The sequence below is a fragment of the Halomonas shengliensis genome, from assembly GCF_900104135.1.
In the GTDB taxonomy this organism is placed as follows: domain Bacteria; phylum Pseudomonadota; class Gammaproteobacteria; order Pseudomonadales; family Halomonadaceae; genus Halomonas; species Halomonas shengliensis.
On record NZ_FNIV01000001.1, the window covers coordinates 500,854 to 555,574 of the forward strand.

The window sequence follows — 54,721 nt, forward strand, 5'->3', positions numbered from 1 at the left end:
TAGAGGTCACCGGAGGCGAGGCCGTCGGCGCCCCCGGCGAGCCAGGCGAGGGTGGCCTCGGCGTCGCGCCACTCGGCCCAGCGGAACGCCCGGCGTTCCCCCTCGATGGCGTTGAAGCGATAGTCGCCCAGCGCGGCCAGGCGTGTCACGCAGCGCTCGGCCACCCCCAGGGCGCCGGCCACGAACTCCACCGAGACGCCCGGAAGCGGCGTGGAGAGCCCCGCCAGCACCTCGGCTTCAAAGCCCTCCACGTCGATCTTGCAGAAGCGTGGCACGCCATGCTCGGCGATCAGCGCGTCCAGGGTGGTCACGGTCACGCGCTGCTGGCCCTCCCAGCGTACCTCGCGGAAGCCCGGGTTGTGCGCCCCGATGGTGGTGCGCCACTCATCGGCCAGGGTGGAGACGGTGGGGTTGGCCTCGCTCACCGCGAGCCGCGCCTCGCCGGGGGCGGCACCCGCGGCGAGGGGCAACAGGGTGACGCCGGCCCGGCCACCCACCAGCCAGCCCAGCCAGCGGAAGGGGCCAGGCTGGGGCTCCAGGGCCACCACCCGAGCCCCCAGGGCCTGGAAGGCCGCGGTGCGATCGCCCAGGTGGGCGCCGACGTCGAAGGCCAGGTCGCCGGGGCCGACGAAGTCGGCGTAGAGGCGGCGCAGCCCCCGCTGGCGTCCCGGCCGCCAGTAGATGACCAGCGAGCGGGCGAGCCCGAGACCCTGGCGCAGGCGGGCCGTAAACAAGACGGCTTTCATCCCATCTCCTCATCGGCCTGCCCCCGGCGCCCCTCACCAGAGTCAGGAGCTACAGACTTGGCGCGATTCAGTATCTGGCTTGGCATCTCGCCGGGGCACTCCGGGGGCGGCGGCCAGGGGGCCGACGCGGCGGCCTGCGGCGCCGGCGTCTCCCCGAGCAGGTCGCCATGGGCGTCGGCCTCCGGGGTGCGCAGCAGGCCGATGCGGTCCAGCCAGGCGGCGGCGCGGCGGCTGCCGCTGGCGCGCACCAGCAGCGGCGCCAGCAGCAGGCCCACCCAGACCGGCGCCAGCCAGGCGAGGAGCAGCGGCGCCTGCCACCGGATCAGGGCGATCCACAGCCCGCCGAGCAGGGCGAAGGGGGCGGCGTGTCGCAGCGCGGCACGCCAGGGCACGGCGCGCCCCTCGCGGGGCTGGGCGCCCCAGTCGACGCTGGTGCCGGTGAGCACGCCGAGCACGAAGGCGCTGTGGAAGGCCATCATGATGGGCGCCAGCAGGATGGCGGCGACCGCCTCCAGCAGGGCGCTCATCACCAGGCGAGCCCGTCCGCCGTGGCCGGCGGCGCGCCGCCCCAGGGCGAGCAGCAGGCCGAGCCCCTTGGGCAGCAGCAGCAGGCTGGCGGTCAGTGCCAGCAGGGCGGTGATCAGCTCCGGCCGGGCCCGGGGCCAGAGCGGGAAGAGCTGCTCGCCGGCGGTGAAGTAGGCGGGCTCGCGCTGGGCGAGCAGCACCGCGTCCAGGCTGCCGGCGAGCAGGATGGCGAGCCACAGCAGCGAAGAGACGAAGGCCATGGCGCCCAGCAGGAAGTGCAGCCGGCTCATGGCATGCAGGCCGGGTGCCCCCAGCAGGCGCAGGTGCTGCAGGTTGCCCTGGGTCCAGCGGCGGTCGCGCCGGGCGTAGTCGAGCAGGTTGCCGGGCATCTCCTCGAAACTGCCCGGCAGGCGCGTCTCGAGCTCCACCTCCCAGCCGGCACGGCGCAGCAGGGCGGCCTCGACGAAGTCGTGGCTGAGGATCTCGCCGCCCAGCGGCGCCTTGCCGGGCAGGCGGGGCAGGCCGGCGTGGTCCATGAAGGGCCTAAGGCGCAGGATGGCATTGTGCCCCCAGTAGTTGGCGGCGTCGCCCTGCCAGGCGCTCTGGCCGGTGGCCAGCATGGGAGCGTAGAGGCTGGCGGCGAACTGCGAGAGGCGCCCGAACAGGGTGACCTGGCGCACCGGCAGCGGCACCGTCTGGACCAGCGCGACCCTGGGGCGGGCCTGCAGGGCGCGCACCAGTCCCAGCACCGTCTCGCCGGACAGGCGGCTGTCGGCGTCGAGCACCACCATGAAATCGAAGGCCGCCCCCCAGCGGCGACAGAATTCGGCGAGGTTGCCCGCCTTGCGCCCGGCGTTGTCGGGGCGTCGGCGGTAGTGCAGGGCCAGGCGTCCGCGGAGGCGCTGCTGCAGGGCGGCGATGGCCTGAGCCTCGGCCGTGGCGATGGCGGGGTCGGTGGTGTCGCTGAGCACGAAGAGGGTGAAGTGGCGCGCCTCGCCGGTGGCGATCAGCGATTCGGCGGTGGCCGAGAGGGCGGCGACCACCTGGGCGGGGGCCTCGTTGTGGATCGGCATGGCCAGCACCGTGCGCCGGCTGATCGGCAGCCGAGCCTCCTCGGCGACCCGCGGGCGACGCTTCAGGGTCAGGGGGTCGCGGTCGGCCAGCAGCAGCAGGCAGCCGGCCACGGCGGTCCAGAAACCTACGGCGATCCAGGCGAAGGTGAGGGTGAAGAGGACCAGGATCGCCACGCGCAGGGGGGGCAAGCCGTCCAGCCACAGCACTTGGGCCATCAGCCCCGCCCCGGTCAGGGTGGTCAGCCCCACCAGGACGGCCAGCAGCAGCCGGCGCGCGGCTAGCCCCGGCAGCCGCCCGGCGGCGCCGCGTCCGCGCCCCAGGCCGAGGCTAGCGCCGTTCGTCGGGATGCCAGACATGGTTCCAGGTCTCGCTGATCACCTCGCCGTGCAGGCGCAGTCGCAGGCGCAGGTCGCTGGGGGCGTCGCCCTCGGGGTCGAGGCGGAAGGAGGCACGCCAGCCGCGTCCCTCCGGAAGGGGGCGTGCCTGCAGGTGGTGGACTTCGCCGCGGCTCGCGGTGAGCTCGGCCGTCACCGGCTGGTCGCCGGCCAGCCCCTCGAGCTCGCCGCCGGCGAAGTCGACCAGGAAGTGGCGACGGCTGCGCGGCGGCGGGTCGGGGTCGCCAGGCACCCCGCCCCAGCCCTGACGGGTGCGGATGACCCGGGCCGGCGGGGCACCGGCCGGCTCGGCTGAGAAGGTATGGGTGCGGTAGCGCAGCTCGCGTGCCTCGCCGGCCCGCAGCGGGGTGTCGCTCACCCAGAAGGCGACGATGTTGTCGTGGGTCTCGTCCGGGGCAGGGATCTCCACCAGCTGCACGCGGCCCGCTCCCCAGGGCTCGAGGGGCTCCACCCACTGGCTGGGGCGACGCTCGTAGCGGGCCTCCAGGTCCAGGTAGTGGGCGAAATCGCGGGCCCGCTGCACCAGCCCGAAGCCCCCGGGATCGCGGTCGAGCAGCGCCGAGACGCGCAGCGCCTGCGGGTTGGTGAGCGGGCGCCAGATCCACTCCTCCTCGCCGGTGAGCACCAGCAGGCCGTCGGAGTCGTGCACCGCCGGGCGATGGTCATCCACGGCCCGCGGGGTGGTGTCGCCGTGGGCGAACATGCTGGTCAGGGGTGCGATGCCCAGGGTCTCCACGTCGCGGCGGGCGAAGAGCCGGGCGGTCACCTCCACCTCGATGTCGCGTCCCGGGGCGATGTCGAAGCGGTAGGCGCCGGCCAGCGAGGGGCTGTCGAGCAGGGCCAGCACCGTCATGCGGGTCGCCTCCGGGGCCGGGCGGACCAGCCAGAACTCGCGGAAGGCCGGGAACTCCTCGCCGCGGGGCCGGGCGGTGTCGATGGCCAGCCCGCGGGCGGAGAGGCCATAGCCCTGGCCGCGCCCCACCAGTCGGAAGTAGGAGGCGCCCAGGAAGACGGCGAACTCGTCCTGGACCGCGGCGCGGTTGAGGGGGAAGTGCAGGCGAAAGCCGGCATGGCCGGCGCCGGCGAGGTCCTGCTGCACCAGCCCGGCGGCCGCGTCGTCGTAGCGGAAGCGCTCGGGGTCGAAGTCGAGCGGGATCACCTCGCCAGCCTCCACGCTGTTGAGCCGCACCGGGGCATCGAACAGGAAGCCGGTGTGGAAGAGCTGCACCGTGAAGCGCCCCGCGTCGCGCCACAGGGCGGCCTCGGGGCGGAAGCGGATCTGGCGATAGGTGTCATAGTCCAGGTCGCGCAGCGCGGCGGGCAGTGCCGCCGTGCCGGGGTCATGGGGCCGCGCCGCCAGCGCCTGGGCGTCTTCGGTGACCCTGGTGAAGAGCGCCTCGACCGCCTCGGGGGCGGTGGCGGCGACGGCAGGGGAGGTCGCCGCCAGCAGCAGAGCGAGGCCGGTGACCAGGCCGGCGATGGGTCTCGGGGGCATGGCGCGTCTCTCCCGGGGTTGCTGACTCAGTGTCGTCACGGATGGCGGATCCTGCACGTGGCACCGCCACGCTGCATTGTGGTACAAGTCTTGTACATAATGGTTCATAAGTACATGGCATGCCATGGGCTACCCTGAGTCAGGAAGCGCGTTCCCCTTCACCCGCCCCCAGGAGCCACCCTGATGCCGCGTCTGCTGGGCCTCGCCGTCCTGCTCAATGTGCTGCTGCTGGTACCCCTGTGGGTGCGCTTCGGGGCGATCGACACCCGCTGGCTGGCCCTTGAGGCGGTGCTGGTGGTGGCCCTGCTGGTGCTGCTGCCGGCCGGTCGCTTCGCCTGGCTGCGCCCGGTGCTGACCCTGGCGGTGCTGATGGCCCTGCTCGCCGGGCTGGGCGATGCGGCTACCCACCTCGCCTTCGGGCGCCCGCTCAACCTCACCCTGGACCTGCCCCTGCTGCGCTCGGTGCTCCACCTGCTGGAGGGCAACCTGGGCGACCTCCTGGCCTGGGCTGTCGTGGCGCTCGCCGTGGCACTGGTCGTCGTCGGTGGCTGGGGGCTGAACCGCGGCCTGGGCCTGGTCCAGGGCGTAACGCCGGGGGCCCTGGGCCGCGGGGTGGCGGGGCTGGCGCTGGCGGTGAGCCTCTTCCTGCTGGCGGCCCAGTGGCATCACCAGCGCTGGCTGCCAGTGGCGCGGGCGCCGGCCATGGACACCCTGCGCTTCCAGGCCGAGCAGCGGGTGGCGACCCAGCGCGCCCGCCGCGACTTCGCCGCGCGCCTGGCGGCGGCTCCCGGCCGGGCCACGCCGCTGCCGGGGCTGGCCGGGCGCGACCTGCTGCTGGTGTTCGTGGAGTCCTATGGTGCCGCGGCGCTGTTCGATGCCCCCTTCGCCGAGGTCGTGCGGCCGCGGCTCGCCGAGGCCGCCCGGCGGCTGGCCGAGGCCGGGCTCACGGTGGCCAGCGGGGTGCTGGCCGCACCGATCCGCGGCGGCCAGTCCTGGCTCGCCCACGCCAGCGTGCTGGGCGGGCTCGCCATCGACAACTCGCTCTGGTACCGCCTGATGCTGGCCAGCGACCGGACCACCCTGGTGGACGACCTGCGTGCCACCGGGCACCGCAGCGCGACCCTGATGCCCGCCATCACCCTCGCCTGGCCCGAGGGCAAGGCCTACGGCTTCGACGAGATCCATGCCGCGGCGGATATCGACTACGCCGGACCGCCGCTGAACTGGGTGACCATGCCCGACCAGTTCACCCTGCACTACCTGGAGCGGCGCCTGCGTTGGCCCAGCGAGGCGCCGCTGTTCGCCCAGGTGGCGCTGATCTCGAGCCATGCCCCCTGGACGCCGATCCTGCCGCTGCTCGACGACTGGGAGGCGGTGGGCGACGGCCGCATCTTCCGGCGCTGGGCCGACGCCGGCCCCGCCCCCGACGTCCTGTGGCAGGACCTGGCGCGGGTGCGCGAGCACTACGCCCGGGCGATCGATTATTCGGTCGCTGCCGGCACCCGCTGGGCGGAGGCCTTCGTCGACGACGACACCCTGCTGGTGCTGCTCGGCGACCACCCGTCGGCGCCGCTGATCGTCGGCGAACAGGCCGGCTACGGCGTGCCGGTCCACGTGATCAGCGGCGATGCCGCCCTGGTCGAGCCCTTCCTGTCCCGCGGCTTCGTGCCTGGCATGCACCCGGACACCCGGGTGCCGCTGGCCGGGCTCGAGGCCCTGCGCGGCTGGCTGCACGAGGACTTTGGCCCATGATGACCCCCGTGATCCTGGCCGGCGGCAACGGCGTGCGGCTCTGGCCGCTGTCGCGCCGGGCGCGCCCCAAGCAGTTCCTCGCCCTGGAGCAGGACGGCAGCCTGCTGGCCGCTACCCTGGCCAGGCTCGAGGGGCTGCCCCTCGCCCCACCCATCGTCGTCTGCCACGAGGCGCATCGCTTCCTGGCCGCCGAGCAGCTTCGCCAGGCCGGGGTGGAGGAGGCGACACTGCTGCTCGAGCCCGAGGGGCGCGGCACCGCCCCGGCCGTCGCCCTGGCGGCGCTGCTGGCCGAGCGAGAGGGGCGCAAGGGGCCGCTGCTGGTGCTGCCCTCGGACCACCACCTGGGCGACGCGGCCGCCTTCCGCGAGGCGGTGGCCGACGCCGTGCGCCTGGCCGAGCGGGGTCACCTGGTCACCTTCGGCGTGGTGCCGACCCGTGCCGAGACCGGCTACGGCTACCTCCAGGCGGGGGAGTCCCTGGGAGGCGAGGGCGTCGCGGTGGCGCGCTTCGTGGAGAAGCCCGATGCCCGGCACGCCGCGGTCTTCCTGGCCGCCGGCGACCACTACTGGAACAGCGGCATCTTCGTGCTGCGCCCGGCGGACGTCCTGGCGGCGCTGGCCCGCCACGCCCCGGCGATCCTCGACGCCTGTCGTGCGGCCCTGGCGGACGCCGCCGCCGACCTGGACTTCCTGCGCCCCGGCCGGGACGCCTTCCTGGCCTGTCCCGCGGACTCCCTCGACGTGGCGGTGATGGAGCGCACCGACCGGGCGGCCATGGTGCCGCTCGCCGCCGGGTGGAGCGACATCGGCTCCTGGCAGGCGTTGTGGGAGGTGCTGCCCCGTGACGAGAACGACAACGCCCTGCGCGGCGACGTGCTGTGCGAGGCGAGCCGGGGGCTGCTGGTGCACGCCGAATCGCGGCTGGTGGCGACCCTGGGGGTCAAGGACCTGGTGGTGGTGGAGACCGACGACGCGGTGCTGGTGGCCGACCGCGCCAGCAGCCAGGCGCTGCGCGGACTGGTGGCAAGCCTCGAGGCCGAGGGCCGCGCGGAGACCCGCCAGGCCGCCATGGTCTTCCGCCCCTGGGGACACTACGCCACGGTGGATGGCGGCGAGCGCCACCAGGTCAAGCACATCACGGTGCGCCCCGGCGCACGGCTGTCGCGTCAACTCCATCACCATCGCGCCGAGCACTGGGTGGTGGTGCGCGGCACCGCCCGGGTGACCCTGGACGAGACGACCTTCCTGGTGGGGGAGAACGAGTCGACCTTCATCCCCGTGGGGCGGGTCCACTGCCTGGAGAACCCCGGGCTGATCCCCCTGGAGCTGATCGAGGTGCAGTCCGGCAGCTACCTCGGCGAGGACGACATCGTGCGCCTGGACGACCGCTACGGGCGGGATCGCGACGGCGAGTAGCGGCGGCTGGCAGCGGCGGGTTGCGAAGGAGAAGGCCCGGTCAGTAGATCCGGAAGCGGCGGTGCTCGGGGTGCCCCTCCTGCTCCTGGATCACCTTGCGGTAGCGCTTGTACTCCCACTGGTACTGGGCCGGATCCAGGGCGATGGCGGCCTCCACGCAGGCGTTGACGCCGGTGGCGGACTCGGCCTCGTCGGCCGCGTAGACCCGCTCGTCGGCGGGCAGGAAGTGGATCTCGAAGCCCCGGCCGGGGAGGCGCCTGGCCACCCCGGTGACCACCCGGGCCTGGGTGCGGGCGACCAGCTTGGGCAGCAGGGTGGCGGTATAGGCGAGGCGGCCGAAGAAGGGCGCGAACACGCCGCTGCCCCAGTCGGGCTCCTGGTCGGGCAGGATGCCGATCGCCTCGCTTCGCTTGAGTGCCTTGAGCAGGGCGGCCACGCCGCGGGGGTTGGTGGGCACCAGGCTCGCCCCCATGCGCTCGCGTCCGGCGCGGGTCACGGCGTCGAGCTCGGCGATCTTGGGCGGCTCGTACATGGCGGTGAAGGGGAAGTGGCTGGAGAGCCAGAAGTTGAGCACCTCCCAGTTGCCGAAGTGGGGGGCCAGCACGATCACCCCGCGCCCCTCGGCGCGGGCCTCGTCGAGCAGCTCGCGGCCGTGCACGGCGAGTATCGAGGCCTCGACCCGCTCGGGCGCGCCCTGCCAGGCGAAGCCGATCTCCAGCATGGTGGCGGCTGAGTGGGTCAGGCTCTGCCGTGCCAGGCGGCGGCGCTCGTCGGCGCCCCGGTCCGGGTAGACCGCGGCCAGGTTGGCCGCGGTGACCTCGCGCTCGCGGCGGCTGAAACGGTGCACCAGCGGCCCCACGAGGCGGGCCAGGCGCCACAGGGTGGCGAGGCGGCGGCCGGCCAGTACCCGCCACAGGGTGGCGATGGCGCGGGCCTGGAGGGCGCTTGAGCGGGAAGCGGCCTTGCCCATCGGGCCTATACCAGCCAGGTCTCGAGGTTGTCGGGGGAGCGCTTCTCCTGCAGCCCCTTGAAGCCCTTCACGCAGCGGATCACCAGCCACACCACGGCCACCAGCCACAGCACGAAGCCGATCAGCACGAACATCAGTACGCCGGAGACGCAGAAGTAGAGCAGGCCGATCCAGAAGGTGCGGATCTGGTAGCGGTAGTGGCGGTCGAGCCACTCCGGTCCCTTGCCCTGGTAGACGTAGGCGATCACCACCCCGACCAGGGCGGTGAGCCCGCCGGTGACGATGCTCGCCAGGTAGAGGGCGTAGATCACCATGGGCAGGGTGGTGTCGACGGGCTTGGGGGATTCGATGATCACGTGGTCGTTCTGCAGGTTGTCGCTCATGGGGACAGCGTCCTGGAGGCTAAGGGTTTCGGCGCCGCCCATGATACCCGGCACGGGCGGCAATGCCACCGCCGGTTCAGGCGGTGGCGGGCTCCTTGCCGCCGGACTCCTTGCTACGTAGGGGGCGGCTGATCTCCAGCAGGTTGCCGTCGGGGTCGCGCAGGTAGAGCGACTCGATGGGGCCGGTGGCGCCCTGGCGCTCCACGGGGCCGAGCTCGACCTCCACCTCCAGCGCCGCCAGGTGATCGGCGACCTCGTCCAGCGGCAGCAGGCTGCGCAGGCAGAGGTCCAGGCTGCCGGGGGTGGGGGTGGCGGCGCGGGGCTCGATATCGGTGGCGGTCCAGTGCAGGCGCAGGGCCAGGTCGCCGAGGATCAGGTCGACGCGCTCGCGGTCGCGGTAGCGCACCTCCAGCCCCAGCACCCGGGAGTAGAAGTCGACCGCTCGGGAAATGTCGGTCACGGTGATGACCAGATGGTCCAGACCTGACAGCATTCGTCTCTCCTTAGAGGGATGTTTCTGGCCTTGAGGGATGATTCAGGCGAAAAGGGTTCTGCCCCAGAGGATACGATGATGCCGACCTGCCCGCTATGCGCCGCCGAGGATGCGCCGCACTTCCACCGTGATGCTCGGCGCGACTACCACCGCTGCCGGCGCTGCGACCTGGTGTTCGTGCCGCCCGCCTTCCGGCTCTCCGCGGCCGAGGAGCGCGCGGTCTACGACCAGCACCAGAACTCGCCGGACGACCCGGGCTATCGGCGTTTCCTGTCGCGCCTCTTCGCGCCGCTGTGCGAGCGCCTTGCCCCCGGGGCGCGGGGGCTGGACTTCGGCGCCGGGCCGGGGCCGACCCTGTCGGTGATGTTCGAGGAGGCGGGCCATCCCATGGCGATCTACGACCCCTTCTATGCGCCTGACGTGTCGGTCCTCGATGCGACCTATGACTTCATCACCGCCAGCGAGGTCGTCGAGCACCTCTTCGCCCCCGGCGAGACGCTCGCCCGCCTGGCCGCCATGCTGCGCCCCGGCGGCTGGCTGGGGCTGATGACCAAGCGTGCCGGCGACCGCGAGGCCTTCGCCCGCTGGCACTACATCCTCGACCCCACCCATGTGGCCTTCTTCAGCGCGGCGAGCTTCCGCTGGCTGGCCGATACGCTCGACATGACCGTCGAGTTTCCCGCCGCCGACGTCGCCCTGCTGCAGCGGCGCTGACCGGTCGGCGACGATCCAGGCATCCCCCGTGTCACAAGTTACATAGATAACTCTAATAAAGTTAACTCTTCTCTTTCCGACTAATGATCAGCTGAGCGGAAGTGGCCTTTGTGTATCCCCATGACGCTCGGCGGGGTGCACTCCATGCCAATCGACAGTGCATCTCACGACAAACGCTTCTCTGCTCTTCGTGCCTATTGTGTATTCGTACCGACCGGTTATCAGACCGAGATGGCAATTCAATAATAATAGTCGTGCATGCGAGATCGTCTGGCCCGGTGGTTTATTGGTCTTTCCCTGTGTGGCTTACATGCTGACGAAGTATCAATGACTAAGCGTGAAACAACAGGGCACACAATAACAATGGAGAAAAATGATGAAAGAAACCACGAATAGTGAGGCTCAAGACCTCGATTTTTCTGAACGCCCCGTTCCGGCAGAAGGCAGGATGCCGCTTGCTAATCTGATGATGGCCTGGTGGGCGGTATGCAGCGCGATCTTTTATATGGTGGTGGCAGCCGCCATGGCGCGTACTTATGGAACTGCTAATGCCTTGCTGGGTATTGTCTTGACGGTGATTGCCTATGGCCTGATCAATGGCATCATCAGCCGTTACTCTATGAAGACGGGGTTGACCGTTGCGCTTTTCTCGAAGGTGCTTTTCGGCCACTTCGGTGCCGTCGTGGCGACGCTGATATTCTTTGCAACCGCCCTCTACTACGCGGTGTTTGAAGGTTATGTGATGGCACTGGTGCTGTCGGAGTGGAGTGGAAGCCTCTCCATGCCGTTGGCCACGGCGATCGTGGTGATATTCGGCGTCGCCTTGATATTCGGTAGCGTGCAACACTGGCTGGATAAGTTTAATGGCGTCCTGCTGCCAGTCTATGTGATTGGCATGCTGGTTGCGGTTGGCATGGCCGTGGCGGAGTTCGGTTATCCGTCGGGTTGGTTGACCCGTGTACCGGAGGGAGGAGCTTCTCCCTTGGGTTGGTTGCACACCTTTGCCTACTACATGGGCGTCTGGGTGCTGATGATGTTCACCTTCGATTATGCACGCTTTGGGCGCAAGAAGGACTCCGGGTTTCATGCCCGCATCACTTTCGGCGTTCCTTTCTATGCCATGACCTTCCTGTTCAGCGGTGTTGTCGGCATCCTTCTCGATTCCATGATACCCACGGATGGGCTATCCGAGGCCTCCATCGTCCTGGGCCTGCTGGAGTTGATGGGAGTTGGGGGGCTGCTGCTGGTCTGGGTGACCCAGAGCCGTATCAATACGGCCAACTTCTATCTCGCGACCGTCAACTTCGAATCCTTTGTACGCAAGGTGACGGGGATTCGCCTGTCCAAGGTGCTGGCGGGCTGCATGATAGGCGTGATCGCTTATGTGCTTATGATGGCGGATGTCTTCTCCTACATTCTTCAGGCTCTGGCCTATCAGGGAGTCTTTGTGGTGGCGTGGGTAGGAGTCGCTCTGGCGCACATTCTGTCCCGCACCTATCAGGACCGCTTCAATGGCCATGTTGAACTGGATAACGCCTATATCCCTGCCTTTAACCCCTGTGGGTTGATGGCCTGGTGCGGAGCCGCGCTGGTAGGCATCGTGATCATGCAACTTCCTTCGGTCTCTGGGTTCTCCGCGCCGGTCACCTTCCTTTGTGCCTACATGACCTACTCACTGGGCTTGCGTTTCGCCAAGGCGGAGTGGTACGTGGCCAGCCTCCAGAAGCTGTAAGGTCCCGGATGGTCAGATCGGTCGCGACTGAATCTTTCAGGATTGCATCATTCGCGATTGTTAATCACCTGATTATAGAAACATGATCCAAGGTGGTCGCTCATATTGCCGAAACGGAAAGATAAATAAAACAATTGCAGCAACAATAGCCTCAACAACAAGAGAGTGATCAATATGTCAAAGCTAAGAGTCGCCGTAGATGCCGGCGGAACCTTTACCGACGTCTGTATCTATCATGAAGATACTCAGCAGTTCCGCGTCACCAAGGTTCCCTCTACGCCAAGCAACCCCAAGCAGGCCGTGATCGACGGGGTGCGGCGTGGCGAAATTGATCTTTCGGACGTGGAGCTGTTCTTCCACGGCACCACCGTTGCCACCAATGCGCTGATCACCCGTCGCTTCCCCAAGGCGGCACTGGTCACCACCAAGGGCTTTCGCGATGTGATCGAGATTCGTGACGGCACTAAGGATAATCTGTGGGATGCCTACGAGGATGTGAGTGGCCCCTACATCCGCCGTCGCGATCGTTTCGAGGTGACCGAGCGCGTCGATTACGCCGGTGAAGTGGTGACCCCGCTGGATGAGGAGGAGGCCCGCATCCTGGCTCGCAAGCTCAAGCGGCGTGGTGCCACCACGGTAGCGGTGTGCTTCATCAACTCCTATGCCAACGCTGAGAACGAGAAGCGCATGCGGGAGATCCTCGAGGAGGAGATTCCCGAGGCGAGCGTCTCGACGTCATCGGATATCCTGCCCGAGATATTCGAGCATGACCGCTTCAATACCGCGGTGGCGAATACGGTGCTGGGTCCGCTGGTGTCGGACTACGTCAAGCAACTCGACGATGAGTTGAGCGCGGGTGGCTACGATAACGACCTGCTGCTGCTGCACTCCGGTGGTGGCTCGATGACTCCGGCCATGGCGAAGCACTTCCCGGTGCGTCTGGCGGCCTCCGGTATCGCCGCGGGGGCGATCGCCGCCAAGCATATCGCCGAGCAGTGCGGTTATCAGAATGCCGTCGGGCTGGATATGGGGGGCACCTCTACCGACATCTCGCTGATCCATGATGGTGAGCTGCGCGTGACCAAGCAGTGGGGAGTGGAGTATGGGCACCCCATCGTGTTTCCGAGCATCGAGGTACTGACCGTTGGTGCCGGCGGGGGCTCGCTGGCGCATATCGACATCGCCGGGGCCCTGCGCAATGGCCCGCAGTCTGCGGGGGCCGACCCGGGTCCGGCCTGCTATGAGCGTGGCGGCACGGAGCCTACCAATACCGATGCCAACCTAGCGCTAAACCGTCTGGGCACCGTGCTTGCCGGCGGCGCACTCGAGCTGAACCGGGAAAAGGCAACCCAGGTCATCGAAGAGCGTGTCGGCCAGCCGCTGTCGTTGGACACGGCCGAGGCGGCACAGGCGGTCATCAAGGTGGCGAATGCCAACATGGCCGATGCGGTGCGGCTGGTATCGATCCGCCGTGGCCTGGACCCGCGTGACTTCGCCCTGATCGCCTTCGGTGGTGCCGGTGCCCTTCACGGTGCCGAGGTGGCCAAGGAGCTGGGCATCCCGGCGGTGATCGTGCCCCCCAATCCCGGGGTGACCTCGGCGATGGGGTGTCTGCTGGTCGATATCCAGCACGACCTCTCGATGATGTACACCGCGGCGGCGGAGAGTGCCGACCTGGAAGACCTCGAGCGCCAGTTCCGGTCACTGGAGGACGAAGCGGTGGACAGGCTGCGCCACGAGGGCGTCGCCGACGCCGATGTAGTCCTGCAGCGTGGCATCTCCATGCGCTATCAGGGACAGTGGCGCTCCCTGCAGGTGGCGATGGGTAGCGGCGAAGCGTCACTCGAGGATGCCATCGAGATGTTCCACCAGGAGCATGAGCGGCAGTTCTCCTTCCGCCAGAATGCGCTTCCCGTCGAGATCTACCAGCTTCACCTGCGTGCCGTGGGCAAGACGCCCAGGCCGGAGTTTCCGCGCAGCGAGCGTCAGCCGGGTGCCCAGGCAGAGCCGCATGCACACCGCGAGGTCTACTTCGAGGGGCAGTGGTACCAGACGCCGGTCTACGATCGGACAACCCTGCCGGTAGGCTTCGAGTTCTCCGGTCCCGCCATCATCGACCAACTGGACTCCACCACCGTGGTACCGCCCGATACGGTGGCGTCGATCGATGAGTGGAAGAATATTCGCATTCAACTGATTCAGTCGGGAGAGAAGGCATGATCATGGCACATACCTACAAGGACAACGCTCTCGATCCGGTTACCTTCGAAGTCCTCAAGAACGCCTTCGCGACCAGTGTCGACCTGATGAGCGAGCAGATCCTGCGCACCTGTTACTCATTCGTCATCTACTCGCGCGACTTCTCCTCCGCGCTGTGCGATGCCGAGGGCAATACGGTCATGCAGGGCAGCGGCGACATCGCGGTGCACGTCGGCACCCTGCACTTCCAGTGCAAGGCGGTGCTCGAGGAATTTGCCGGCGATATTTACCCCGGTGATGTCTTCGCCATCAACGATCCTTACCGTGGCGGCACCCACCTCAACGATGTCAGCTTCATTCGCCCGATCTTTTCCGAAGGGCAGATCATCGGCTTTGCCCAGAACAAGGGGCACTGGGCGGATATCGGCGGCAGCGTGCCGGGCTCCTTCGACGTCAACGCCAGCACCCACTTCAGCGAGGGGCTTCGCATCACGCCGGTGCGTGTCTGGCGCGAGGGCGTATTCCTGCACGATGTCGCTCAGTTGTTGGTCTCCAACACCCGCGCCCCGGCCCAGGCCCTGGGGGATCTGCAGGCCCAGGCAGAGGCCACGGCGGTCTGTGAGCGTGAGGTTCTGCGTCTGGTCGACAAGTACTCCAAGGCTACCGTTGTGGCGGCCATGCAGGAGACCCAGGACTATGTCGAGCGGGTCGTTCTCAAGAGTCTGGCGGGAATGCCGAAGGGCGAGTGGGAGACGGTCGACTATATCGATGCCGACCCTGCGCTGGGTGAGGGGATGGTGCCGATTCGCATCAAGCTGACGCTGGATGGCAACGGCATTCACTATGACCTGTCGGGTTCGGCGCCTGCGGTCTCCACCTTCCTCAACTCCAGCTATGGCACGACCCACTCCGCCATCTATGCCGGTACCAAGACCTTCTTCCCCGATGTTCCGCTCAACTCCGGCTTCTATCGTGCGGTGACGGCCAATATTGGTGAAGAGGGCAGCGTGGTGAACGCGGGCTGGCCTCATGCGGTCACCGGTTTCTGCTCCGGCCCCTATGAGAAGGTAATGAACGGTATCTTCGAGCTGTGGAGCGGGGTCATGCCGAAGCGTGCCATGGCCTGTGCCTTCAACCTGGAGTACCTGCTGATCGGCGGTAATGATGGACGCACCGGCAGCGGCGACTACTTCATGTGGTATGACTGGATGGCCGGCGGCTGGGGCGGTCGTCAGACCAAGGATGGCTCATCGGCCACTTCGCCGGTATTCGGCACCGGGCTGGCGGTTCAGCCGGTGGAGGGGCAGGAGAGGCTGAACCCCGTACTGACCATGTGTCACGAGATCAGCATGGACTCTGCCGGGCCGGGCCGCTTCCGCGGCGGCTGTGGTGTCGAGAAGGGAGGCAAGCTGACCCAGGTCGACAAGACGGTGATGAGCTACTGCTGTGACCGCGGCCGTTCGGTGACCTGGGGGGTGAATGGCGGGCTGCCCTCCGTGCCGCACGGGGTGTGGATCAACAAGGGAGCGCCGGATGAGAAATACCTGGGGGCCACCTTCTCGAACGTCACGGTCCGCTCCGGAGATACCTTCACGCGCCCCTCGGCGGGTGGCGGTGGCTTCGGTGACCCGCTGGAGCGCGAGGCGGAAGCGGTGCTGGAGGATGTGATCGATGGCTATGTGTCTGTCGAGCGTGCGGAGTGCGACTACGGCGTCGTGATCCAAGTCAACGATCCTGATATCGACGACTATGAGATCAATGCCGAGCGCACGGCCAAGGCTCGTGAGTGGATTCGGGCGAATCGGCGGGAGTGGTTGCAGACCCCACCCGAAGACGTCGCCAAACAGTATCGAGATGGCGAGCTGAATGTCCTGGACGTGATTCGTCGCTACGGCGTGGTGCTGGACTGGGGCACCGGCGAGCTGCTGGAGAAGTCGACGCAACAGTATCGTGACTCGCTGGCCAAGCGCTCATCATGTTACTGGACGTGATATTGCGATCGCTGACGTGAACGGGGAGACTTCGGTAGGACCTTGGCCTGATCAGGTGGGGCCGGGCCTCCGGAGTCTCGTCTTCGTTGCGACACGCCCAGATACGGTGCGTGAACTGAGAGGAGTGGCATGAATACAACGACGACAATGCCAGAATCCGCCGAGTTGCCAGGAGCTGCCGGTTTACCGGGAACCACTGATTTACCAGGAACCACGGGGCCGACAGGGCCCGTGGGAGGCACAAGGCCCGACACACGGTTAAGCTCCAACTCCCAGGAACGCTGGACGCAGATCATTTCCGACACCTACTTTCCATTGACCCTGAGCTACGGTGACCATGAGGAGGATGCCTTCCAGGGATCGCTGAAGGTCTGGAAGGCGGCGGGTAGTGACTACTCCCTGTCTCGCCTCACCTCCGACAGGGCCGAGTACTCCCGGTCGAGCTCGCAGATTGCCGAGGATAGCCAGGCCTCGTTTCTGGTGACGATCCCGCTGCGGGCCCAGGTGTTCTTTTCCCAGCATGGAAGAAACCTGAACTGCCCACCGGGCCACTTCATCGTCGAACAGGGCGATGCGCCCTATCGGTTCGGCTATGCAACACCGAACGACATGTGGGTCTTCAAGGTACCCGAGGGTTCGATGAGGTCCCGCATTCGGCGCCCGGAGCGCTATTCGCAGCACTGCTTCTCCGCACAGCAGGGCATCGGCTGTGCCTTCGTCGAATTCCTTAAGGTCTGCTCACTGCATGTGAATGAGTGCAGCGTGGAGGATCAAAGCCGCTTATTCGAGCAGGCCCTGAGCATGTTGTCGATGGTGCTGGAGCAGGATGAGCGGGTGCTGAACAGCGACCAGTCACATCTGAAGACCGCCCACCTGATGCGTATCGAGCGCTATATCTCGGCCAATCTGGGGGACCCTGAGCTGTCACCCGCTCGTATCGCCCATTCCTGCGGCATCTCCCTGCGCTACCTGCACAAGCTCTTTGCCGGATCGGGATACACGGTCGGCGAATGGATACGTGCCCAGCGACTGGAGGCCGCGCATCGCGAGCTCGAGTCGCTACCCGTGGGAGTCAATATCGGCGAGGTGGCCTACCGCTGGGGGTTCTCGGAGCAGGCGCAGTTCAGCCGTGCGTTTCGTAGGCGGTTCGGTTATTCCGCCAGCGAACTGCGGGATCGTCCGACGTGAGTGGCGGCAATGTGATTCGAAGACGGCAGTTAACCGTTAAGCGTTAAGAGAAAGGAGGCAAGTCTTGCTATGCAGAGAACACAGGCCGTGAGCCAACTTCAAATCGACGATAGTCAGGTGATCGTGACCCGCTGGGACTTTCCTCCCGGGTCGGAAACGGGCTGGCATCGCCATGAACATGACTACGTGATCGTTCCTTTGACCGACGGTCGGATGCGACTGGAAACGCCCGAGGGAGAGAGCGTGGTCACCCTCGAGGCTGGTGTTTGCTATACGCGAGTCGAAGGCACGGAGCATAACGTCATCAACGATGGCAAGGAGCCTTTTGCCTTTGTCGAAGTGGAAGTCAAGAAGTAAAAAACCGCCTGATGAAGCGGTGTACCATGGCGACGAGGTGACTCGTTTCAGAAGCCTTGGAGCGAGCGGTAAAGCCGCGCGAGTTACGCCTACCATCGACAGGCCCTGACAAGCCTTGCCGTCGGAGGGTGGCCAGGGGAAACAAATCGATTGACTCGCCGCCGGCCGGGCGTATGATTCGCGCGCTCACGATGACCGGCCAGGCGCCGGGCCGCCGCGGGCGGGCGCATCTGCGCGCTTTCTGCCACGCTTTCCCTTTCTCCCCTCTGCGCTGTGAGGCAACGCATGTCGCGGCAACTGCTGGCCATGGCCCTGGCCCCCCTGCTCGGGCTCTTCATCCTCGGCATCGGCAATGGATTCCTCTCCACCGTGATCACCCTGCGCCTGGACGCCGCGGGCGAGTCGGCGGTGGTGATCGGCTGGGTCTCTTCGGCCTACTTCATCGGTCTGGCGCTGGGCGCCATGCTCAACGACCGGCTGCTGCTGCGCATCGGCCATATCCGCGCCTACGGCAGCTTCGCCTCCCTGGTGGCGGTCACCGTGCTGCTGCAGGGGCTCTTCGAGCACCCCTGGGCCTGGTTCGCCCTGCGGCTGATCGGCGGCTGGGCCACGGTGGGGGTCTACCTGGTGATCGAGAGCTGGCTGCTCACCGCCGGTGACGCCAGGGTGCGCGGGCGGCTGCTGGCGCTCTACATGATCTCGCTCTACGCCGCCGGGGTGCTCGGCCAGCTGCTGCTGGGGGTCACCGAGGCGATGGGCGGGCCCTCCTCGTTCATGGTGATCGGCCTGCTGGCCTCGCTCTCGGTATTGCCCATGGCGATGATCCCGCGGGTCTCGCCGCTGATCGAGAAGGCCGAGCCGCTGCCGCCGCTGCGCCTGATCACCCTGACCCCCACCGGAGTGATGGGCAGCTTCGGCTCGGGCCTGGCGGTGGCGGCGGTCTATGCGCTGTTGCCACTCTACCTGCAGCGCATCGGCTTCACGGTGGACCGGGTCGGCCAGATGATGGCCATCGTGGTGCTGGGGGCGCTGCTGCTGCAGTACCCGGTGGGGCGCTGGTCCGACCGCCACGACCGCCAGATCGTGCTGATCGGCATCGGCGGCTTCTGCACGCTGATCTCCGCGGCGATCCTGTGGCTGCCGATGTCCCCCTGGCTGCTGGCGGGGCTGCTGTTCCTGCTGGGTGGCGGGGTCTTCTCGCTCTACCCGGTGGCGGTGGGCCACGCCGCCGACCGCGCCCCCGCCGGCGCCCTGGTGCGCATGAGCCAGGGCCTGCTGCTGATCAACGCCATCGGCTCGGCGGTGAGCCCGCCGCTGGTCTCGCCGGTGATGGGCGTGCTGGGGGACGCCGGGCTGTTCTGGAGCTTCGGCGCCCTGGGGCTCTTCCTGGTGGCCTTCTTCGGCTGGCGGCGCAGCGTGCGCCCGGCGCCGGTGCCGGTGGCGCCCTTCCATCCCACCGCGCCGATGTCCGCCGCGGGCGCCGAGCTGGTGGTCACCGAAGAGCTGGTGCAGGGGGCCATCGAGCACGAGCACATGGAGGACCTCTCCGACGCCGTGCCCGAGGTGGCGGTGGCGGAGCCGCTGGTGGGACCGCCGCCGGCCGACGAGGCGCATGTCGCCTACTTCGAGGAACCCGAGCCCGAGGAGGCACCCACCCAGGCGGAACTGGCGCTGGAGCCCGCCGAGCGGCGCTGAGAGCATCTGCGACATGGGGCTCGAGAGCGTCTGCGACCTAGGGCTAATGGCCGGCGAAAAGTAGGGAATCTACTATCGGCGTTATCATTTTCCCTGAGGTGTTTCGATGACTCCCTTCGCCGCCCCCGTCCGCGACCTCCGCTTCGTGCTCGAGGAACTGCTCGAGCACGGCTCGCTCTCGCTACCCGGCTTCGAGGAGGCCAGCCCCGACCTGGTGGAGGCCGTTCTGGAGGAGGCGGCGCGGCTCGCCGGCGAGGTGTGGGCGCCGCTCAACGCCAGCGGTGACCGCCAGGGCTGTACCCGTCGCGAGGATGGCGGCGTCAGCGTTCCCGACGGCTTCGCCGAGGCCTACCGTGCCTACGCCGAGGGCGGCTGGAACGGCATCGGCGTCGCCGAGGCGCTGGGCGGCCAGGGCCTGCCCGAGGTGGTGGCCAGCGCCGTCCAGGAGATGCTCCACGGCGCCAACATGGCGCTGGGTCTCTGCCCCATGCTTACCGCCGGCGCCATCGAGGCGCTCGCCCACCACGGCAGCGACGAACAGCAGGCCACCTACCTGCCGCGGCTGGTGGAGGGCAGCTGGACCGGCACCATGAACCTCACCGAGCCCCAGGCGGGTTCGGACCTCTCCAAGGTGCGCACCCGTGCCGTGCCCCAGGAGGACGGCAGCTATCGCCTCTTCGGCCAGAAGATCTACATCACCTGGGGCGAGCACGACGCCGCCGAGAACATCATCCACCTGGTGCTGGCGCGCAAGCCGGACGCCCCCGAGGGCAACAAGGGCATCTCGCTGTTCCTGGTGCCCAAGTTCCTGGTCAACGCCGACGGTAGCCTGGGCGAGCGCAACGACGTCACCTGTGCGGCCATCGAGCACAAGCTGGGTATCCACGGCTCGCCCACCTGCACCCTCGCCTTCGGCGAGAACGACGGCGCCATCGGCTATCGGGTGGGCGAGGAGGGGCGCGGCCTCAACCACATGTTCACCATGATGAACGAGGCGCGCCACAAGGTCGGCGTGCAGGGCATCGGCGTGGCCGAGCGCGCCTGCCAGCACGCCTTCGCCTATGCCCTCGACCGCACCCAGGGACGCAGTCCGCGCTCCGGCCGCGATGACTGCGCCATCGCCGACCACCTCGACGTGCGCCGCATGCTGCTCTCCATGCGCGCACGTACCGACGCCCTGCGCGCGCTGGCGCTCTATTGTGCCGCCCAGCTCGACGTGGCCCGCCACGCCGAGGAAGACGCCGAGCGCGCCGCCGCCCAGGCACGGGTCGACGTGCTGATCCCGGTGGTCAAGGCCTTCTCCACCGACCAGGCGGTGGAGATCGCCTCGCTGGGCGTGCAGGTCCACGGCGGCATGGGCTACATCGAGGAGACCGGCGCCGCCCAGCTGCTGCGCGACGCCCGCATCGCCCCCATCTACGAGGGCACCAACGGCATCCAGGCGCTGGACCTGGCCGGGCGCAAGCTGCAGCGCGACGGCGGTGCGGCCCTCGCGGGGCTGATCGATCAGGTGGAGGCCACCGCCGCCGCCCTGGCCGCCGACGCCGAGCTCGCTCCGCTGGGCGAGAGCCTGGTCGGCGGGGCCGCCGACCTGCGTGCCGCCATGGCCGCGGTGCTCGAGGCGGGCGCCGACCCCGAGCGCGGCGCCGATGCCGTCCAGGCCTACGCCACCCCCTTCCTGAGCCTGGCCGGCCACGTGCTGTGCGCCTGGCAGATGGGCCGGGCAGCACTGGCCGCCACCGCGGCCATCGCCAACGGCCGCGACGAACCCTTCTATCAGGCCAAGCGCCAGGCCGCCGACTACGCTATCCGTCAGTGGCTGCCCCAGGGCCGCGCCCAGCGCGCGGTGATCGAGGCGGGCATGGCGAGCCTCGCCGCCTTCGACGCCGCCACCCAGTGACCGACCCGCCGCCGGCCTCGCGCCGGCGGCACGCTTTCCGGACCACCCTCACGGAGCCTTCCCATGAGCCAGAGCATCTTCGAGCAGGGCCTGCCCAGGACCGCCGCCAACTTCGTGGCGCTCTCGCCGCTGACCTTCATCGAGCGTACCGCCTCGGTCTACCCGGACTACCCGGCGGTGATCCACGGCGCCACCCGCCGCGACTGGGGCACCACCTGGGAGCGCTGCCGGCGGCTCGCCTCGGCGCTGGCGCGGCGCGGCGTTAAGCCCGGCGAGACGGTGGCGGCCATGCTGCCCAACGTGCCGGCGATGTTCGAGGCCCACTTCGGCGTGCCGCTGGCGGGCTGCGTGCTCAACACCCTGAACATCCGTCTGGATGCCGAGGCGATCGCCTACATGCTCGAGCACGGCGAGGCGAAGGCGATCCTGGTCGATCCCGAGTTCGCCGATGTCATCGAGGCGGCGGTGGCGAAACTCGAGCAGAAGCCGCTGATCATCGACGTAGCCGATCCCGAGTTCGTGCCCGAGGGGCGCGCCATCGGCGAGGTGGAGTACGAGGCGCTGCTCGCCGAGGGCGACCCTGCCCATCCCTACCGGCTGCCCGAGGACGAGTGGCAGGCGATCTCGCTCAACTACACCTCCGGCACCACCGGCAAGCCCAAGGGGGTGGTCTACCACCACCGCGGCGCCTACCTGAACGCCACCAGCAACATCCTGGTGTGGGCGATGCCGCACCACCCGGTCTACCTCTGGACCCTGCCGATGTTCCACTGCAACGGCTGGTGCTTCCCCTGGACCATCGCCGCTGCCGCCGGCACCAACGTCTGCCTGCGCAAGGTGGAGCCGAAGCGGGTGATGGACCTGATCGCCGACGAGGGGGTGACCCACTTCAGCGGCGCGCCCATCGTGCTCAACGGCCTGGTCAACCTGCCGGACGCCGACAAGCGCGACTTCGACCACCCGGTGAAGGTCACCACCGCCGGCGCGGCGCCGCCCGCCTCGGTCATCGCCGGCGTCGAGCGCCTCGGCATCGACGTCACCCACGTCTACGGCCTCACCGAGGTCTACGGCCCGGTGACCTCCTGCGCCTGGCGCGAGGCGTGGGACGAGCTGCCCATGGAGGAGCGGGCGAAGCTGAAGTCCCGCCAGGGGGTGCGCTATCACATGCTCGAGGCGCTCTGCGTGGCCGACCCCAACACCCTGGAGCCGGTACCCAAGGACGGCGAAACCATCGGCGAGATCCTGATGCGCGGCAACAACGTGATGAAGGGCTACCTCAAGAATGAGGCGGCCACCGAGCAGGCGCTTGAGGGGGGCTGGTACCATACCGGCGACCTCGCCGTGTGGCATGCCGACGGCTACATCGAGATCAAGGACCGCTCCAAGGACATCATCATCTCCGGCGGCGAGAACATCTCCACCATCGAGGTGGAGGACTGCATCTACTCGCACCCGGCGGTGGAGGAGGCCGCGGTGGTCGCCAAGCCCGACGAGAAGTGGGGCGAGACACCGTGCGCCTTCGTCAAGCTCAAGGTGGGCTACGGCGAGGTCACCGAGCAGGAGATCATCGACCACTGCCGGGCGCATCTGGCGCACTTCAAGGCGCCGAAGACGGTGGTCTTCACCGAGCTGCCCAAGACCTCCACCGGCAAGATCCAGAAGTTCGTGCTGCGCGACGAAGCGCGCAAGCAGTAAGTCTTTCGATATCGAGGAGAGTGCAATGAGTGAGCAAGCGATCGGCGTGGTGGGCGCCGGCACCATGGGGCAGGGCATCGCCCAGGTGCTCGTCCAGAGCGGCTTCGCCGTCAAGCTCTACGACGTCGCCGACGAGCAGCTGAAGCGGGCCAGTGGCGCCATCGACAAGGGACTGGGCAAGCTGGTGGCCAAGGAGAAGCTTTCCGCCGATGACCAGCAGGCGGCCATGGCGCGGCTGGACACCACCTCCGACCTCGATGCCCTGCGCGACTGCGAGGTGATCATCGAGGCCGCCCCGGAGCAGCCGGCGCTCAAGGAGAAGCTGTTCCGCGACCTCAGCCGCCTGACCCATGAGGCGATACTGGCCTCCAACACCTCCTCGCTGTCGCTGACCCGGCTCGCCGCCGTGTGCGAGCGCCCCGAGCGGGTGGTGGGCATGCACTTCTTCAACCCGGTGCCGGTGCTGAAGCTGGTCGAGGTGATCCGCGCCGAGCAGACCAGTGACGCCACCGTGGCGCGCATCGAGGCGCTCACCGAGGCGCTGGGCAAGACCGCCGTGGCCATCGGCGACTCTCCGGGGTTCGCGGTCAACCGCCTGCTGGTGCCGATGATCAACGAGGCGGCCTTCCTGCTCCAGGAGGGCGTGGCCAGCGCCGAGGACATCGATGCCGCCATGAAGCTCGGCGCCGCCCATCCGCTGGGCCCGCTGGCCCTCGCCGACCTGATCGGCCTGGACGTCTGCCTCTCCATCATGGAGGTGCTGCAGGAGGGCTTCGGCGATCCCAAGTACCGCCCCTGCCCGCTGCTCAAGCGCATGGTCGACGCCGGCTACCTGGGGCGGAAGAGTGGCCGCGGCTTCCACGTCTACTAGGAAGCGACGATTCACTACTGCGCTCGATATCCTGGCCGCCGGCGGTCCTCGCTCTCCTCATGTAGCAGGCTACACTCCGGGAGCTGCGGTCCGGCGGCGACCAGCCTATCTTCGCTCGTGACGTGAATCGAACGCTCCCTTATTGCTGATACTCCCAAGAGGGGATTGCCGCCCAACCAAGCGTTCGCTAGGGTTGGGTCTTAACGTCTCAACACCGTGTCCACAATGTCTCAAGAACAACCGAGGAGTGCCCCATGAGCGAGTCCCTGATCGAGGTGGTCGACAACGCCGGCATCGTGCGCCTGACCATCAACCGGCCCAAGGCCCTTAACGCCCTGAACAGCGCCGTGCTGGCGGAGCTGGAGCGCGTGCTGGCCGGGCTCGAGGGTCGCGCCGACCTGCGCGCGGTGGTGATCACCGGCGCCGGCGAGAAGTCCTTCGTGGCCGGCGCCGACATCGCCGAGATGCGCGAGAAGACCCCCGAGCAGGCCCGCGACTTCGCCCGCCAAGCGCTCGACACCTTCAAGCGCCTGGAGACTCTGCCGGTGCCCACCGTGGCGCTGGTCAACGGCTTCTGCCTGGGCGGCGGCTGCGAGCTGGCGCTGGCCTGCGACTGGGCGGTGGCCAGCGACAACGCCCTCTTCGGCCAGCCCGAGGTGCTGCTCGGCGTGATCCCCGGCTTCGGTGGCACCCAGCGGCTGCCGCGCCGCGTGGGGCCGGCCATGGCCCTGGACCTGTGCACCACCGGACGCAAGATCGACGCCGCCGAGGCGCTGCGCATCGGCCTGGTCAACCGGGTGATGCCCCAGGCCGAGCTCGAAGGTTATGTGGAGGAGCTCACCAAGCAGCTGGGCGGCAACGGCCCACAGTCGGTGCGCGCCGCCAAGCAGGCGATCCACGACGGCATGGACCAGGACCTCGACAGCGCCCTGGCGCTGGAGAACGCCCTGTTCGCCTTCTGCTTCGCCGGCGACGAGCAGACCGAGGGCATGAGCGCCTTCGTCGAGAAGCGCAAGCCGAACTTCTGAGCCCTCCTCACGAGCCCCCGCGGCCGGTTATGGCCGCGGGGGTCCGCTGTCGCGACGTCTGTCCCGACCCAGCCCCCGCCTCTTCAGGCGCTCCACCAGTGCCTCCATCCGCGAGACATGGCTGCCGTGCCAGAACAGCTGGCCGCACGCCTCGCACTCGAGGAACGCCTCCACGTAGCGCCGTGTGAGCGGCTCCAGCCGGTGTTCCACCGCCGCCTTCTCGACCCTGGCCAACCGGCCGTTGCAGCGCGAGCAGCGGGTGAAGGGCGCCAGCACGGGGTAAAGGTCGAACTCGTCGCAGACCTCCTTCACCTGCCGCCAGGGGTCCACCTCTCGCACATAGTGGGCGAGCCGGATGCGCTTGCGCCTGAGCAGGGCGCGGTCACGGGTCAGCACCACCCGTGACTCCTGTTCGGCGAGGGCGGCCACCTCGGCGTCGTCGATGTCGTTGCGGTAGCGGCAGTCGAAGCCGAGCAGGCGCAGGTAGCGGGCCAGGCGGCCGAGGTGGGCATCCAGCACGAAGCGCGGGCGTGTCGGGGGAGTCGGGCGCAGGTGCCTGGCCGCCGGCGGGGCGGTGGGCCAGGGGTAGACGTCGACCCGCTCGCCGCCGGCGAGGATATGCGAGAAACCTACCGCGTCGCCGTCCACCAGGATGACGTCGACCTCGGTATGCGGCACCTCCAGCGACTCGATCACGTCCTTGATCGCGGCGCGTCGCGACACCTCGAGGGTGATGGCCTGGCCGCGCCGTCGCGGCGGGAGAAGGTCGTTCAAGCGGTCATGGAGATGGATGTCGGCGACGGCCATGGTGTTTCCTGTTGCTTGGGGGCTGCCCGGTCGGGGGCGGAGGCCGCCTCTGCGGTGTTCAGGGCGCCGGGTGCTGCGTAGTATGGCGCTTCATCGGTCGGTTCATCGCCGCCACCCGGCGCGATGAGCCTTCGCTCTCTCCCTGTGAACGGTGTAACACGTGATCGACTTCCTGGTGCAACTGGATCCCGTCCTGCAGGCGCTACTCGCCACCCTGTTCACCTGGGGCGTCACGGCGGCCGGTGCGGCCCTGGTGTTCTTCACCAGCGCGGTCAATCGCCGGTTCATGGACGCCATGCTCGGTTTTGCCGCCGGCGTCATGATCGCCGCGAGCTTCTGGTCGCTGCTGGCCCCGGGAATCGAGATGGCCGACCAGCTGGGGCACATCGCCTGGCTCACCGCCGTGATCGGCTTCATGGGTGGGGGTATCTTCATGCGGCTGGCCGACCGGCTGTTGCCCCACCTGCATCCCGACCTCGGCCTGGACAAGAGCGAAGGCATCAAGACCACCTGGCAGCGCAGCACGCTCCTGGTGCTGGCGATCACCCTGCACAACATCCCCGAGGGGCTCGCCGTGGGGGTGGCCTTCGGCGCGGTGGCCGCCGACCTGCCGTCGGCCACCCTGGGCGGCGCCCTGGCGCTGGCGATCGGCATCGGTATCCAGAACTTCCCTGAGGGCACGGCCGTCGCCATGCCCCTCAGGCGCGAGGGCATGAGCCGGCGCAGGAGCTTCCTGATGGGGCAGGCGTCAGGCGCCGTCGAACCGCTGGCCGCCGTCATCGGTGCCCTGTTCGTGATGAGGATGCAGGGCGTCCTGCCCTACGCCCTCTGCTTCGCCGCCGGTGCCATGATCTTCGTGGTGGTGGAGGAGCTGATTCCCGAATCCCAGCGCAAGAACGAGAACATCGACCTGGTGACCATGGCCACGATGAGCGGCTTCACGATCATGATGATGCTGGACGTCTCGCTGGGCTGATCGGCCATTCCCTCCCGAAGGGAGAGGGGCGTCGTCATCGAGAATCCTAAGCCCAATGCCCAAAAACGACGCGGCCGTGGCAGGAATGCCACGGCCGCGTTGGGTCCTATGCAGAGTAGTCGGCGATCAGGCCGCGTCGCCCCGCTTCAGCGACTGCATGTCGATGACGAAGCGGTAGCGGACGTCACCCTTCTGCATGCGCGTAAAGGCGGTGTTGATCTCGTCGATGTTGATCATCTCCACGTCGCAGGTGATGCCCTGCTCGGCGCACAGGTCGAGCAGCTCCTGGGTCTCGGGGATGCCGCCGATCAGCGAACCGGCCAGCACGCGACGCTTGAAGATCAGGTTGAAGCCCGCCACCGGCGGCTCGATGGGGTCCATCAGGCCCACCAGGATATGGGTGCCGTCGTAACGCAGCGTGGCCAGGTAGGGATTGAGGTCATGCTGCACCGGCACGGTGTCGAGCATGAAGTCGAAGGTCTCGGCCACGGCCGCCATCTGCGCCTCGTCGCTGGAGACGACCACATGGTCGGCGCCATGGCGCTTGGCCTCTTCCACCTTGGCCTCGGAGCGGGTGAACACCGTCACCTCGGCCCCCAGCGCCTTGGCCAGCTTGACCCCCATGTGACCGAGGCCGCCCATGCCGATCACCCCGACCTTGTGGCCGGCCTTCACGCCGTAGTGCTTGAGCGGCGAGTAGGTGGTGATGCCGGCGCACAGGATGGGAGCGGCGGAGGGGAGATCGATGCCCTCCGGCATGCGCAGCACGAAGTGCTCGCTGACCACGATGCGGTCGGAGTAGCCGCCCTGGGTGAGGCTGCCGTCCTGGCGGTCATCGCTGCCGTAGGTCATGGTGAAGCCGTTCTCGCAGTACTGCTCGACGCCTTCGCGGCAGGGCTGACAGTCGCGGCAGGAGTCGACCATGCAGCCGACCCCTACCAAGTCGCCCTCCTTGAAGTGGCTCACCGCGTCGCCCACGGCGGTGACGCGACCGACGATCTCGTGGCCGGGCACGATGGGGTAGCGGGTCATGCCCCAGTCGTTGTAGGCGAAGTGCAGGTCGCTGTGGCAGACGCCGCAGTAGAGGATCTCGATGGATACATCATCCGGGCGCGGCTGGCGGCGCTCGAAGGAGAAGGGTGCCAGGGGCTTGTCTTCGGCGAAGGCCGCATAGGCGCGGGTCTGGCTCATGTCAGGGATTCTCCTCGGGTCGTCGGATTGGTGAGGCGTGGCGGGTCGCCCGCCTCACTTGGCGAACAGCTGGCCCATGTCCTTGAACGCCTTGAACTCCAGGGCGTTGCCGCAGGGGTCGAGCAGGAACATGGTGGCCTGCTCGCCTACCTGACCCTGGAAGCGCACATAGGGTTCAATCACGAACTCGGTGCCGCGCTCGCGCAGCCGCTTGGCCAGCGCCTCCCAGTCGTCCCAGCCGAGCACCACACCGAAGTGGGGCACCGGCACGTCGTGGCCGTCCACCGCGTTGGTGTGGGCGTTGTCCTGGTAGGGCATCTTCGGGTGCTCGTGGATCACCAGCTGGTGGCCGAAGAAGTCGAAGTCCACCCAGTGGTCGCTGGAGCGACCCTCCTCGAGGCCGAACACCTCGCCGTAGAAGGCGCGTGCCGCGGGCAGATCATGGACGGGAATCGCCAGGTGGAAGGGGGCAAGGCTCATGGCAGTCTCCTCTTGCGTGGATAAGGGCGAGGGCAGGGCAGGCCGGTCCTACAGGTGGGCCAGCAGGGTCTCGGCGCTGCTCTGGTCGACTCCCTTCTCGTCGATGCCCAGGTATGTCACCACGCCGTCGTCGATGAGCATGGCGAAGCGCTGGCAGCGGGTGCCCATGCCGGCGGCGCTGGCGTCCTTCTCGAGCCCCAGGGCGCGGGTCAGCTCGGCGTTGCCGTCGGCCAGCATGGTGATGGCCTCGGCGTTCTGGTCGCGCTGCCAGGCGCCCATCACGAAGGCGTCGTTGACCGACAGGCAGGCGATGGCATCGACCCCCTTGGCCAGTATCTTGTCGGCGTTGACCACGAAGCCCGGCATATGGGTGTTGGAGCAGCCCGGGGTGAAGGCGCCGGGCACCGCGAACAGCGCCACCTTCCTGCCGGCGAGGAACTCGCCGGTGCTGAGATCCTGGGGACCCTCGGGGCCGTTGGTCTTGAGGGTGACGTCGGGGAACCGGTCGCCGGTGGCAATCGTCATGGGGCACTTCCTTCTTCTGATGAAAGGGTGGGATACCGCGACCCGCCAGTCTGCCTCGACCAGGCGGAGAACACCAAACACCGCCTTTCACGCTTGGCCGGCCACTCCTTGATGCCTGTCATGGTGGTATCGCGTTTACCTGCTATAGCTGTAGGGGGTCACCCTTCCTCGCCATCCAGGAGTCCGCCATGCCCGCCATGATGAAAGCCGCCGTCTTCGTCGAGCCCGGCCGCATCGAGATCGACGACCGCCCGATCCCCGACATCGGCCCCAACGACGCCCTGATCCGGGTCACCACCACCACCATCTGTGGCACCGACGTGCATATCCTCAAGGGGGAGTACCCGGTGGAGAAGGGGCTGATCGTGGGCCATGAGCCGGTGGGGGTGATCGAGAAGCTCGGCGCCAACGTCCAGGGCTACCGGGAGGGCCAGCGGGTAATTGCCGGCGCCATCTGCCCGAGCTTCACCTCCTACGCCTGCCAGGACGGCTGCAGCGCCCAGGACGGCGGCCACCACGCCCACGGCTACAAGCCCATGGGCGGCTGGCGCTTCGGCAACACCATCGACGGCGCCCAGGCCGAGTACCTGCGGGTGCCGGATGCCCAGGCCAACCTCTCGCCGGTGCCCGACGGCCTCACTGACGACCAGGTGCTGATGTGCCCGGACATCATGTCCACCGGCTTTGCCGGGGCCGAGTCCGCCAACATCAGGATCGGCGACAGCGTGGCGGTGTTCGCCCAGGGCCCCATCGGCCTGTGCGCCACCGCCGGCGCCAGGCTGCGCGGCGCGGGGCTGATCATCGCCGTGGATGGGGTCGACGAGCGCCTCGAGATGGCCAGGAAGATGGGCGCCGACGTCACCCTCAACTTCCGCCAGGTGGACGTGGTGGACGAGATCCGCAAGCTCACCGGCGGGCGCGGCGTGGAGGCCTCCATCGAGGCGCTGGGGCTGCAGCAGACCTTCGAGCAGGCGCTGCGAGTCATCAAGCCCGGCGGCACCCTGTCGAGCCTCGGGGTCTACTCCGAGAACCTGAGTATCCCGCTGGATGCCTTCTGCGCCGGCCTGGGTGACCATCGCATCGTCACCTCGCTGTGCCCCGGCGGCAAGGAGCGCATGCGCCGGCTGATGCAGATCATCGACAGCGGCCGCCTGGACCTAGGCCCCATGGTCACCCACCGCTACCCGCTGGAGAAGATCGTCGACGCCTACGACCTCTTCTCCCACCAGCGCGACGGCGTGCTCAAGATCGCCCTGGAAGTCTCCTGAGTCCTTGCGATGGCGGGAGTTCTGGTACACTCCCGCCATCCATGAGGTAGACGGAGACACGATGGAAACGGAACTCAGCGAGTTCGAGCGGCAGATGCGCCGCGAGATCAACTCATTCATGCACAACGAACAGCAGACCCGGCGCAAGGCGGCCACCCAGCCCCCCGAATGGCCCGCCGACGACGCCACCCCCGCCAAGCCCCAGCGCAGCAAGCCCGCCGGCGCGCCGAAGACCGGCCACCGAGTGAAGCTGGCAGTACGCACCAAGCAGCTCGAGATGGACACGGTGTTCGAGCACGTCTCCTCCAGCATCTCGAAGATCGAGGCCCAGCTGGAAGCCGAGAAGGCCGCCCGCAAGGCCGGCTACCCCATCATCGGCTACGTGATCGAGACCACCCGGCTGTAATCCTCCCGCGGCTGGGATAGGCTCTGGGCATTGCCCTGCCAGGAGCCCGCCGTGAAGATCACCCAGCTCAACATCTACCCGGTCAAGTCGCTGGGCGGCATCGCCCTGGATACGGCCGAGCTGACCGCCGAAGGCCTCGCCTGGGATCGCCGCTGGATGGTGGTGGACGACGTGGGGCGCTTCGTGACCCAGCGTCAGCTGCCGGCCATGGCGAGCATCCGCGTGCGCCTCGAGGACGATGCCCTGGTGCTCGAACACCCCGCGGCGGCGCCGCTGCGTGTGCCGCTGGTGGCGGAGTCGCTTCCCCGCCTGCCGGTGTACGTGTGGGAGGACTGCTGCGAGGCCCTGGACGAGGGCGCCGAGGCGCGCGACTGGCTGGGTGCGGTGCTGGGCGACTGGCGCGGCAGCGGTCTGCGCCTGGTGCGCTTCGCCCCCGAGCATCGCCGTGCCGTCGAGCCCCATTACCTGGCGCCAGGCGAGCGCGCCCATACCGGCTTCGCCGACGGCTATCCGCTGCTGGTGGTGAGCGAGGGCTCGCTTGCCGAGGTGAACCGGCGGCTGGCCGCCAAGGGGCTCGACCCGGTGTCCATGAGCCGCTTCCGGCCGAGCCTGGTGGTCGATGACGCCGCCCCCTTCGCCGAGGATGGCTGGGACACCCTGGCCGCGGCCGACGGCGCCTGGCGCCTGGGGCTGCGCAAGCCGTGTCAGCGCTGCAAGATCACCACCGTGGACCAGCACAGTGGCGAGATCACCGTGCCCGGCGAGCCGCTGCGCACCCTGGTGGAGATGAACACACGGCTGGCGCCCGGCGGCTACTTCGGCCAGAACGCCATCGTCCTCGAGGGTGAGGGGGCGAGGTTGGCGGTGGGCGATGACGTCACCGCGAGGGCACGCCCATGACCATCGGCGCCATCCCTGTCGACCAGCGCGTGATCGGCATCGACTCGCGCCGCTTCGCCTCCATCGAGAAGGCCCTGGTGGAGCTGATCACCAACAGCGACGACAGCTACGGGCGCCTCGAGCGTGCCGGCGAGGGGGTGAGGGAAGAGGGCGCGAGCGGCGAGATCCGCATCGAGTACGAGCGCCATCAGAACGGCGCCCTGCTCAAGGTCACCGACCAGGCCGAGGGCATGTCGTTTGCGCGCGCCGCCAGCATCCTCACCTATGGCGGTGCCCACAGCCCGCTCTCCCGGGGCGAGGGGGAGGGGCGCGGCTTCTTCGGCCGCGGCCTCAAGCAGGCGATCTACGGCCTCGGTCATGGCTGGCTGGAGACTCTCCACGCGGGCCGCCACACCCGCATCGAGCTGTTCCGCGACGCAAACGGCGGCTACCTCTTCGATGACGGCGAGGGCGACCGCGAGTCCAGCGACGGCGACCATCGTCGGCTCGGCATCGTCGCCAACGGCACCCGGGTGACCATGGTGGTGGAGAACCCCCTGGTGCCCATCAGCCACTTCCATACCCTGGTGCAGGCCCTGGCCGACAACGTCTACCTGCGCGATATCCTCGAGCGGCGCACGGTGAGCCTGGCGCACCTGAGGCGCGGCCGGGTGGTGGAGGAGAGCGGCCGGATCCGCTTCCAGGAGCCGCCGGCGCTGACGCTGGTCGGCCCGGAGCGGCCGGCAAGCTTTGTCTTCCAGCAGCGGGAGGTCCCCTTCACCCTGACCCTCAAGCGCTCACGGGGGACGGAGCTGACCCTGCACGGCGACGACCGCACCAACGGCCTGGTGGTGCTCTCCGGGATGGCGGCCTTGGACTGCCAGCTGTTCGAGTTCGAGAACCAGGTGGGCACCGAGTACCTGTTCGGCAGCGTGCGCTGCCCGGCGCTGCTCGAGAGGCTCGCCGAGGGTGAGGCGATCATCAGCGACGAGCGCGAGGGGCTCAACCCCCGCAACGCCTTCGTCCAGGCCTTCTCCCGGGCCGTCTCGCGCCTGATCGCGCCCCATGTGCTGGCCGAGCAGGAGAAGCTCAGGCACCTGGCGCGGGCGACCACCTCGCGGCGCACCGACCACATGATCGAGCACCTGCTGCAGCGCATGAGCCGCGCGGCGGTGCAGGACCTGGGGCTCACGCCGCCGCCGGCGGGCGAGCCCCGCGAGGCGCCGCTGCTCGATACCGCCCTGCGCTTCACGACCCCCTTCTACTATCGCCGGCCGGGCCACCCCTTCCAAGTCACGCTGCTGGTGGACCGCGCGCAGCTGCCCGAGGGGGCGGTGCTTGCCATCGACTATGCGCTGCCCGACTCGTTCGCCATCGATGCCGCCCCGGCGCAGGTGAGCGTGGAGGAGCTCGGCGAGGAGGGGCGCCTCACCTGGATCCTGAGCGGCGAGGAAGAGGGTGCCCGGGGCGAGATCAACGTGCGCGCCGGCGCCTACTGGGCCTGGTGCGAGATCGTGCTGGCCCGTCACGCCTCCCACCACAGCCACGGCGGCGTACCCCATGCGCCGCGCCGCGGCCCGGCGCGGGACCACGGCGAGGCGATGTTCCTCGGCTACGAGTTCCGCAACCTCGAGGCGACCCTGGACCGCGCCGTCTACAGCCCCGAGGAGCGCAAGATCCTGATCAACACCGGGGCGCCGACGGTGCAGCTCTACGTGGATGGCCGCGGCCACTTCCGTGACTCCGCGCGGCTGCTGCTGGCCGAGCTGTTCCTGGAGGTGATCGCCGAGGAGCTGGCCACGCGCAAGCTTGCGAAGGAGGGGCGCCAGGCGAGCGTCGCCGACTTCCACGCCACCAAGCGGGCGATCGTGCGGCGCTACGGCAGCGAGATCCATCGCTCCTTCCTGAGCGTTTGACGGGGCGACGGGGATTTATTGGAATACTTTTCCAAAAACTCCTCGTCGCGCTATCATGGGGCCTCACGCCCCGACACCCAGGAGTCCCCCATGAGCTTTCACGTCTACCTTTCCGGCGAGATCCACACCGACTGGCGCGACGAGATCCGCCGTGGCGCCGAGGCCGCCGGCCTCGATGTGGTGTTCACCGCCCCGGTGACCGACCACGACGCCAGCGACGCCGCCGGAGACCACCTCGGCGAGACCCAAAGCCAGTTCTGGCGCGACCACCAGTCCTCCAAGGTCAACGCCATCCGCACCCGCACCCTGATCGAGCAGAGCGACATGGTGGTGGTGCGCTTCGGCGACAAGTACAAGCAGTGGAACGCCGCCTTCGATGCCGGCTACTGCGCCGCCCTCGGTAAACCCTACGTCACCCTGCACAGCGAGGAGATCGTCCACCCCCTCAAGGAGGTCGACGCCGAGGCCCAGGCCTGGTGCACCACCACCGACCAGGTGGTCGAGATCCTGCGCTACGTGCTCAAGGCCTGAGGCCAGTCGGCTACACTGGGGGCGTCACCCACCACAGGAGGACGCCCATGAGCCTGGCCCTCAAGCGCGCCTTTGCGGCGCCTGCGCCCGAGGATGGCCACCGTGTGCTGGTCGACCGGCTGTGGCCGCGAGGCGTGGCCAAGGCCGACGCCCGCATCGATGACTGGCCCAAGGAGGTCGCCCCCGGCGATGCCCTGCGCAAGGCCTTCCACGCCGGCGAGCTTGGCTGGGGCGAGTTCCGGCGCCGCTACCTGGCCGAGCTCAAGGCGCATCGCGAGACCCTGCGCCCGCTGGCCGAGCGCGCCGCCCGGGAGCGCGTGACCCTGGTGTTCGCCGCCAAGGACGAGCAGCACAACAACGCCGTGGTGCTTGCCCAGTACCTGGCCATGCTCGAGCCGCGGCTGCGCGCCGAGTCGCCGTGAGCGGTGCAGGGCGGTCATTTCCGCAGCAGCTGCTAACTTCAAGGGTGAGGCGGCGTCCCGGCCGCCGCTGCGCGAGGTGGCCGCCATGCTGTTCATCACCAACCGTTTCCCTACCCAGAGCATCCGCACCCGGGTCAATCGCAACTTCACCTTCGACCTCAACAACAACGCCGCCGGCAACTCGGTCTACTACTGCGAGCGCCAGGGCCTGGACGACTACCTCGAGATCGGCAGCACCGCCTTCCTGCAGCGGCTGAAGGAGGCCGACGTGCGCCAGGTGCTGATCTACCTGCACGGCTTCTCCAACCTGCCCGAGGATGTCTTCGCCGCGGTGGCGGAGTTCCAGGGGCTGTGCGACGCCGCCCGGCCCGGCGAGGTGCTGGCGGTGCCGCTGGTGTGGCCGTGCGACAACGACCTGGGCGTGGTCAAGGACTACTGGGACGACCAGGAGTCCGCCGACATGAGCGCCTTCTCCTTCGCCCGGGTGTTGCAGCGCTTCCTCGACTGGCGCGAGGGCGAGCAGTTCGAGCAGGATCCCACCCCCTGCCTCAAGCGCATCAACGTGCTGGCCCACTCCATGGGTAATCGCGTGCTGCGCGAGACCCTGCGCGTGTGGCGCAAGTACTCGCTGCCCGGCGGGGTGCCGCTGCTGTTCCGCAACACCTTCCTGGTCGCCGCGGATATCGTCAACGAGTCGCTGGAGGAGGGGCACAGCGGTGAGCTGATCACCCACGCCTCGCGCAACGTCACCGTCTACTTCGCCTCCGACGACCTGGCGCTGCGGGCCAGCAAGGCCTCCAACCTGAAGAACCGCATTGCCTCCCGGCGCCTGGGCCACTCCGGCCCAGAGGACATGAGCCGGGTGGGGCGCAACGTCTTCGCGGTGGACTGCGACGACGTCAACACCCGCTACGACTTCCCCAAGGGGCACTCCTACTTCCGCTCCGGTACCACCTTCGGCGAGCCCGGCGTGGTGTTCCGCCACCTCTTCACCGCCCTGGAGAGCGGCCGCGTCTTCCCCGAGGACGAGACCCGGCGCATGACCATCCTCAGGGAGTAATGCCTTTCACGAAGAACGCCGCCCCGGGCGAGGGCCCGGGACGGCGTTCCTTTCGGGGGCACCCTGTACCGGGTGCCGCGACTCACAGCGTCATGAAGGGCGCGGCCTCGCCGTCGCGGAACTGGTAGACGTTCCAGGCCTCCTGCTTGGGCCCCGGCATGCCGGGGGTGCCGATGGGCATGCCGGCCAGGCCGATGCCGTCGGTGTCGGGACGCTCCTCGAAGAGCTTCTCCAGCGCCGCGAAGGGGACATGCCCCTCGATGACATACTCGCCCATCTCGATGGTGTGGCAGGCCCCCAGCCCGTAGGGCAGGCCAGCGTCCTGCTTGACCTGGCCGACCGGCACGTCGTCGACGACGGTCACCTCGACGCCCCACTCCTCGAGGTGACGGGCGTACTCGTCGCAGCAGCCACACTGGGGATTCTTGTAGAGGGTCGCCTCGTCGGGCAGGGCAGCGTGGGCGGTGCCGGCGCCGAGCAGCAGCGCGGCAGAGGTGAGCAGGGTGGGGGCGAGGCGGTTCATGGCATGGCTCCTGGTGGGGCGAAAGGTTGACGTGTTGTACCGACCTGAGGCTCTCGGCGTCATCGATGGTTAATTCTGCCCCGGACCCGTCGCGGTCCGACATGATCCAGGGCAAGTGACGCGGGCGCCGGGATGGCGCCCGCCCGCTTCACTGCGCGTCGTCTGCGCTGCCGGCCCCCCAGCGCAGCCGCTCGCGCTGCTCATCGGTGAGCAGGTCGAGCATGTTGCCGCGCATGCGCACCATCTCGGCCATCATCTCGCCCTGCAACTCGCCCATCCGGGCCTGCAAGGACTGGACCTCCTCGGGGTCGGGCGACTCGGCGTGCAGGGCCGTCATCAGCTCCTGGCGCAGCTCCATCATCTCGCCCATCCGCGCGAACTGGGCTGGACGGTGCTGCTCCATCAGCTCCCACATCTGGTTACGTTGCTCGGGATCGAGCTGCTGCAGCATGCCGGGTCCCATGCCGCCCGGACCATAGCCCATCATGCCGGGCCCCATGCCGTGATGGCCGTAGCCCATCATGCCGGGTCCCATGCCGTGATGACCGTAGCCCATCATGCCGGGCCCCATGCCCTGATGGCCGTAGCCCATCATGCCGGGTCCCATCCCGCCCGGGCCGTAGCCCATCATGCCCGGGCCCATGCCGCCCTGGCCGTAGCCCATCATGCCGGGCCCCATGCCGCCCGGGCCGTAGCCCATCATGCCCGGGCCCATGCCGCCCTGGCCGTAGCCCATCGTGCCGGGGCCCATGCCACCCTGCGCCGAGGCCGCGCCGCTGGCGGCGAGGCCCAGGCCGGCGGCCAGTGCGATGGCGAGAGTCCGCTTGTGCTTGCCCATGGTCGTTACCCTCATGTTGCCGTCGAGAGAGCGTCTGCCTTCCCGGGAGAGGAAGGCGAGGCTGGTGTCCATCATGAGCTTACAACCTGTGGGTTACCCCATGGTCAAGCGGTGGTCCGCTCCCCCGCCTTGACCATGGGGTAACACAAGGGTTCTAGGCTCAAGGGCAACAGCAAGATCCTCCGCTCGCCCCGCTGCGGGGCCTTCCCGCCCCGCCTCCCGCGGCTTGAGCGGCGACCACCAGAAGGAGGATATCCATGAGCAGCATCGCCAAGTCATCCGCCGCCGCGCATGAGGTGGCCCGTGTCTATCGCATGAAGACGAGCGATCACCTCTGCCCGTTCGGCCTCAAGACCCTGGACCTGCTGAGGCGCAAGGGGTATTCGGTGGAGGACCATCCCCTGACCTCCCGGGACGCGATCGAGTCGTTCAAGGAGGAGGCCGGGGTGGAGACCACGCCTCAGGTCTATCTCGGCGATGAGCGGGTGGGGGGCTACGAGGAGGTCCGCGCCCACCTGGGCCTGAGCGTGCCCGGCGAGCAGGAGACCTCCTACCGGCCGGTCATCGCCATCTTCGCGACCGCGCTGCTGATCGGCCTGGCGGTCAGCTGGGCGGCCAGCGGCAGCGTGCTCACGGCGCGCATGCCGGAGTATGCGATCGCCTCCGCCATGGTGCTGCTCGGCCTGCAGAAACTGCAGGACGTCGAGAGCTTCAGCACTATGTTCCTGAACTATGACCTGCTCGCCCAGCGCCACGTGCCCTACGGCTACCTCTACCCCTTCGCCGAGACCCTGGCCGGCGTGCTGATGCTGGCGGGTGCCCTGACCTGGCTCGCCGCCCCCCTGGCCCTGTTCATCGGCACGGTGGGTGCGGTCTCGGTCTTCAAGGCCGTCTATGTCGACAAGCGCGAGCTGAAGTGCGCCTGCGTCGGCGGCAACAGCAATGTCCCCCTGGGGTTCGTGTCGCTGACCGAGAACCTGGTGATGGTCGGCATGGGCCTGTGGATGCCGCTGAAGGCGCTGGTGGCCTGAGGGCGTGGGCTTGCTGTCGGCCAGGCCGCCGTGGCCGGCTGGCCGGGGTGCGTTTCAGTCGTCCGCGCTGGGGGAGGCGGGCAGCGCCTCCACCAGCCCCAGGGCCACGCAGAGCCGCACCAGCTCGGCCAGGTTGGCGGCGCCCAGCGCCTTCATGGCGCGCAGCCGGTAGACCTCCACCGTCTTGGGGCTGATGCCGAGGCGCTCGGCGACCTCGCGGCTGGTCAGCCCGCCGGCGACGTGTACCAGGATCTCCCGCTCCTTGGGGCGCAGCGCGGCGTAGCGCTTGCGCAGGCTGGAAAGCCGCTCCGCTTCCTGCCGGGCCCGCTGGTGGGCCAGCAGCGCCTGCTGCACGGTGTCGATCAGCTGCTGGTGGTTGAAGGGCTTCTCGATGAAGTCGCGGGCGCCCGCCTTGAGGGCGGCGACGGCCATGGGCACATCGCCATGGCCGGTCATGAAGATCACTGGCGGGGCCTGCTCGCGCTCGGCCAGGCGCTGCTGCACCTGCAGCCCCGAGAGGCCCGGCATGCGCACGTCCAGCAGCACCGTGTCGAAGCCCTGCGGGTCGGCGGCGAGGAAGGCCTCGCCGTCGGCGAAGGCGCGGCTCGCGATGCCCACCGACTCCAGCAGCCAGGCGAGCGACTCGCGCAGGGCGTCGTCGTCGTCGACGATGGCGATACAGGGCGTGGGCGTCTCGGTCATCGGCGCGTGGCGGGCTCGGTGGGGGAGGATTCGGCCAGCAGTGTAGCGGCAAAGGTGGCGCCCCCGGAACCGTCCGTGGGGAGCAGGCGCAGCGAACCGCCCATCGCCTCCATCAGCGACTGGCTGATGGCGAGCCCCATGCCGAGCCCCTCGGGGCGGCTCGAATGGAAGGGAGCGAAGATCCGCGCGGCCTGTGCGGACGGCACCCCGGGGCCCTGGTCGCTCACCGTCAGCGTCACTTCGCGGCGGCCGGTGCGCCTGGCCGCCAGGGTGACCCGCTCGGCGCCGGGGCGCTCGCGGCTCGCCTCCAGCGCGTTGAGCAGCAGGTTGACCAGCACCTGCTCCAGCGCCACCGGGTCGGCGATCACCCGCGGCAGCGTTGCCGGCAGGGCCAGCTCGACCTCGACCCGGGCCTGCTGGAACTGCCACTCGCAGAGCCGGCAGGCGGCGTCGGCCACCTCGTCGAGGGCCAGCGGGCGCGTTCGCACCTGCCCCTTGCGCACGAAGGTACGGATATGGCGCAGCCGCTCGGCGAGGCGCGCCACCTGCTCGCGGATGCGCTCGAGCGGCAGGCGCAGCGCCTCGGCGGGCGGCGCCGGGTCGGCGTCGAGCTTGAGCAGGGCGCCGCTGGCGTAGTTGGCGATGGCGCCCAGCGGCTGGTTGAGCTCGTGGGCGATGTTGGAGGCGAGCTCGCCGGTGGTGGCCAGGCGATTGGCGTGGGCGATCTGGTCCTGGTGGCGGCGCGCCTGGGCCTCGGCCGCCTTGCGCAGGCGGATGTCGCGGTTGAGCAGCGACACATGGCCGGGCTCGGCGCCGGGCCCGGAGTGCGCCATCACCACGCTGAGCACCGGGACCGGCCCGTCGGGGCCGCGCATCTCCAGCTCGCCGCTCCAGGAGCCGTAGCGGGCCACCGCCGGCAGCACGATGTCGCGCAGGTCGGCGAGCGAGGCCGCGGTGTAGGCGTCGGCCAGCCGCCGCGTGGCGCCCTCGCGCGGGGCGTGCAGCAGGCGCCGGGCGGCCTCGTTGACGTAGAAGAGGCGCTCCTCGGCGTCCATGAACAGCACCGGGTCGGTGGTGGATTCCACCACCCGCGCCAGGCGCTCGCGGTTGGCCTCGGCATGGATGCGGCGGCCCACGTCCCGGGAGACGCAGAGGATATCGAGCAGCTCGCCGCTCTGCGGGTCACGCCGGGTGCGGCTGGTGGTCTCGAACCAGACGTAGTGGCCGTCCCGGGCGCGGAAGCGGTAGGTCTGCTGGTAGAAGCCATCGTGGTAGTAGACCCGCGGCGACTTGTTGAGCAGGTCGGCCAGGTCGGCGGGGTGGAAGAGGTCGTAGGCGGAGACCCCGATCAGTTCCTCCGGCTCATAGCCGAGCAGGTCGCGGGCGGCACGGGAGGCGTACAGGAAGGTGCCATCCCGGGCATGGCGCGAGATCAGGTCGGTGCTGCTCTCGGCCAGCCACTGGTAGTGGTCGCGCTGCGCCGCGAGGGCGCGGTTGTGCTCCTCCAGCTCGGCACAACGCGCCTCGAGGTCGGCCAGGCGGGTGGTGCTGTCGCCTTGCCTGGTCATCAGCGCGCCGGGTCGACCAGGCCGCCCAGCGAGGCATTGCGCCGGAACCAGCCGGCGATGCTGGCGCGGGGCAGGCGGGTGGGGAGCACCTCATGGGGTACCGTCTCGGAGAGGAAGCAGGCGAAGTTGCCGGCCGCCGGCCGGACTCGAGCCACCTCGCGCTCGGGGTCGTCGGGGGCGAAGATCAGCATCTCGCCGCCGCCATCCTCGGGCCAGTCGGGGTTGAGGTAGCCCACCGTGGAGATCACCCGGTTGGCGCGGCCACGGAAGCTGTCGAGATGCTTGCGATAGAAGGCCCCGGGCGGATAGTGGGCGAAGTGCGCCTCGTACTCGAAGAGCCCCAGGAACAGTGCCTGGTTGAGCGCATGCTGCAGCTCGCCCATGGCGGCCAGGTAGCGCCGCTGGGCCTGACTCTCGCGGTCGAGCCAGTGGATGGCGTCACCGCGGATGTCGCGGCGCAGGGCGTGCTCGTTGCCGCGGCCGATGCCGGCCGCGGCCAGGGCATCGCGCTCGGCGCGGTCGCAGAGCTCGGCATGCAGGGCGGCGCAGACTCCGGCATCGAGTACCCCTTCGCCCAGGTACCAGCCCTGTTCCACCAGGGCGTCGATCAGGTGGGGCAGGGTCGCGGGGGACAGCACGGGAGGGGCATTCGGCGTGGCAATCTGCATTCGGCGTCGGATCCGCGGCTCAGGTGGTGGCGTGCTGCTGGATGCGCAGCAGGCGATCGGGAAAATAGCACAGCGGCCCCGGAGGTTCGCGATGCAGGTCGATCGGCTGGCCGAAGCCCTCGGCCAGCAGTTCCACCAGCATCATCGCCGAGAGCCCCCAGATCACCTGGCCGTCGACGTGGTAGTTGGGCACATACCAGGGGCGGCCGTCCACCGGGATGACGTCGGTATGGTGGCGGCGATCCTCCAGGAACAGCGCCAGCGGCACCTCGAAGATGATGTCCAGCTCGGTGGGGTCGGCGACCAGTGGCAGGTCGGGCGGAATAAGCCCCACGAAGGGAGTGACTCTCAGGCCATGCAGCGAGACCACCTCCGATAACCGGCCGAGCAGCTCCACGCGCTGGGGGGGCAGGGCGATCTCCTCCTCGGATTCGCGCAGGGCGGTGCTCAGCAGGTCGGGATCGTGGGCTTCGCGCTTGCCACCGGGAAAGGCCACCTGGCCGCTGTGGGTATTGAGGTGGGCGGCGCGGCGGGTGAACAGCAGGGTCGGCTCGGGGCGGTCGACGATGGGCATCAGCACCGCCGCCTCGGCCAGACGCAGTGTCAGGCGGCTCGGGCGGTGCGCTTGCAGGCGTTCACGAAGTTTCTCTAACATGGAGTTTCCGTCGGGTTTGCTATCTTCTACCCGGCCGCCTTCCGCGGCGTCAAGCCCGCCCGCCTGCCTGGGAGCCCCATGAACTTCTGCAGCCACTGTGGCCATACCGTGCGTTTCGCGATCCCCCGAGGGGATGATCGCCCCCGCTACCTGTGCGACGAGTGCGGCACTATCCACTACCAGAACCCGCGGATCGTCGCCGGCACGCTGCCGGTGAGTGGCAGCCGGGTGCTGCTGTGTCGCCGGGCCATCGCCCCACGCAAGGGCTACTGGACCCTGCCGGCAGGCTACATGGAGAATGCCGAGACCACGGTCGAGGCGGCCGCCCGGGAGACCCTCGAGGAGGCCTGCGCCGAGGTGACCGTGCATGGCCTCTACACCCTGATCAACCTGCCGCATATCAACCAGGTCTACATGATGTTCCGGGCCGACCTGGTCGGCGGCTTCGACGCCGGGCCAGAGAGCCTCGAGGTGGCGCTCTTCGAGGAGCATGAGATTCCCTGGGACGAACTCGCCTTCCCGACCATCGAGCGTACCCTGCGGCACTTCTATCGCGACCGTGTCGAGGGTGACTATCCGCTGCATATCAGCGACATCACCGCCGAGGATCGCGAGCGCTACTTTGGTTCCGCCTGACCCGCTCATGAGCTCGGCGTGACGGCGCCAGGGTCAGGCTTCCCTCAGTCGAACAGCTCCAGCCGCCAGGCGTCGAAGGCCGGCTCCTCGTAGGGGTGGGCCCGCTTCAGCGCCGCGATTGCCTCGCGGATCAGGGGATCCTCGCACACCAGCTCCACCTTGAGCTCCTCCACCCGCTCCAGTTCTCCGACCCGCCCGATGTGCGGGTCGGCGCCCTCCAGCGGCCGGAACTGCCCGGTGCCTCGGGTCTGGAAACAGCACGCCTCGTAGTCACCGATGCGCCCGGCGCCGGTGGCGAATACCGCCTCCTTGACCGCCTCGGCGTCCTCCACGGGGACGAAGAAGGCCAGCTTGTACATGATCGCTCTCCTCGACTGTCTGTCATCCACTCCCTTGTGCCATACCCCGGGCCGTCTCGTCAGCCTCTCGCCTGCCGTCGAAAAAAAATTCTGCGACAGGGGTGAACTTCTTGTTCAATACATGTACAAATAAGTTGACCTGTACAGCTATGCGGCAGTCGCCGCCGGGTCGTTCCCCTGACCACACCAGGCCCTCTGCCGGGGCCACCGTGAACGAGGTGAGACCATGATCCACAAGAAGATGAAGACCGTTGGCTGGATGACCGCCGCTGCCGCAGGCGTGCTGCTTTCCGCCGCCGCCCAGGCCGACCATCACGGAATGAAGAAGGATATCGTCGATACCGCCGTGGAAGCCGGCCAGTTCGAGACCCTGGTGGCCGCGGTGCAGGCCGCCGGCCTGGTCGAGACCCTCAAGGGCGAGGGGCCCTTCACCGTATTCGCTCCCACCGACGAGGCCTTTGCCGCCCTGCCCGAGGGAACGGTGGAGTCGCTGCTGGAGGAGGAGAATCGCGACCAGCTCCAGTCGATCCTCACCTACCACGTGGTGTCCGGCAAGATCATGGCCGAGGACGCCATGGCCGCCGACAGCGCCACCACCCTCCAGGGCCAGGACCTGACCATCACCACCATGGATGGCAGCGTGATGATCGACGACGCCACCGTCATCCAGGCCGATATCGAGACCAGCAACGGTGTCATCCACGTGATCGACAGCGTGCTGATGCCTGAGTGAGTCCCAGCGGTAGACCGCTGACCTGCTAGTCCATGCTCTGTCCCTGCTTGCCGCCCCGCCCCGGGCGGCTTTTTTGTGCGCGGTACTTGAGGTCGATATTATTTCAATTAAATCGAAAGTTTAATCCAAAATAAGCCTCTTTTGTTCGATATGGTCGATCTATTAACATGCTTATCACCATCCGGGGCGCACCTTGCGCGGTTACCGATCTCGATCGCGACGCCCATGGATTCGCGCCACGCCATACCGATACCCAGGAGGTTCATCATGACACTCAAGTCGATTTTCCCCGCGGTCCTGATCGCCGCCATGCCCATGGCCGCCCAGGCCGGTCAGGCATCCACGCTGACCCTGCAGTTGAACGAGCCTCTGTCGAACTCGTCATCCTTCCAGGGAACCGCGACGAATGTACCGCCGCTTTCCGCGGCCTTTGAGCGCGAGGGAAGCAGCGCCGCCATGGCCAAGGCGCGCGCGCACCTGGAGGCTCGCTATCATCGGGTCACCGACATCGAGTTGACCGGCGACCCCCTGACGCCGGCCCGTGAGGCGACCACCTGAAGGCGACAATTTTGCCAGGGTGAATCTGCAGCCTGCATCGATAAATTCGCTCGTTGGGATGTAAACAATTCATCAGAAAACACATGTACTACTGCTATGTTTTCGTGGGGCGAGCCTCGTTGGTTCCATAACGGGCGACGAGGATGAAAGACGCGTAGGTCATTAGCCTCACGGACCTACAGGAGACGCTTGATGGCATCGCTTACCCAGGCAATTGCCCGTCTGTTCGGAAGATCGACGGCCCGCAACAACCGCGAGCAGAACACCACCGAGGAGATACAACCCATGACCAAGGTACTGGTTCTCTATTACTCCATGTATGGCCATATCGAGACGATGGCCAACACCATTGCCGACGGCGCACGCCGGGTCGACGGCGTCGAGGTGACGGTCAAGCGCGTGCCGGAGACCATGGACCCGGAAGCGTTGGCGTCAGCCGGTGGCAAGTCTGACCAGCAGGCCCCGGAGGCGTCTCCCAAGGAACTGGCCGACTACGATGCGATCATCTTCGGCACGCCCACGCGCTTCGGCAACATGGCCGGCCAGATGCGTACCTTCCTCGACCAGACCGGTGGCCTGTGGGCCGATGGCGGCCTGGTGGGCAAGGTGGCCAGCGTCTTTACCTCCACCGGCACCGGGGGCGGCGAGGAGATGACCATTACCTCCACCTGGACCACCCTGGCCCACCACGGGATGATCATCGTGCCAATCGGCTATGCCACCCCGGAGTTGTTCGATATCTCTCGGGTCGGCGGCGGTACTCCCTATGGCGCCTCCACCATCGCCGGTGGCGACGGCTCGCGCCAGCCCGATGAGCGGGAACTGACCATCGCCCGCTTCCAGGGCGAGACCGTGGCCAAGGTCGCGGCCCGGCTCAAGGCCAACGGCTGATTCCTTTCAGCGCTCCTGTCATATCGGGTGTTATCAGTCGGCAAGGTCCCGCGCCGCGGGCCTTGCCGACCTTTTTACTATGGAGAGGAAGCATGAACCTGCGTCTCGCTAATGAGCGCGGTCTTGCCAATCATGGCTGGCTGCGCTCGCGGCACACCTTCTCGTTTGCCGACTACTTCGACCCCGACCACATGGGGTTCAGTAAGTTGCGTGTCATCAACGAGGATCGCGTCCAGGGCGGGGCCGGCTTCGGCGCCCACCCGCATCGCAATATGGAGATCATCTCCTATGTCCTGGCGGGCGCCATGGCTCACAAGGACAGCATGGGCAACGGGGCCGTCATGCGTCCCGGTGATGTCCAGCGCATGTCGGCCGGCACCGGGGTGTTGCACAGCGAATTCAATCACTCCGACAGCGAGGAACTCCACTTCCTGCAGATCTGGATCGAGCCGCTGCAGCGGGATATCGCGCCCAGCTACGAACAAAAGGCCTTTCCGGCACAGGAACGGCAGGGACAATGGCGGCTGGTGGTCTCACAGGAGGGACGTGACGGCTCCGTCAGCGTGAACCAGGACATGAATCTTCATATCGGGTTGTTCGATGCCGGCCAGCAAGCGGAGGTGCCGCCCTTGCGTCACGCCTGGTTGCATGTCTCCCGGGGAGAGGCGCGGGTCAATGGCCGGCGGCTGGTGGCCGGGGATGCGGCGTCCTTCGAGCCGGGGGAGCCCCTCGAGGTGGTGGGTATCGAAGCGGCCGAGGTCCTGCTCTTCGATTTGCCGTGAGCGCCCAGGCGCCGTCGGGTGTTGATTGTTGATCCGGTCATCAGTTGCGATATTATTAGCGTTAAAAATACATTTCTGTTTGTATATAAAAGGGGCCGCATGGTGCAGGTACGAGCCTGGGTATTGGGTGGGTTGCTGCTTGGATTGACGTCGCTTGTGCATGCGCAGCAACCGGCATCGGGGTTGCTGACGATTAAATCCGAGAACGACAGCTATTCCGTCTTCAGCGATTCGGATGGGCACTATACCAACGGGGTCGAAGCCATCTGGTCATTCGAACCCGAGGCGCAGCACTGGCTTCACCGGGTCGCCGCCATCCTACCGGGCTGGCGTGACAGCGGGCTGGATGGCGGGGCGTATCGTCTGACACACCAGATGTATACCCCCGAGGAGATCCGAATCCCCCGCCTGGTCGAGGACGACCGCCCCTATGCGGGCCTGTTGCTGGGCGGTATCTCGCTCTTCGATAACGTGCCACATGCTGGCTGGCGGGAAGCGCGAAGCCTCAACCTAGATGTTGGCCTGGTGGGGCCGGCCTCGGGGGCCGAGTTGCTCCAGCGCGAGTTCCACGAGGTCATCGCCGCGGACAAGCCGCGTGGCTGGGATCATCAGCTGAATAACGAGCCGGTGGTCAACCTGGCCTACAAGCACACCTGGATCGATCGCGCTTCAGTGGCGGGGCTCGACCTGGAGTACGGTCCCCGGCTGGGCTTCGCGTTGGGGAACCTCTACACCTACGCCGCCTCGGGCCTCGGGTTGCGTCTCGGCTCCAACCTCGATGCCAGCTTCGGCATCCCGGCCATCGCCCCGGCCCAGGGCGGCTGGTCATACTTTCGACCCGACCAGGACTTCAACTGGAGTGCCTTCGCCTCTCTGGAGGGGCGCTACATAGCCCACAACCTGCTGCTCGACGGCAATACCTTCGAGGATAGCCACTCGGTGGATCGCGAGGAGTGGGTGGGGGATGCCTTGATTGGCGTGGCGCTGTCCTGGGATCGCTGGCAGCTTTCCCTGGCTCACGCCTGGCGCACCAAGGAATTTGCCTCCCAGAATGCCCACCACGCCTTCGGGTCGCTCACCCTGTCGCGCTGGTTCTGAACGGTCGCCATCGATAAGTCCGAAGCGGCGGTGTTGGCGTAAGCCCCTCACTGCAGCGAGCGACGCGGCCGCGACAGGGCGATCATCAGGAAGACGCCGCCCCTTGACGCCCATCGCCACGACGGCAAGCCTGGGGCTCCTGGCCATGACGGGAGGAGACAGATGGAGTCGAGTCTGCAGAGCTGCCTGGCCGCAGCCGGGCTGACGCCGAGAGGTGAGCTCGAGCCGCTCTCGGGTGGCGATATCGCCGCGGTCTATCGCCTGGCCACCGACCATGGCGAGGTGGTGGTCAAGCGTGACGCCGCCGAGCGCCTGGCGGGTGAGGCCGATGGGCTGCGTGCCCTGGCGGCGGCAGGCTCAGGACTGGTGGTGCCCGAGGTGCTGGCCGAAGGCGATGGCTGGCTGGTGATGGAGGCGCTTGAGGTGGCACCCGGTCGCCGTGATCCGGTGGCCCTGGGCGAGGGATTGCGACGGTTGCATGAGGCTACCGAAGAGCCCCATGGCTGGCCTTGTGACAACGCCTGCGGGCGGACTCCCCAGCCCAATGCGCCGCTATCCGATGGCCGTGCCTTCCAGCGCGAGCGTCGGCTGCTGCCGCTGGCCGAGGCGTGCCATGCGAAAGGTCTACTCGATCATCGATTGCGCGCCCGGGTGGAGGCCATCGCCCACGGTCTGGAGGCATGGCTGCCTGATGCCCCGGCGAGCCTGGTGCATGGTGACCTGTGGTCAGGCAACGTACTCTTCACTCCGTCGGGACCCGCGCTGATCGACCCGGCGGTCTATCGCCACTACCCGGAGGTGGACCTGGCGATGCTGACCCTGTTCGGTGCACCGGGCGAGGCCTTCCTCGAGGCCTACTGGGATGGCGAGCCACCAGTGGAGTGGCCGCGCTGCGAGACGCTGTTCCAGCTCTACCCGCTGCTCAACCACCTGCTGCTGTTCGGCGGCGGCTATCGTGGAGCCGTGGAACGTGCGGTAGCGCGGCTGGAGGCCGGCATATCGTGAATGTTACTGCAGCGAGCGACGCAGGCGTGACAGGGCAATCACGAAGAAGCCGGCACCGATGGCGGCCAGGGCCAGCAGTTGGGGCCAGATAACCGCGACCCCGGCGCCGCGGAACAGCACCGCCTGGGCCAGTTGGATGAAGTGGGTGGTGGGGGCAGCGAGCATGATCTGCTGCACCAGCTCGGGCATGCTCTCGCGGGGTGTCATGCCACCGGAGAGGATCTGCAATGGGATCAGCACCAGGATGATCAGCAGGCCCAGCTGAGGCATCGAACGGGCCAGGGTGCCGAACAGGATGCCCATGGAGGTGGTGGCGAAAAGGTGCAGAGCGGCGCCGAGCAGGAACAGTTCCACCGAGCCTCGCACCGGCACCTCCAGCCAGCCCTGGACTACCAGGCGCAGGGCCAGCGCCGAGGCGACCAGCACTACAGCGGCCATGGACCATACCTTGGCCAGCATAATCTCCAGTGGCGTGACCGGCATTACCAGCAGGTGCTCGATGGTGCCGTGTTCTCGTTCGCGGATCAGCGCAGCCCCGGTGAGGATGATCGACAGCATGGTGATCTGGTCGATCACCGAGTTGATCGCACCGAACCAGGCACGATCCAGGTTGGGGTTGTAGGCGGTGCGTATCACCGCCTCCACCGGCATGACCGGTTCGGCGCGGTGGCGGGCCAGGAACTCGGCCACCTCGGCGTTCATGATCTGCTGTATATGGCCGGCGCCGGTAAAGGCCTGGGAGACCTGGGTGGCGTCGACGTTGAGCTGGATTTCGGCACCGCGCCCACCTAGCAGGTCGCGCTGGAAGTCGGGGGGAATGTCCAGGGTGAAGGTAAAGCGACCACTATCCATGCCAGTGTCCATCTGTTCCCGGGTAATTGATTCGGGGGGTAGGAAGTAGGGCATTTGCAGGGCGTCGATCAGCCGCCAGGAGAGGGCCGAGGCGTCTTCGTTCACCACCCCGACGGTGGCGCGATTCGGCGACTCGGGGACGGCCGTGGCGCTGGTATGGATATCCAGGCTGAAGGCATAGAGGATCAGCAGTACCATCGCCGGGTCCCCGGCCAGGCTGCGCAGCTCCTTGATCCCCAGCTGCAGGATATTGCCCAGTGATGGCATTTTATTTCTCCTGGTCGCGTAGGCCGGCCACGCTGGCCAGCGTCAGTAGCGGAATCGCCACCAGCAGCGGCACGAAGTAGGGCCACAGCTCGGTGAAGCCCAGGGCCTTGGAGAATACTCCCCGCGTGATGATCAGGAAGTGCGTGGTGGGGTAGGCCTGGCCGACCAGGGCACTGATGCCCTCCATGGCCGAGACCGGGTGGAGCATCCCCGAGAATTGCACCGCTGGGATCAGGGTGAGAACCGCGGTGCCGAAGATGGCAGCTATCTGGCTGCGCAGCAGCGATGAGATCAGCAACCCCAGGCCGGTGGCACACAGCAGATAGAGCAGGGCGGCCAGGCCAAGGGTTGCCAGGCTGCCGCTGATGGGGACCTTGAAGACCCATACCGAAAGTGCCACCAGGGTGACGAAGTTGACCATGCCCATGGCCACGTAGGGCAGCTGCTTGCCGAGCAGGAACTCGGTACGGGTGACCGGCGTGACATAGAAATTGGTGATCGATCCCATCTCCTTCTCGCGCACCACGCCGAGCGCGGTGAGCATGGCCGGAATCATCATCAGCAGCAGTGGAATTACCGCCGGCACCATGGCGGGCAGGCTCTCCACTTCTGGGTTGTAGCGATAGCGAAGGACGATCTCCACGCCCGGGGTTGCCATGGGTGCCCCCGACTCGCGAGCCAGGGTCTGCAGGTAGTGGGCGTGCAGGCCCAGGGCGTAGCCCTTGATGGTATCGGCTCGGGTGGGCATGGCACCGTCGATCCAGAAGGCAATCTCGGGAACCGCGCCGCGCTTGAGGTCACGACCGAAGCCGGGTGGGATCTCCACCGCCAGGCTGATATCGCCACTGCGCATTCGTGCCTCCATCTCGGCCTGGCTGGTCAATGCCGGGCGTTCGGTGAAGTAGCGCGAACCGGACAGGTTGAGGGCATAGGCCTGGCTGGTGGTGGTTTGGTCGTGGTCGAGGACCGCATAGTCGAGGTTCTCGACATCCAGGCTGATGCCGTAGCCGATGATGAACATCAGCAGTACGCTGCCGAACAGGGCCAGGATGCCGCGCAGTGGGTCGCGGCGCAGCTCCATGCTCTCCCGCCGGGCGTAGCTCATAAGACGCTTGAGACTGAAGGCCGGCGGATCGCGCTGGGGAGCGTTCGACCCGGTTGCACGGGGCGTGGCCTGCAGGTCGGCGGGAGGCTCGTCGGAGGCCTCCTCGAGCCAGGCGATAAAGGCCTCCTCGAGGGTGTCGGTACCGCGCTCCTTGCGCAGTGCCTCGGGAGTGTCACAGGCCAGTACACGCCCCGCGTGCATCAGCGAGATCCGATCGCAGCGCTGAGCCTCGTTCATGAAGTGGGTGGAGATGAAGATGGTCACGCCCTCTTCACGCGAGAGCCTGACCAGTTCGCGCCAGAAGGCATCCCGGGCCACCGGGTCGACTCCGGAGGTAGGCTCGTCGAGGATCAGGATCTCGGGACGGTGCAGCACGGCCACGGCCAGGGAGAGCCGCTGCCGAATGCCCAGCGGCAGCCCACCCGACAGGCTGTCGGCAACCACTGTCAATGCGAAGCGCTCGAGCATCTCCTCGATACGCGCCTCGTGTTCAGCCTGGGGCAGATGGAAGAGCCGCGCGTGCAGGGCGAGGTTCTGGCGCACACTTAGCTCGCCATACAGGGAGAATGCCTGGGACATGTAGCCCACCCGGCGTCGGGTCGCCAGATCCCGGGGATCGACCCGCTGGCCGAACAGCTCGGCCTCGCCTTCGCTTGCCGGCAGCAGGCCGGTGAGCATCTTCATGGTGGTGCTCTTGCCGCAGCCGTTGGAGCCCAGGAAACCAAAGATCTCACCACGCTCGATGCGGAAGTCCACGCTGTCAACGGCGGTGAAGTGGCCGAAGCGCTTGGTCAGCCCGCGGGCCGCGATGGCGATGCTGTCGCTGGCGGTGCGTTGCGGGATGCTGATGGGGTGATGCTGGCGGCGCCTCGCCTCGGGCAGCAAGCCGATGAACGCGTTCTCCAGATCGTGCGTCCCGGTGCGTTCCAGTAACTCTGCAGGCGACCCGCTGGCCAGTGGCCGGCCGGCATCCATGGCGACCAGGTGATCGAAGTGCTGGGCCTCATCCATATAGGCGGTGGCAACGATCACGCTCATTTCCGGGCGCGCTCTGCGGATGCCCGCGATCAGCGCCCAGAACTGACTGCGTGATAGCGGGTCGACGCCGGTGGTGGGTTCGTCGAGAATCAACAGGTCAGGGTCGTGGATCAGCGCACAGCACAGCCCCAGCTTCTGTTTCATGCCGCCGGAGAGCTTGGCCGCCGGTCGCTCAGTAAAGGAAGCCAGCCCCGTGGCGCGGGTCAGTGTCGCGATACGCCGATCCCGTTCGGCGCCATCCTGACCGAACAGCCTGCCGAAGAACTCGAGATTTTCGCGTACCGATAGGGTGGGGTAGAGGTTCCGACCCAGTCCCTGGGGCATATAGGCGATGCGCGGGCAGGTCAGGCGCCGGTGGTGGGCATCGCGCATATCACCGCCCAGTACCACGATTTGACCCTGCTGCAGGCGTCGAGCCCCGGCGAGCAGCGCCAGCAGGCTGGACTTGCCCACCCCGTCGGGGCCGATCAGGCCGACCATCTGGCTGGCCGGAAGATCCAGGCTGACATTGTCCAGGGCGAGGGTGTCGCCGTAGCGCTGGGTCACGCCCGTGATGCTCGCCACCGGGACTGCCTGCTGCGGACTCATGGCGTGACTCGTATCTCGAGGGTGTCGGGCCAGTCGGCAGCGTCGTCGAGCTTCAGGTAGGCCAGGCCCGGCAGCCCAGTCTTGACCTGTTCGATATGGCGGCGCAAAAGCTCTGGATCGATCCTGGCGCGTACGCGGAACATCAGCTTCTCGCGCTCGCTCTCGGTCTCCACGCTCTTGGGGGTGAACTGGGCGACGCTGGCCACGTAGCTGACCCGGGCGGGGATCACGTACTCCGGCGCGGCGTCCAGCACCAGGCGGGCCTCGTCGCCGATGGCTACGCGGCCCGCCTCGCGGGTGGGCAGGAAGAAGGTCATGTAGACGTTGGTGAGATCGACCAGGTTGAGCACCTTGCCCCCGGCCCCCAGTACCTCGCCGGGCTCGGTGATCCGGTACTGCACGCGGGCCAGGCGGTCCGCCGTCAGCACGCTGTCATCCAGGTCGGCCTGGATACGCGTCAGGGTCGCCTCACTGGCCTCGACCTGGGACTGGGCTTCTATGACCTGTGACTCGGTGGCGCGGATGGCGGCACGGGCGGAGAGTACCTGGGCATTCGCCGAGGCCAGGCCAGCCTGCTGACTCTGCCAGGCGGCCAGGGTGTCGTCGAACTGCTGTCGCGAGATGGCATTACGCTCCACCAGGCTGGTGGCGCGCTCGTAGCGCTTGCGCGCTGCTTCGAGCTCGGCCTGGCGCTGGCTGACCACCGCCTGGGCGGCGCTCAGCTCGCTCTCGCGGAGTGCCACCATGGCCCGGGCCGTTTCCAGGGCATTCTCGGCGCGGCGCCGCTGGGCCTGGGCCTGGGCGAGTTCGGCCTCCAGGGTTGCGGTATCCATGCGGGCAACTGCTTGGCCGGTCTCGACGATCTCGCCTTCGTCGACCAGTACCTCAGCAAGGCGGCCGGGAAGCCGCGTGGCAACATCGATCTCGGTGGCTTCAATTCGGCCATTTCCCGATGTCAGGCTCGGATGTTCGGTTTCCGGCTGCAGCGCCCACCAGGCTACCCCTGCCAGCAAGGCAAGCGCTGCCATGACAAGGACCACCTTCAGCAAGCGCCCGGTAACGCGTTTGTCCATGCCGATTCTCCCCATTCCTTAAACTCCCTTGATGATGCACGTTATCCGCCGGAGGTGCCATGAGCTATATCAAGGAGCTGTGGCATCCTGATGATCTACTGGTCCTCCAGAACCTCTATCGCCCAGCCTGTCAGAACTTCGGCGAGCTCATCGCTTGCCACACCGAAGGACATCACCGCCGCCTCGGGCGTGGCGTCGCTGGCCTCGGCCATGGTCTCGAAGCGGCGGCTGGCCAGCAGCTTGCGACTGGATTCGTCGATCAACTGGGCGTCCAGGCGCACCACGGCCCGGCGAGTATCGCCGTCGAGGCGCAGGTGAAAGGCGGCAATATGGCCGCTCAGGACCGCGTCGCTGCGTGCGTTGCTGTTATCGTCGATGACGCCGTCCAGGCGTCCCGCATGACGAAAGGCCTCGAGCAGTCGCTCCTGCAGAAGTCGTGGGGCATCGTCCCGCCAGCGCACGCCGGCCCAGGCCTCGTATTCGTCCGGGGCGGGCATCACCAGCAGCTGGTTGCCGCCGTGAGGCGCGCTGGCGGTAAGCGAATCGATGCGCAGGGTAGCGCTTGTGGTCGGGCCCGAGGCATCGATATCGGTACCCCCGGGCAGGGCGAACAGCCGCTGGGGCTCGCGCTCGGGCAGGATCGTGCAGCCGGCCGCAAGCACCAGCAGCAGGGCCAGCAGCGTGGGGGCAAGGTGGCGTGGGCTCATGGGCTGGACTCTCATGGCGTGTGCGTTCAAGGGGTGTACTTTCAAGGATCGTACTTTCAAGGGTCGTATTGGGGCAGCGGGTCGCGGCCCAGCAGGGCGTCGGCGGGGCTCTCCTCGAGGCGCCGCACCAGGCGGTTGAGGGCGCGCAGCGCGGCGTGCAGTTCCCGCATGGCAGGATCGAGCTCGCCGATGCCCTGCAGCCCCTGGGCGATATCCTGTTCGTGGTCGGCGGTCAGGCGGGCCAGCCGGCCGGCACCCTCTTCCAGGGAGGCCATGGCGCGTTCGGCGCGGCTCAGAGTGCGCTGGCCCTCCGCGTCGAGCAATCGGTCGGCACGCTCGCCAAGCCGGGCGTAGGTCGCAAGCGTCGCCTCGGCCTGGATCAGAGTGGCTTCGACGCGCTCGCCGAGGGCCGCCAGGTCGAGCTCGTCGCCGGAGAGGCGGGCGGTGGCCTGCTCCAGGTTGGCCAGGCTCCGCGACAGGTGCGCGACGTTGTCGTCGGAGAGCAGCTCGCTGGCGCCATCGAGCAGGCGATTGAAGCGGATCATCAGCTGTTCGCTGTTGCTGAGCAGCGAGCTCAGCGGCGAGGGGTCTGCCTGGATCAATGGCGGGTCGTCGCGGTCGCCCTCCAGGCGCTCGCTCTCCGGGGTTCCGCCGGAGAGCTGGATGTTCATGCTGCCGGTGATATTGGCCAGGGCCAGGCTGGCGCGGGTGTCGGCCTTGATGGGGATGTCGCCGTAGACGCGGATCAGCGCCCGCACCTGGCGAGGATCCTGGGGATCGAGGCGCAGTTCGACCACATTGCCTACCTCGATGCCGCTATAGTTCACGGCGTTGCCCTCCGCCAGTCCGCTGACGGCACGGTTGAAGCCGACCTCATACCAGGCATAGTCACGGTCGACACTGGACTTGCCGAGCCACAGCGCGAACAGCAGCGCGCCACCCAGGGCGAGCACGGTGAACAGGCCGATCAGCACATGATGGGCACGTGGCTCCATGGTCAGCTCTCCTTGGTGGCGTGGGCGGCCTCCCGGGCCGAGCGGCCCCGGGGGCCGTGGAAGTAGTCGCGGATCCAGGCGTCGTCGGTGGCCGCCACCCGCTCCAGGCGGTCGGCCACCAGCACGCGTCGCCTGGCCAGCACCGCCACCCGGTCGCAGGCGGTGTAGAGGGTATCCAGGTCATGGGTGACCAGGAAGACGCTCAGCCCCAGGGCATCGCGCAGGGTCAGCAGCAGCCGGTCGAAGGCGGCGGCGCCGATGGGGTCCAGGCCGGCGGTGGGCTCGTCCAGGAAGAGTACCTCGGGATCCAGCGCCAGGGCGCGGGCCAGGGCGGCGCGCTTGATCATGCCGCCGGAGAGCTCCGTGGGGCGCTGGGCGGCGGCCTGGGCCGGCAGGCCCGCCAGGGCCAGCTTGAGCCGCGCCAGCGATTCGGCCTCCGGGCGTGGCAGGCCGGCATGCTCGATCAGCGGCAGGGCGACGTTCTCGGCGAGTGTCAGGGAGCTGAACAGCGCCCCGCGCTGGAAGAGTACCCCGAAGCGCTGCTCCAGGCGCGAGCGCTCCTGCGGTTCCAGGCTCAGGAGGTCCTCGCCGAACACCTCGATGCGCCCGGCGCTGGGTCGCAGCAGGCCGACGATGCTGCGCAGCAGCACCGACTTGCCGGTGCCGGAGCCGCCCACCACGCCGAGGATCTCCCCCGGGTAGAGGGCGAGGTCGAGCCCCTGGTGGACGACATGGCGCCCGAAGCGGTTCTCCAGGTCGCTGACCCGGATCAGCGGGGCCTCGTTCGGCGTGGCGCGTGTCTCGCTCACCAGCCCATCTCCATGCAGAACAGCGCGGCCACGGCGTCGAGCAGGATCACCATGAAGATCGACTGCACCACGCTGGAGGTGGTGTGCTCGCCCACCGACTGGGCGCTGCCGCTCACCTTGAAGCCCTCCAAACAGCCGATCACCGCCACCACGAAGGCGAA

General features: G+C 67.9%; 54 protein-coding genes (2 of these 54 running past the window's edge). 30 read left to right on the plus strand and 24 right to left on the minus strand.

What is annotated here, in order from left to right; all coding sequences use genetic code 11:
• The 3 genes in view from BLP95_RS02300 to BLP95_RS02310 are tightly spaced (each overlapping or abutting the next) and all read right to left on the minus strand, a layout consistent with a single transcriptional unit that may run on beyond the window.
• On the minus strand, nucleotides 1-746 hold the 5' portion of the coding sequence (locus BLP95_RS02300; protein ID WP_089676728.1) for an FkbM family methyltransferase. The gene continues 61 nt to the left of window position 1, outside the view; 746 of the gene's 807 nt are visible here — the first part of the coding sequence; its start codon is at nucleotides 744-746; its stop codon lies beyond the left edge, outside the window.
• Nucleotides 743-2,701 carry a glucans biosynthesis glucosyltransferase MdoH gene (gene mdoH, locus BLP95_RS02305; protein ID WP_089676730.1) on the minus strand — a complete coding sequence of 653 codons (1,959 nt, stop codon included), beginning with the start codon at nucleotides 2,699-2,701 and terminating at the stop codon, nucleotides 743-745. Before mdoH ends, BLP95_RS02300 begins: the two co-directional genes overlap by 4 nt.
• A complete protein-coding gene (locus BLP95_RS02310) occupies nucleotides 2,673-4,235 on the minus strand; it encodes an OpgD/OpgG family glucan biosynthesis protein (RefSeq protein ID WP_089676732.1) in 1,563 nt (520 codons plus the stop codon). The genes mdoH and BLP95_RS02310 overlap by 29 nt, the downstream gene beginning before the upstream one ends.
• 183 nt (nucleotides 4,236-4,418) lie before the next feature.
• On the opposite strand from BLP95_RS02310, the gene BLP95_RS02315 reads away from it, so the two are divergent.
• Nucleotides 4,419-5,987, plus strand: coding sequence for an alkaline phosphatase family protein (locus BLP95_RS02315; RefSeq protein ID WP_089676734.1), 1,569 nt, complete (start codon nucleotides 4,419-4,421; stop codon nucleotides 5,985-5,987).
• Nucleotides 5,984-7,402, plus strand: coding sequence for a mannose-1-phosphate guanylyltransferase/mannose-6-phosphate isomerase (locus tag BLP95_RS02320; RefSeq protein ID WP_089676736.1), 1,419 nt, complete (start codon nucleotides 5,984-5,986; stop codon nucleotides 7,400-7,402). Before BLP95_RS02315 ends, BLP95_RS02320 begins: the two co-directional genes overlap by 4 nt.
• A gap of 40 nt (nucleotides 7,403-7,442) precedes the next feature.
• Here BLP95_RS02320 and BLP95_RS02325 read toward each other — a convergent pair whose 3' ends face one another.
• The 3 genes from BLP95_RS02325 to BLP95_RS02335 all read right to left on the minus strand — a co-directional run bounded on the left by BLP95_RS02325 (nucleotide 7,443) and on the right by BLP95_RS02335 (nucleotide 9,248).
• A complete protein-coding gene (locus BLP95_RS02325; protein WP_089676738.1) occupies nucleotides 7,443-8,372 on the minus strand; it encodes a lysophospholipid acyltransferase family protein in 930 nt (309 codons plus the stop codon).
• Between the two features lie 5 nt (nucleotides 8,373-8,377).
• Nucleotides 8,378-8,755 (minus strand): DUF4870 family protein, encoded by a 378-nt coding sequence (locus BLP95_RS02330; protein WP_089676740.1) that lies wholly within the window; start codon nucleotides 8,753-8,755, stop codon nucleotides 8,378-8,380.
• A 76-nt stretch (nucleotides 8,756-8,831) separates the two neighbouring features.
• Nucleotides 8,832-9,248, minus strand: coding sequence for a VOC family protein (locus BLP95_RS02335; RefSeq protein ID WP_089676742.1), 417 nt, complete (start codon nucleotides 9,246-9,248; stop codon nucleotides 8,832-8,834).
• 75 nt (nucleotides 9,249-9,323) lie between these two features.
• Here BLP95_RS02335 and BLP95_RS02340 point away from each other — a divergent pair, with 75 nt between their 5' ends.
• The 11 genes from BLP95_RS02340 (at nucleotide 9,324) to BLP95_RS02390 (ending at nucleotide 24,618) form a co-directional block, all read left to right on the plus strand.
• A complete protein-coding gene (locus BLP95_RS02340) occupies nucleotides 9,324-9,962 on the plus strand; it encodes a class I SAM-dependent methyltransferase (protein WP_089676745.1) in 639 nt (212 codons plus the stop codon).
• Between the two features lie 376 nt (nucleotides 9,963-10,338).
• Nucleotides 10,339-11,694, plus strand: a complete 1,356-nt coding sequence (locus BLP95_RS02345) for a purine-cytosine permease family protein (protein ID WP_089676898.1) — start codon at nucleotides 10,339-10,341, stop codon at nucleotides 11,692-11,694.
• Between the two features lie 174 nt (nucleotides 11,695-11,868).
• Nucleotides 11,869-13,914, plus strand: a complete 2,046-nt coding sequence (locus tag BLP95_RS02350) for a hydantoinase/oxoprolinase family protein (protein WP_089676746.1) — start codon at nucleotides 11,869-11,871, stop codon at nucleotides 13,912-13,914.
• Nucleotides 13,911-15,884: a hydantoinase B/oxoprolinase family protein gene (locus BLP95_RS02355; protein WP_218118510.1), complete on the plus strand. Its 1,974-nt coding sequence runs from the start codon at nucleotides 13,911-13,913 to the stop codon at nucleotides 15,882-15,884. The genes BLP95_RS02350 and BLP95_RS02355 overlap by 4 nt, the downstream gene beginning before the upstream one ends.
• Before the next feature lie 129 nt (nucleotides 15,885-16,013).
• Nucleotides 16,014-17,072 (plus strand): helix-turn-helix domain-containing protein, encoded by a 1,059-nt coding sequence (locus tag BLP95_RS02360; RefSeq protein ID WP_218118511.1) that lies wholly within the window; start codon nucleotides 16,014-16,016, stop codon nucleotides 17,070-17,072.
• An 87-nt stretch (nucleotides 17,073-17,159) separates the two neighbouring features.
• Entirely contained in the window at nucleotides 17,160-17,429 is a 270-nt protein-coding gene (locus BLP95_RS02365) for a cupin domain-containing protein (protein WP_281187364.1), read from the plus strand.
• A gap of 285 nt (nucleotides 17,430-17,714) precedes the next feature.
• On the plus strand, nucleotides 17,715-19,124 hold the full coding sequence (locus BLP95_RS02370; RefSeq protein WP_089676751.1) for an MFS transporter: 1,410 nt from the start codon (nucleotides 17,715-17,717) through the stop codon (nucleotides 19,122-19,124).
• Nucleotides 19,125-19,230: 106 nt separating this feature from the next.
• A complete protein-coding gene (locus BLP95_RS02375; protein WP_089676753.1) occupies nucleotides 19,231-21,024 on the plus strand; it encodes an acyl-CoA dehydrogenase in 1,794 nt (597 codons plus the stop codon).
• Nucleotides 21,025-21,087: 63 nt separating this feature from the next.
• Nucleotides 21,088-22,719, plus strand: coding sequence for an acyl-CoA synthetase (locus tag BLP95_RS02380; RefSeq protein WP_089676755.1), 1,632 nt, complete (start codon nucleotides 21,088-21,090; stop codon nucleotides 22,717-22,719).
• A gap of 25 nt (nucleotides 22,720-22,744) precedes the next feature.
• The gene (locus BLP95_RS02385) at nucleotides 22,745-23,590 is read left to right on the plus strand and encodes a 3-hydroxybutyryl-CoA dehydrogenase (RefSeq protein ID WP_089676757.1); all 846 of its coding nucleotides are present in this window, start codon (nucleotides 22,745-22,747) and stop codon (nucleotides 23,588-23,590) included.
• A 254-nt stretch (nucleotides 23,591-23,844) separates the two neighbouring features.
• On the plus strand, nucleotides 23,845-24,618 hold the full coding sequence (locus BLP95_RS02390; protein ID WP_089676759.1) for an enoyl-CoA hydratase-related protein: 774 nt from the start codon (nucleotides 23,845-23,847) through the stop codon (nucleotides 24,616-24,618).
• Between the two features lie 27 nt (nucleotides 24,619-24,645).
• On the opposite strand, the gene BLP95_RS02395 is transcribed toward BLP95_RS02390, so the two are convergent.
• Nucleotides 24,646-25,425 (minus strand): Mut7-C RNAse domain-containing protein, encoded by a 780-nt coding sequence (locus BLP95_RS02395; RefSeq protein ID WP_089676760.1) that lies wholly within the window; start codon nucleotides 25,423-25,425, stop codon nucleotides 24,646-24,648.
• A gap of 160 nt (nucleotides 25,426-25,585) precedes the next feature.
• Here BLP95_RS02395 and BLP95_RS02400 point away from each other — a divergent pair, with 160 nt between their 5' ends.
• Nucleotides 25,586-26,401: a ZIP family metal transporter gene (locus BLP95_RS02400; RefSeq protein ID WP_089676762.1), complete on the plus strand. Its 816-nt coding sequence runs from the start codon at nucleotides 25,586-25,588 to the stop codon at nucleotides 26,399-26,401.
• 126 nt (nucleotides 26,402-26,527) lie between these two features.
• On the opposite strand, the gene BLP95_RS02405 is transcribed toward BLP95_RS02400, so the two are convergent.
• Genes BLP95_RS02405 through BLP95_RS02415 form a run of 3 tightly spaced genes read right to left on the minus strand, consistent with a single transcriptional unit; the run spans nucleotide 26,528 to nucleotide 28,597 of the window.
• Nucleotides 26,528-27,592: an NAD(P)-dependent alcohol dehydrogenase gene (locus tag BLP95_RS02405; RefSeq protein ID WP_089676764.1), complete on the minus strand. Its 1,065-nt coding sequence runs from the start codon at nucleotides 27,590-27,592 to the stop codon at nucleotides 26,528-26,530.
• Nucleotides 27,593-27,646: 54 nt separating this feature from the next.
• Nucleotides 27,647-28,072 (minus strand): VOC family protein, encoded by a 426-nt coding sequence (locus BLP95_RS02410; protein ID WP_089676766.1) that lies wholly within the window; start codon nucleotides 28,070-28,072, stop codon nucleotides 27,647-27,649.
• A 48-nt stretch (nucleotides 28,073-28,120) separates the two neighbouring features.
• A complete protein-coding gene (locus BLP95_RS02415; protein WP_089676768.1) occupies nucleotides 28,121-28,597 on the minus strand; it encodes a peroxiredoxin in 477 nt (158 codons plus the stop codon).
• Between the two features lie 188 nt (nucleotides 28,598-28,785).
• Between BLP95_RS02415 and BLP95_RS02420 the strand changes: the two genes are divergently transcribed.
• The 7 genes from BLP95_RS02420 to BLP95_RS02450 all read left to right on the plus strand — a co-directional run bounded on the left by BLP95_RS02420 (nucleotide 28,786) and on the right by BLP95_RS02450 (nucleotide 35,079).
• Nucleotides 28,786-29,865 (plus strand): NAD(P)-dependent alcohol dehydrogenase, encoded by a 1,080-nt coding sequence (locus tag BLP95_RS02420; protein WP_089676770.1) that lies wholly within the window; start codon nucleotides 28,786-28,788, stop codon nucleotides 29,863-29,865.
• A gap of 61 nt (nucleotides 29,866-29,926) precedes the next feature.
• Nucleotides 29,927-30,271: a hypothetical protein gene (locus BLP95_RS02425; RefSeq protein WP_089676772.1), complete on the plus strand. Its 345-nt coding sequence runs from the start codon at nucleotides 29,927-29,929 to the stop codon at nucleotides 30,269-30,271.
• 51 nt (nucleotides 30,272-30,322) lie between these two features.
• Nucleotides 30,323-31,171, plus strand: a complete 849-nt coding sequence (locus tag BLP95_RS02430; RefSeq protein WP_089676774.1) for an MOSC domain-containing protein — start codon at nucleotides 30,323-30,325, stop codon at nucleotides 31,169-31,171.
• On the plus strand, nucleotides 31,168-33,066 hold the full coding sequence (locus BLP95_RS02435; protein WP_089676776.1) for an ATP-binding protein: 1,899 nt from the start codon (nucleotides 31,168-31,170) through the stop codon (nucleotides 33,064-33,066). Before BLP95_RS02430 ends, BLP95_RS02435 begins: the two co-directional genes overlap by 4 nt.
• A 90-nt stretch (nucleotides 33,067-33,156) precedes the next feature.
• Nucleotides 33,157-33,597, plus strand: coding sequence for a YtoQ family protein (locus tag BLP95_RS02440; RefSeq protein ID WP_089676778.1), 441 nt, complete (start codon nucleotides 33,157-33,159; stop codon nucleotides 33,595-33,597).
• A 47-nt stretch (nucleotides 33,598-33,644) separates the two neighbouring features.
• Entirely contained in the window at nucleotides 33,645-34,019 is a 375-nt protein-coding gene (locus BLP95_RS02445) for a DUF488 domain-containing protein (protein WP_089676780.1), read from the plus strand.
• A gap of 85 nt (nucleotides 34,020-34,104) precedes the next feature.
• Complete coding sequence (locus BLP95_RS02450) at nucleotides 34,105-35,079, plus strand: alpha/beta hydrolase (RefSeq protein WP_089676782.1); 975 nt, start codon at nucleotides 34,105-34,107, stop codon at nucleotides 35,077-35,079.
• 82 nt (nucleotides 35,080-35,161) lie between these two features.
• On the opposite strand, the gene BLP95_RS02455 is transcribed toward BLP95_RS02450, so the two are convergent.
• Together BLP95_RS02455 and BLP95_RS02460 are read right to left on the minus strand one after the other, a co-directional pair.
• Entirely contained in the window at nucleotides 35,162-35,602 is a 441-nt protein-coding gene (locus BLP95_RS02455) for a DUF411 domain-containing protein (protein ID WP_089676784.1), read from the minus strand.
• 148 nt (nucleotides 35,603-35,750) lie between these two features.
• Nucleotides 35,751-36,515, minus strand: a complete 765-nt coding sequence (locus BLP95_RS02460; protein ID WP_245678659.1) for a Spy/CpxP family protein refolding chaperone — start codon at nucleotides 36,513-36,515, stop codon at nucleotides 35,751-35,753.
• 182 nt (nucleotides 36,516-36,697) lie between these two features.
• Between BLP95_RS02460 and BLP95_RS02465 the strand changes: the two genes are divergently transcribed.
• Complete coding sequence (locus BLP95_RS02465) at nucleotides 36,698-37,471, plus strand: MauE/DoxX family redox-associated membrane protein (RefSeq protein WP_089676786.1); 774 nt, start codon at nucleotides 36,698-36,700, stop codon at nucleotides 37,469-37,471.
• 54 nt (nucleotides 37,472-37,525) lie between these two features.
• Here BLP95_RS02465 and BLP95_RS02470 read toward each other — a convergent pair whose 3' ends face one another.
• The 4 genes from BLP95_RS02470 to BLP95_RS02485 are packed head-to-tail and all read right to left on the minus strand — an operon-like array spanning nucleotide 37,526 to nucleotide 41,064.
• Nucleotides 37,526-38,173, minus strand: coding sequence for a response regulator transcription factor (locus BLP95_RS02470; protein WP_089676788.1), 648 nt, complete (start codon nucleotides 38,171-38,173; stop codon nucleotides 37,526-37,528).
• A complete protein-coding gene (locus BLP95_RS02475; RefSeq protein WP_089676790.1) occupies nucleotides 38,170-39,741 on the minus strand; it encodes a PAS domain-containing sensor histidine kinase in 1,572 nt (523 codons plus the stop codon). The genes BLP95_RS02470 and BLP95_RS02475 overlap by 4 nt, the downstream gene beginning before the upstream one ends.
• Nucleotides 39,741-40,409 carry a 2OG-Fe(II) oxygenase gene (locus tag BLP95_RS02480; RefSeq protein ID WP_089676792.1) on the minus strand — a complete coding sequence of 223 codons (669 nt, stop codon included), beginning with the start codon at nucleotides 40,407-40,409 and terminating at the stop codon, nucleotides 39,741-39,743. Before BLP95_RS02480 ends, BLP95_RS02475 begins: the two co-directional genes overlap by 1 nt.
• A gap of 19 nt (nucleotides 40,410-40,428) precedes the next feature.
• The gene (locus BLP95_RS02485) at nucleotides 40,429-41,064 is read right to left on the minus strand and encodes a CoA pyrophosphatase (RefSeq protein ID WP_089676794.1); all 636 of its coding nucleotides are present in this window, start codon (nucleotides 41,062-41,064) and stop codon (nucleotides 40,429-40,431) included.
• Between the two features lie 78 nt (nucleotides 41,065-41,142).
• On the opposite strand from BLP95_RS02485, the gene BLP95_RS02490 reads away from it, so the two are divergent.
• On the plus strand, nucleotides 41,143-41,700 hold the full coding sequence (locus BLP95_RS02490) for an NUDIX hydrolase (RefSeq protein WP_089676796.1): 558 nt from the start codon (nucleotides 41,143-41,145) through the stop codon (nucleotides 41,698-41,700).
• A 44-nt stretch (nucleotides 41,701-41,744) separates the two neighbouring features.
• On the opposite strand, the gene BLP95_RS02495 is transcribed toward BLP95_RS02490, so the two are convergent.
• Nucleotides 41,745-42,059, minus strand: a complete 315-nt coding sequence (locus tag BLP95_RS02495; protein ID WP_089676798.1) for a YqfO family protein — start codon at nucleotides 42,057-42,059, stop codon at nucleotides 41,745-41,747.
• Between the two features lie 226 nt (nucleotides 42,060-42,285).
• Here BLP95_RS02495 and BLP95_RS02500 point away from each other — a divergent pair, with 226 nt between their 5' ends.
• From BLP95_RS02500 to BLP95_RS02525, 6 genes are all read left to right on the plus strand, one after another.
• Nucleotides 42,286-42,792: a fasciclin domain-containing protein gene (locus BLP95_RS02500; RefSeq protein WP_089676800.1), complete on the plus strand. Its 507-nt coding sequence runs from the start codon at nucleotides 42,286-42,288 to the stop codon at nucleotides 42,790-42,792.
• A 267-nt stretch (nucleotides 42,793-43,059) separates the two neighbouring features.
• The gene (locus BLP95_RS02505; RefSeq protein ID WP_089676802.1) at nucleotides 43,060-43,350 is read left to right on the plus strand and encodes a hypothetical protein; all 291 of its coding nucleotides are present in this window, start codon (nucleotides 43,060-43,062) and stop codon (nucleotides 43,348-43,350) included.
• 285 nt (nucleotides 43,351-43,635) lie between these two features.
• Nucleotides 43,636-44,241, plus strand: a complete 606-nt coding sequence (wrbA, locus tag BLP95_RS02510; protein ID WP_089676804.1) for an NAD(P)H:quinone oxidoreductase — start codon at nucleotides 43,636-43,638, stop codon at nucleotides 44,239-44,241.
• Between the two features lie 92 nt (nucleotides 44,242-44,333).
• Nucleotides 44,334-45,023, plus strand: coding sequence for a pirin family protein (locus BLP95_RS02515; protein ID WP_089676806.1), 690 nt, complete (start codon nucleotides 44,334-44,336; stop codon nucleotides 45,021-45,023).
• Between the two features lie 99 nt (nucleotides 45,024-45,122).
• Complete coding sequence (locus BLP95_RS02520) at nucleotides 45,123-46,121, plus strand: lipid A deacylase LpxR family protein (protein WP_089676808.1); 999 nt, start codon at nucleotides 45,123-45,125, stop codon at nucleotides 46,119-46,121.
• Between the two features lie 162 nt (nucleotides 46,122-46,283).
• A complete protein-coding gene (locus tag BLP95_RS02525) occupies nucleotides 46,284-47,126 on the plus strand; it encodes a fructosamine kinase family protein (RefSeq protein WP_023005160.1) in 843 nt (280 codons plus the stop codon).
• A 3-nt stretch (nucleotides 47,127-47,129) separates the two neighbouring features.
• On the opposite strand, the gene BLP95_RS02530 is transcribed toward BLP95_RS02525, so the two are convergent.
• From BLP95_RS02530 to BLP95_RS02540, 3 genes are read right to left on the minus strand one after another with little or no spacing between them, the layout of a single operon-like run.
• Complete coding sequence (locus BLP95_RS02530; RefSeq protein ID WP_023005161.1) at nucleotides 47,130-48,245, minus strand: ABC transporter permease; 1,116 nt, start codon at nucleotides 48,243-48,245, stop codon at nucleotides 47,130-47,132.
• 1 nt (nucleotide 48,246) lies between these two features.
• The gene (gene rbbA / locus BLP95_RS02535; protein ID WP_089676810.1) at nucleotides 48,247-50,976 is read right to left on the minus strand and encodes a ribosome-associated ATPase/putative transporter RbbA; all 2,730 of its coding nucleotides are present in this window, start codon (nucleotides 50,974-50,976) and stop codon (nucleotides 48,247-48,249) included.
• Nucleotides 50,973-51,809, minus strand: coding sequence for an HlyD family secretion protein (locus BLP95_RS02540; RefSeq protein WP_483788307.1), 837 nt, complete (start codon nucleotides 51,807-51,809; stop codon nucleotides 50,973-50,975). Before BLP95_RS02540 ends, rbbA begins: the two co-directional genes overlap by 4 nt.
• Before the next feature lie 12 nt (nucleotides 51,810-51,821).
• Here BLP95_RS02540 and BLP95_RS17040 point away from each other — a divergent pair, with 12 nt between their 5' ends.
• Nucleotides 51,822-52,112, plus strand: a complete 291-nt coding sequence (locus tag BLP95_RS17040) for a hypothetical protein (RefSeq protein WP_245678664.1) — start codon at nucleotides 51,822-51,824, stop codon at nucleotides 52,110-52,112.
• Between the two features lie 32 nt (nucleotides 52,113-52,144).
• On the opposite strand, the gene BLP95_RS02545 is transcribed toward BLP95_RS17040, so the two are convergent.
• The 4 genes in view from BLP95_RS02545 to BLP95_RS02560 are tightly spaced (at most 56 nt apart) and all read right to left on the minus strand, a layout consistent with a single transcriptional unit that may run on beyond the window.
• The gene (locus tag BLP95_RS02545; RefSeq protein ID WP_176760213.1) at nucleotides 52,145-52,756 is read right to left on the minus strand and encodes an ABC-type transport auxiliary lipoprotein family protein; all 612 of its coding nucleotides are present in this window, start codon (nucleotides 52,754-52,756) and stop codon (nucleotides 52,145-52,147) included.
• 56 nt (nucleotides 52,757-52,812) lie between these two features.
• Entirely contained in the window at nucleotides 52,813-53,751 is a 939-nt protein-coding gene (locus BLP95_RS02550) for an MlaD family protein (RefSeq protein WP_023005165.1), read from the minus strand.
• 2 nt (nucleotides 53,752-53,753) lie between these two features.
• Entirely contained in the window at nucleotides 53,754-54,563 is an 810-nt protein-coding gene (locus tag BLP95_RS02555) for an ABC transporter ATP-binding protein (RefSeq protein WP_425402534.1), read from the minus strand.
• On the minus strand, nucleotides 54,557-54,721 hold the final stretch of the coding sequence (locus BLP95_RS02560) for an MlaE family lipid ABC transporter permease subunit (RefSeq protein WP_176760214.1). The gene runs 957 nt beyond the window's last position; the window shows 165 of its 1,122 coding nt (coding positions 958-1,122); its start codon lies off the right edge, out of view — the gene reads right to left on this strand; its stop codon occupies nucleotides 54,557-54,559. The genes BLP95_RS02555 and BLP95_RS02560 overlap by 7 nt, the downstream gene beginning before the upstream one ends.

What these genes read in the sequence shown, in the direction of transcription:
- mdoH (WP_089676730.1), bottom strand. Translation starts at nt 2,701, where the DNA reads ATGTCTGGCATCCCGACGAACGGCGCTAGCCTCGGCCTGGGGCGCGGA.
- BLP95_RS02310 (WP_089676732.1), bottom strand. Translation starts at nt 4,235, where the DNA reads ATGCCCCCGAGACCCATCGCCGGCCTGGTCACCGGCCTCGCTCTGCTG.
- BLP95_RS02315 (WP_089676734.1), top strand. Translation starts at nt 4,419, where the DNA reads ATGCCGCGTCTGCTGGGCCTCGCCGTCCTGCTCAATGTGCTGCTGCTG.
- BLP95_RS02320 (WP_089676736.1), top strand. Translation starts at nt 5,984, where the DNA reads ATGATGACCCCCGTGATCCTGGCCGGCGGCAACGGCGTGCGGCTCTGG.
- BLP95_RS02325 (WP_089676738.1), bottom strand. Translation starts at nt 8,372, where the DNA reads ATGGGCAAGGCCGCTTCCCGCTCAAGCGCCCTCCAGGCCCGCGCCATC.
- BLP95_RS02330 (WP_089676740.1), bottom strand. Translation starts at nt 8,755, where the DNA reads ATGAGCGACAACCTGCAGAACGACCACGTGATCATCGAATCCCCCAAG.
- BLP95_RS02335 (WP_089676742.1), bottom strand. Translation starts at nt 9,248, where the DNA reads ATGCTGTCAGGTCTGGACCATCTGGTCATCACCGTGACCGACATTTCC.
- BLP95_RS02340 (WP_089676745.1), top strand. Translation starts at nt 9,324, where the DNA reads ATGATGCCGACCTGCCCGCTATGCGCCGCCGAGGATGCGCCGCACTTC.
- BLP95_RS02345 (WP_089676898.1), top strand. Translation starts at nt 10,339, where the DNA reads ATGAAAGAAACCACGAATAGTGAGGCTCAAGACCTCGATTTTTCTGAA.
- BLP95_RS02350 (WP_089676746.1), top strand. Translation starts at nt 11,869, where the DNA reads ATGTCAAAGCTAAGAGTCGCCGTAGATGCCGGCGGAACCTTTACCGAC.
- BLP95_RS02355 (WP_218118510.1), top strand. Translation starts at nt 13,911, where the DNA reads ATGATCATGGCACATACCTACAAGGACAACGCTCTCGATCCGGTTACC.
- BLP95_RS02360 (WP_218118511.1), top strand. Translation starts at nt 16,014, where the DNA reads ATGAATACAACGACGACAATGCCAGAATCCGCCGAGTTGCCAGGAGCT.
- BLP95_RS02370 (WP_089676751.1), top strand. Translation starts at nt 17,715, where the DNA reads ATGTCGCGGCAACTGCTGGCCATGGCCCTGGCCCCCCTGCTCGGGCTC.
- BLP95_RS02375 (WP_089676753.1), top strand. Translation starts at nt 19,231, where the DNA reads ATGACTCCCTTCGCCGCCCCCGTCCGCGACCTCCGCTTCGTGCTCGAG.
- BLP95_RS02380 (WP_089676755.1), top strand. Translation starts at nt 21,088, where the DNA reads ATGAGCCAGAGCATCTTCGAGCAGGGCCTGCCCAGGACCGCCGCCAAC.
- BLP95_RS02385 (WP_089676757.1), top strand. Translation starts at nt 22,745, where the DNA reads ATGAGTGAGCAAGCGATCGGCGTGGTGGGCGCCGGCACCATGGGGCAG.
- BLP95_RS02390 (WP_089676759.1), top strand. Translation starts at nt 23,845, where the DNA reads ATGAGCGAGTCCCTGATCGAGGTGGTCGACAACGCCGGCATCGTGCGC.
- BLP95_RS02395 (WP_089676760.1), bottom strand. Translation starts at nt 25,425, where the DNA reads ATGGCCGTCGCCGACATCCATCTCCATGACCGCTTGAACGACCTTCTC.
- BLP95_RS02405 (WP_089676764.1), bottom strand. Translation starts at nt 27,592, where the DNA reads ATGAGCCAGACCCGCGCCTATGCGGCCTTCGCCGAAGACAAGCCCCTG.
- BLP95_RS02410 (WP_089676766.1), bottom strand. Translation starts at nt 28,072, where the DNA reads ATGAGCCTTGCCCCCTTCCACCTGGCGATTCCCGTCCATGATCTGCCC.
- BLP95_RS02415 (WP_089676768.1), bottom strand. Translation starts at nt 28,597, where the DNA reads ATGACGATTGCCACCGGCGACCGGTTCCCCGACGTCACCCTCAAGACC.
- BLP95_RS02420 (WP_089676770.1), top strand. Translation starts at nt 28,786, where the DNA reads ATGCCCGCCATGATGAAAGCCGCCGTCTTCGTCGAGCCCGGCCGCATC.
- BLP95_RS02425 (WP_089676772.1), top strand. Translation starts at nt 29,927, where the DNA reads ATGGAAACGGAACTCAGCGAGTTCGAGCGGCAGATGCGCCGCGAGATC.
- BLP95_RS02435 (WP_089676776.1), top strand. Translation starts at nt 31,168, where the DNA reads ATGACCATCGGCGCCATCCCTGTCGACCAGCGCGTGATCGGCATCGAC.
- BLP95_RS02440 (WP_089676778.1), top strand. Translation starts at nt 33,157, where the DNA reads ATGAGCTTTCACGTCTACCTTTCCGGCGAGATCCACACCGACTGGCGC.
- BLP95_RS02445 (WP_089676780.1), top strand. Translation starts at nt 33,645, where the DNA reads ATGAGCCTGGCCCTCAAGCGCGCCTTTGCGGCGCCTGCGCCCGAGGAT.
- BLP95_RS02450 (WP_089676782.1), top strand. Translation starts at nt 34,105, where the DNA reads ATGCTGTTCATCACCAACCGTTTCCCTACCCAGAGCATCCGCACCCGG.
- BLP95_RS02455 (WP_089676784.1), bottom strand. Translation starts at nt 35,602, where the DNA reads ATGAACCGCCTCGCCCCCACCCTGCTCACCTCTGCCGCGCTGCTGCTC.
- BLP95_RS02460 (WP_245678659.1), bottom strand. Translation starts at nt 36,515, where the DNA reads ATGATGGACACCAGCCTCGCCTTCCTCTCCCGGGAAGGCAGACGCTCT.
- BLP95_RS02465 (WP_089676786.1), top strand. Translation starts at nt 36,698, where the DNA reads ATGAGCAGCATCGCCAAGTCATCCGCCGCCGCGCATGAGGTGGCCCGT.
- BLP95_RS02470 (WP_089676788.1), bottom strand. Translation starts at nt 38,173, where the DNA reads ATGACCGAGACGCCCACGCCCTGTATCGCCATCGTCGACGACGACGAC.
- BLP95_RS02475 (WP_089676790.1), bottom strand. Translation starts at nt 39,741, where the DNA reads ATGACCAGGCAAGGCGACAGCACCACCCGCCTGGCCGACCTCGAGGCG.
- BLP95_RS02480 (WP_089676792.1), bottom strand. Translation starts at nt 40,409, where the DNA reads ATGCAGATTGCCACGCCGAATGCCCCTCCCGTGCTGTCCCCCGCGACC.
- BLP95_RS02485 (WP_089676794.1), bottom strand. Translation starts at nt 41,064, where the DNA reads ATGTTAGAGAAACTTCGTGAACGCCTGCAAGCGCACCGCCCGAGCCGC.
- BLP95_RS02490 (WP_089676796.1), top strand. Translation starts at nt 41,143, where the DNA reads ATGAACTTCTGCAGCCACTGTGGCCATACCGTGCGTTTCGCGATCCCC.
- BLP95_RS02495 (WP_089676798.1), bottom strand. Translation starts at nt 42,059, where the DNA reads ATGTACAAGCTGGCCTTCTTCGTCCCCGTGGAGGACGCCGAGGCGGTC.
- BLP95_RS02500 (WP_089676800.1), top strand. Translation starts at nt 42,286, where the DNA reads ATGATCCACAAGAAGATGAAGACCGTTGGCTGGATGACCGCCGCTGCC.
- BLP95_RS02505 (WP_089676802.1), top strand. Translation starts at nt 43,060, where the DNA reads ATGACACTCAAGTCGATTTTCCCCGCGGTCCTGATCGCCGCCATGCCC.
- wrbA (WP_089676804.1), top strand. Translation starts at nt 43,636, where the DNA reads ATGACCAAGGTACTGGTTCTCTATTACTCCATGTATGGCCATATCGAG.
- BLP95_RS02515 (WP_089676806.1), top strand. Translation starts at nt 44,334, where the DNA reads ATGAACCTGCGTCTCGCTAATGAGCGCGGTCTTGCCAATCATGGCTGG.
- BLP95_RS02520 (WP_089676808.1), top strand. Translation starts at nt 45,123, where the DNA reads ATGGTGCAGGTACGAGCCTGGGTATTGGGTGGGTTGCTGCTTGGATTG.
- BLP95_RS02525 (WP_023005160.1), top strand. Translation starts at nt 46,284, where the DNA reads ATGGAGTCGAGTCTGCAGAGCTGCCTGGCCGCAGCCGGGCTGACGCCG.
- BLP95_RS02530 (WP_023005161.1), bottom strand. Translation starts at nt 48,245, where the DNA reads ATGCCATCACTGGGCAATATCCTGCAGCTGGGGATCAAGGAGCTGCGC.
- rbbA (WP_089676810.1), bottom strand. Translation starts at nt 50,976, where the DNA reads ATGAGTCCGCAGCAGGCAGTCCCGGTGGCGAGCATCACGGGCGTGACC.
- BLP95_RS02540 (WP_483788307.1), bottom strand. Translation starts at nt 51,809, where the DNA reads ATGGATACCGCAACCCTGGAGGCCGAACTCGCCCAGGCCCAGGCCCAG.
- BLP95_RS02545 (WP_176760213.1), bottom strand. Translation starts at nt 52,756, where the DNA reads ATGAGCCCACGCCACCTTGCCCCCACGCTGCTGGCCCTGCTGCTGGTG.
- BLP95_RS02550 (WP_023005165.1), bottom strand. Translation starts at nt 53,751, where the DNA reads ATGGAGCCACGTGCCCATCATGTGCTGATCGGCCTGTTCACCGTGCTC.